This is a genomic window from Halorubrum ejinorense (assembly GCF_039522565.1).
GTDB lineage: Archaea > Halobacteriota > Halobacteria > Halobacteriales > Haloferacaceae > Halorubrum > Halorubrum ejinorense.
Map to the genome: position 1 here is coordinate 271,674 of NZ_BAAADQ010000015.1, position 53,892 is coordinate 325,565.

The 53,892-nt window shown below is 69.8% G+C and carries 57 protein-coding genes and 3 tRNA genes (2 of these 60 running past the window's edge); 21 read left to right on the forward strand and 39 right to left on the reverse strand.

Annotated elements, in window-relative coordinates:
- Positions 1–276, forward strand: partial view of a PH domain-containing protein gene (locus ABDZ89_RS14675; RefSeq protein WP_086215401.1) — the 3' portion only. 255 nt of this gene lie to the left of the window's left edge; the window shows 276 of its 531 coding nt (coding positions 256–531); the start codon falls outside the window, past its left edge; the stop codon is at positions 274–276.
- 36 nt (positions 277–312) lie between these two features.
- Here ABDZ89_RS14675 and ABDZ89_RS14680 read toward each other — a convergent pair whose 3' ends face one another.
- The 5 genes from ABDZ89_RS14680 to ABDZ89_RS14700 form a co-directional block, all read right to left on the reverse strand.
- Complete coding sequence (locus ABDZ89_RS14680) at positions 313–1,086, reverse strand: TSUP family transporter (protein WP_343780347.1); 774 nt, start codon at positions 1,084–1,086, stop codon at positions 313–315.
- Positions 1,087–1,309: 223 nt separating this feature from the next.
- On the reverse strand, positions 1,310–1,654 hold the full coding sequence (locus tag ABDZ89_RS14685) for a DUF5802 family protein (RefSeq protein ID WP_343780526.1): 345 nt from the start codon (positions 1,652–1,654) through the stop codon (positions 1,310–1,312).
- Positions 1,655–1,736: 82 nt separating this feature from the next.
- Positions 1,737–2,525, reverse strand: coding sequence for a helix-turn-helix transcriptional regulator (locus ABDZ89_RS14690; RefSeq protein ID WP_343780348.1), 789 nt, complete (start codon positions 2,523–2,525; stop codon positions 1,737–1,739).
- A 134-nt stretch (positions 2,526–2,659) separates the two neighbouring features.
- Entirely contained in the window at positions 2,660–3,583 is a 924-nt protein-coding gene (locus ABDZ89_RS14695; RefSeq protein ID WP_343780349.1) for a decarboxylating 6-phosphogluconate dehydrogenase, read from the reverse strand.
- A gap of 59 nt (positions 3,584–3,642) precedes the next feature.
- Positions 3,643–4,875: a threonine synthase gene (locus tag ABDZ89_RS14700; RefSeq protein WP_343780350.1), complete on the reverse strand. Its 1,233-nt coding sequence runs from the start codon at positions 4,873–4,875 to the stop codon at positions 3,643–3,645.
- Positions 4,876–5,100: 225 nt separating this feature from the next.
- On the opposite strand from ABDZ89_RS14700, the gene ABDZ89_RS14705 reads away from it, so the two are divergent.
- Positions 5,101–5,880 (forward strand): helix-turn-helix domain-containing protein, encoded by a 780-nt coding sequence (locus tag ABDZ89_RS14705; protein WP_343780352.1) that lies wholly within the window; start codon positions 5,101–5,103, stop codon positions 5,878–5,880.
- Between the two features lie 93 nt (positions 5,881–5,973).
- Here the strand turns inward: ABDZ89_RS14705 and gcvPB are convergent, their stop codons facing one another.
- From gcvPB to fen, 4 genes are all read right to left on the reverse strand, one after another.
- Positions 5,974–7,404, reverse strand: a complete 1,431-nt coding sequence (gcvPB, locus tag ABDZ89_RS14710; RefSeq protein WP_343780353.1) for an aminomethyl-transferring glycine dehydrogenase subunit GcvPB — start codon at positions 7,402–7,404, stop codon at positions 5,974–5,976.
- The gene (gene gcvPA / locus ABDZ89_RS14715; RefSeq protein ID WP_343780354.1) at positions 7,405–8,733 is read right to left on the reverse strand and encodes an aminomethyl-transferring glycine dehydrogenase subunit GcvPA; all 1,329 of its coding nucleotides are present in this window, start codon (positions 8,731–8,733) and stop codon (positions 7,405–7,407) included.
- A gap of 145 nt (positions 8,734–8,878) precedes the next feature.
- Entirely contained in the window at positions 8,879–9,259 is a 381-nt protein-coding gene (gene gcvH / locus ABDZ89_RS14720; protein WP_343780356.1) for a glycine cleavage system protein GcvH, read from the reverse strand.
- A gap of 279 nt (positions 9,260–9,538) precedes the next feature.
- Positions 9,539–10,516 (reverse strand): flap endonuclease-1, encoded by a 978-nt coding sequence (fen, locus tag ABDZ89_RS14725; RefSeq protein WP_343780357.1) that lies wholly within the window; start codon positions 10,514–10,516, stop codon positions 9,539–9,541.
- A gap of 139 nt (positions 10,517–10,655) precedes the next feature.
- On the opposite strand from fen, the gene fer reads away from it, so the two are divergent.
- Entirely contained in the window at positions 10,656–11,315 is a 660-nt protein-coding gene (gene fer, locus ABDZ89_RS14730; protein WP_343780358.1) for a ferredoxin Fer, read from the forward strand.
- A gap of 81 nt (positions 11,316–11,396) precedes the next feature.
- Here fer and ABDZ89_RS14735 read toward each other — a convergent pair whose 3' ends face one another.
- From ABDZ89_RS14735 to ABDZ89_RS14745, 3 genes are all read right to left on the reverse strand, one after another.
- Positions 11,397–11,978, reverse strand: a complete 582-nt coding sequence (locus ABDZ89_RS14735) for a DoxX family protein (RefSeq protein ID WP_343780359.1) — start codon at positions 11,976–11,978, stop codon at positions 11,397–11,399.
- Between the two features lie 152 nt (positions 11,979–12,130).
- Positions 12,131–14,341 carry a DHH family phosphoesterase gene (locus tag ABDZ89_RS14740; RefSeq protein ID WP_343780360.1) on the reverse strand — a complete coding sequence of 737 codons (2,211 nt, stop codon included), beginning with the start codon at positions 14,339–14,341 and terminating at the stop codon, positions 12,131–12,133.
- 74 nt (positions 14,342–14,415) lie between these two features.
- Positions 14,416–15,027 (reverse strand): YIP1 family protein, encoded by a 612-nt coding sequence (locus ABDZ89_RS14745; protein WP_343780361.1) that lies wholly within the window; start codon positions 15,025–15,027, stop codon positions 14,416–14,418.
- Positions 15,028–15,175: 148 nt separating this feature from the next.
- Between ABDZ89_RS14745 and ABDZ89_RS14750 the strand changes: the two genes are divergently transcribed.
- Entirely contained in the window at positions 15,176–15,643 is a 468-nt protein-coding gene (locus tag ABDZ89_RS14750; RefSeq protein ID WP_343780362.1) for a type IV pilin domain-containing protein, read from the forward strand.
- Positions 15,644–15,700: 57 nt separating this feature from the next.
- On the opposite strand, the gene ABDZ89_RS14755 is transcribed toward ABDZ89_RS14750, so the two are convergent.
- Positions 15,701–16,834, reverse strand: coding sequence for a Gfo/Idh/MocA family protein (locus ABDZ89_RS14755; protein ID WP_343780363.1), 1,134 nt, complete (start codon positions 16,832–16,834; stop codon positions 15,701–15,703).
- Positions 16,835–17,052: 218 nt separating this feature from the next.
- Positions 17,053–18,024 (reverse strand): sugar phosphate isomerase/epimerase family protein, encoded by a 972-nt coding sequence (locus tag ABDZ89_RS14760; RefSeq protein ID WP_343780364.1) that lies wholly within the window; start codon positions 18,022–18,024, stop codon positions 17,053–17,055.
- Positions 18,025–18,135: 111 nt separating this feature from the next.
- Between ABDZ89_RS14760 and ABDZ89_RS14765 the strand changes: the two genes are divergently transcribed.
- Positions 18,136–19,023 carry a PspA/IM30 family protein gene (locus tag ABDZ89_RS14765; RefSeq protein ID WP_343780366.1) on the forward strand — a complete coding sequence of 296 codons (888 nt, stop codon included), beginning with the start codon at positions 18,136–18,138 and terminating at the stop codon, positions 19,021–19,023.
- Between the two features lie 40 nt (positions 19,024–19,063).
- Here the strand turns inward: ABDZ89_RS14765 and ABDZ89_RS14770 are convergent, their stop codons facing one another.
- Both ABDZ89_RS14770 and ABDZ89_RS14775 read right to left on the reverse strand, forming a co-directional pair.
- Complete coding sequence (locus ABDZ89_RS14770; protein WP_343780367.1) at positions 19,064–20,125, reverse strand: dipeptide epimerase; 1,062 nt, start codon at positions 20,123–20,125, stop codon at positions 19,064–19,066.
- Positions 20,122–21,192 carry an N-acetyltransferase DgcN family protein gene (locus ABDZ89_RS14775; protein ID WP_343780368.1) on the reverse strand — a complete coding sequence of 357 codons (1,071 nt, stop codon included), beginning with the start codon at positions 21,190–21,192 and terminating at the stop codon, positions 20,122–20,124. The genes ABDZ89_RS14770 and ABDZ89_RS14775 overlap by 4 nt, the downstream gene beginning before the upstream one ends.
- 677 nt (positions 21,193–21,869) lie before the next feature.
- Between ABDZ89_RS14775 and ABDZ89_RS14780 the strand changes: the two genes are divergently transcribed.
- A complete protein-coding gene (locus ABDZ89_RS14780; RefSeq protein ID WP_343780369.1) occupies positions 21,870–22,634 on the forward strand; it encodes a hypothetical protein in 765 nt (254 codons plus the stop codon).
- Between the two features lie 196 nt (positions 22,635–22,830).
- Here ABDZ89_RS14780 and ABDZ89_RS14785 read toward each other — a convergent pair whose 3' ends face one another.
- Positions 22,831–23,148 carry a DUF5785 family protein gene (locus tag ABDZ89_RS14785; RefSeq protein ID WP_343780370.1) on the reverse strand — a complete coding sequence of 106 codons (318 nt, stop codon included), beginning with the start codon at positions 23,146–23,148 and terminating at the stop codon, positions 22,831–22,833.
- Positions 23,149–23,290: 142 nt separating this feature from the next.
- On the opposite strand from ABDZ89_RS14785, the gene ABDZ89_RS14790 reads away from it, so the two are divergent.
- Both ABDZ89_RS14790 and ABDZ89_RS14795 read left to right on the forward strand, forming a co-directional pair.
- Positions 23,291–25,780 carry a methyl-accepting chemotaxis protein gene (locus tag ABDZ89_RS14790; RefSeq protein ID WP_343780372.1) on the forward strand — a complete coding sequence of 830 codons (2,490 nt, stop codon included), beginning with the start codon at positions 23,291–23,293 and terminating at the stop codon, positions 25,778–25,780.
- A 61-nt stretch (positions 25,781–25,841) separates the two neighbouring features.
- Positions 25,842–26,303, forward strand: coding sequence for a hypothetical protein (locus ABDZ89_RS14795; RefSeq protein WP_343780373.1), 462 nt, complete (start codon positions 25,842–25,844; stop codon positions 26,301–26,303).
- Between the two features lie 14 nt (positions 26,304–26,317).
- Here ABDZ89_RS14795 and fdhF read toward each other — a convergent pair whose 3' ends face one another.
- Entirely contained in the window at positions 26,318–28,459 is a 2,142-nt protein-coding gene (gene fdhF / locus ABDZ89_RS14800; RefSeq protein ID WP_343780375.1) for a formate dehydrogenase subunit alpha, read from the reverse strand.
- 207 nt (positions 28,460–28,666) lie between these two features.
- Between fdhF and ABDZ89_RS14805 the strand changes: the two genes are divergently transcribed.
- Complete coding sequence (locus tag ABDZ89_RS14805) at positions 28,667–29,836, forward strand: glutathione-independent formaldehyde dehydrogenase (RefSeq protein WP_343780376.1); 1,170 nt, start codon at positions 28,667–28,669, stop codon at positions 29,834–29,836.
- Positions 29,837–29,889: 53 nt separating this feature from the next.
- Here ABDZ89_RS14805 and ABDZ89_RS14810 read toward each other — a convergent pair whose 3' ends face one another.
- The gene (locus ABDZ89_RS14810; protein WP_343780378.1) at positions 29,890–30,057 is read right to left on the reverse strand and encodes a hypothetical protein; all 168 of its coding nucleotides are present in this window, start codon (positions 30,055–30,057) and stop codon (positions 29,890–29,892) included.
- Positions 30,058–30,196: 139 nt separating this feature from the next.
- On the opposite strand from ABDZ89_RS14810, the gene ABDZ89_RS14815 reads away from it, so the two are divergent.
- Positions 30,197–30,349, forward strand: a complete 153-nt coding sequence (locus ABDZ89_RS14815) for a hypothetical protein (protein ID WP_343780379.1) — start codon at positions 30,197–30,199, stop codon at positions 30,347–30,349.
- A 12-nt stretch (positions 30,350–30,361) separates the two neighbouring features.
- Here ABDZ89_RS14815 and ABDZ89_RS14820 read toward each other — a convergent pair whose 3' ends face one another.
- Positions 30,362–31,534, reverse strand: a complete 1,173-nt coding sequence (locus tag ABDZ89_RS14820) for a CobW family GTP-binding protein (RefSeq protein ID WP_343780380.1) — start codon at positions 31,532–31,534, stop codon at positions 30,362–30,364.
- 90 nt (positions 31,535–31,624) lie between these two features.
- Between ABDZ89_RS14820 and ABDZ89_RS14825 the strand changes: the two genes are divergently transcribed.
- The gene (locus ABDZ89_RS14825; RefSeq protein ID WP_343780381.1) at positions 31,625–32,218 is read left to right on the forward strand and encodes a hypothetical protein; all 594 of its coding nucleotides are present in this window, start codon (positions 31,625–31,627) and stop codon (positions 32,216–32,218) included.
- Between the two features lie 5 nt (positions 32,219–32,223).
- Here ABDZ89_RS14825 and yqeC read toward each other — a convergent pair whose 3' ends face one another.
- The gene (gene yqeC, locus ABDZ89_RS14830; RefSeq protein ID WP_343780383.1) at positions 32,224–32,955 is read right to left on the reverse strand and encodes a selenium cofactor biosynthesis protein YqeC; all 732 of its coding nucleotides are present in this window, start codon (positions 32,953–32,955) and stop codon (positions 32,224–32,226) included.
- 106 nt (positions 32,956–33,061) lie between these two features.
- On the opposite strand from yqeC, the gene ABDZ89_RS14835 reads away from it, so the two are divergent.
- Entirely contained in the window at positions 33,062–34,954 is a 1,893-nt protein-coding gene (locus ABDZ89_RS14835) for an aldehyde ferredoxin oxidoreductase family protein (protein WP_343780385.1), read from the forward strand.
- Between the two features lie 38 nt (positions 34,955–34,992).
- Here ABDZ89_RS14835 and ABDZ89_RS14840 read toward each other — a convergent pair whose 3' ends face one another.
- From ABDZ89_RS14840 to mvk, 4 genes are all read right to left on the reverse strand, one after another.
- Complete coding sequence (locus ABDZ89_RS14840; RefSeq protein ID WP_343780386.1) at positions 34,993–35,346, reverse strand: DUF7976 family protein; 354 nt, start codon at positions 35,344–35,346, stop codon at positions 34,993–34,995.
- Positions 35,343–36,386, reverse strand: a complete 1,044-nt coding sequence (locus ABDZ89_RS14845; protein ID WP_343780388.1) for an Mrp/NBP35 family ATP-binding protein — start codon at positions 36,384–36,386, stop codon at positions 35,343–35,345. The genes ABDZ89_RS14840 and ABDZ89_RS14845 overlap by 4 nt, the downstream gene beginning before the upstream one ends.
- Before the next feature lie 136 nt (positions 36,387–36,522).
- Positions 36,523–37,317: an isopentenyl phosphate kinase gene (locus ABDZ89_RS14850; protein ID WP_343780389.1), complete on the reverse strand. Its 795-nt coding sequence runs from the start codon at positions 37,315–37,317 to the stop codon at positions 36,523–36,525.
- The gene (gene mvk, locus ABDZ89_RS14855) at positions 37,314–38,330 is read right to left on the reverse strand and encodes a mevalonate kinase (RefSeq protein ID WP_343780390.1); all 1,017 of its coding nucleotides are present in this window, start codon (positions 38,328–38,330) and stop codon (positions 37,314–37,316) included. Before mvk ends, ABDZ89_RS14850 begins: the two co-directional genes overlap by 4 nt.
- A gap of 107 nt (positions 38,331–38,437) precedes the next feature.
- Here mvk and ABDZ89_RS14860 point away from each other — a divergent pair, with 107 nt between their 5' ends.
- Positions 38,438–38,788 (forward strand): DUF4870 domain-containing protein, encoded by a 351-nt coding sequence (locus ABDZ89_RS14860; protein WP_343780391.1) that lies wholly within the window; start codon positions 38,438–38,440, stop codon positions 38,786–38,788.
- Between the two features lie 114 nt (positions 38,789–38,902).
- Here the strand turns inward: ABDZ89_RS14860 and rpsB are convergent, their stop codons facing one another.
- The 13 genes from rpsB to ABDZ89_RS14925 all read right to left on the reverse strand — a co-directional run bounded on the left by rpsB (position 38,903) and on the right by ABDZ89_RS14925 (position 45,134).
- The gene (gene rpsB, locus ABDZ89_RS14865) at positions 38,903–39,718 is read right to left on the reverse strand and encodes a 30S ribosomal protein S2 (protein WP_343780392.1); all 816 of its coding nucleotides are present in this window, start codon (positions 39,716–39,718) and stop codon (positions 38,903–38,905) included.
- Positions 39,719–39,734: 16 nt separating this feature from the next.
- Positions 39,735–40,937 carry a phosphopyruvate hydratase gene (gene eno, locus ABDZ89_RS14870; RefSeq protein ID WP_343780394.1) on the reverse strand — a complete coding sequence of 401 codons (1,203 nt, stop codon included), beginning with the start codon at positions 40,935–40,937 and terminating at the stop codon, positions 39,735–39,737.
- Positions 40,937–41,116, reverse strand: a complete 180-nt coding sequence (locus tag ABDZ89_RS14875) for a DNA-directed RNA polymerase subunit K (RefSeq protein WP_343780395.1) — start codon at positions 41,114–41,116, stop codon at positions 40,937–40,939. The genes eno and ABDZ89_RS14875 overlap by 1 nt, the downstream gene beginning before the upstream one ends.
- Positions 41,117–41,118: 2 nt before the next feature.
- Complete coding sequence (locus ABDZ89_RS14880) at positions 41,119–41,313, reverse strand: DNA-directed RNA polymerase subunit N (protein ID WP_006628058.1); 195 nt, start codon at positions 41,311–41,313, stop codon at positions 41,119–41,121.
- Positions 41,314–41,325: 12 nt separating this feature from the next.
- On the reverse strand, positions 41,326–41,724 hold the full coding sequence (locus ABDZ89_RS14885; RefSeq protein ID WP_343780396.1) for a 30S ribosomal protein S9: 399 nt from the start codon (positions 41,722–41,724) through the stop codon (positions 41,326–41,328).
- Positions 41,718–42,167 (reverse strand): 50S ribosomal protein L13, encoded by a 450-nt coding sequence (locus ABDZ89_RS14890; RefSeq protein WP_343780397.1) that lies wholly within the window; start codon positions 42,165–42,167, stop codon positions 41,718–41,720. The genes ABDZ89_RS14885 and ABDZ89_RS14890 overlap by 7 nt, the downstream gene beginning before the upstream one ends.
- A complete protein-coding gene (locus ABDZ89_RS14895) occupies positions 42,164–42,517 on the reverse strand; it encodes a 50S ribosomal protein L18e (protein WP_343780398.1) in 354 nt (117 codons plus the stop codon). The genes ABDZ89_RS14890 and ABDZ89_RS14895 overlap by 4 nt, the downstream gene beginning before the upstream one ends.
- 39 nt (positions 42,518–42,556) lie before the next feature.
- Positions 42,557–42,641 (reverse strand) — tRNA-Leu (locus ABDZ89_RS14900).
- A 149-nt stretch (positions 42,642–42,790) separates the two neighbouring features.
- Positions 42,791–43,543: a DNA-directed RNA polymerase subunit D gene (locus ABDZ89_RS14905; RefSeq protein WP_343780400.1), complete on the reverse strand. Its 753-nt coding sequence runs from the start codon at positions 43,541–43,543 to the stop codon at positions 42,791–42,793.
- A 1-nt stretch (position 43,544) separates the two neighbouring features.
- Positions 43,545–43,937, reverse strand: a complete 393-nt coding sequence (locus tag ABDZ89_RS14910; RefSeq protein WP_004595254.1) for a 30S ribosomal protein S11 — start codon at positions 43,935–43,937, stop codon at positions 43,545–43,547.
- A 6-nt stretch (positions 43,938–43,943) separates the two neighbouring features.
- Positions 43,944–44,471 carry a 30S ribosomal protein S4 gene (locus tag ABDZ89_RS14915; protein WP_343780402.1) on the reverse strand — a complete coding sequence of 176 codons (528 nt, stop codon included), beginning with the start codon at positions 44,469–44,471 and terminating at the stop codon, positions 43,944–43,946.
- Positions 44,468–44,992: a 30S ribosomal protein S13 gene (locus tag ABDZ89_RS14920; protein ID WP_343780403.1), complete on the reverse strand. Its 525-nt coding sequence runs from the start codon at positions 44,990–44,992 to the stop codon at positions 44,468–44,470. Before ABDZ89_RS14920 ends, ABDZ89_RS14915 begins: the two co-directional genes overlap by 4 nt.
- 56 nt (positions 44,993–45,048) lie before the next feature.
- Positions 45,049–45,134, reverse strand: a tRNA-Ser gene (locus ABDZ89_RS14925).
- Between the two features lie 265 nt (positions 45,135–45,399).
- On the opposite strand from ABDZ89_RS14925, the gene ABDZ89_RS14930 reads away from it, so the two are divergent.
- The 7 genes from ABDZ89_RS14930 to ABDZ89_RS14960 all read left to right on the forward strand — a co-directional run bounded on the left by ABDZ89_RS14930 (position 45,400) and on the right by ABDZ89_RS14960 (position 51,437).
- Complete coding sequence (locus ABDZ89_RS14930) at positions 45,400–46,440, forward strand: zinc-binding dehydrogenase (protein ID WP_343780404.1); 1,041 nt, start codon at positions 45,400–45,402, stop codon at positions 46,438–46,440.
- On the forward strand, positions 46,430–46,780 hold the full coding sequence (locus tag ABDZ89_RS14935) for a DUF7977 family protein (protein WP_343780405.1): 351 nt from the start codon (positions 46,430–46,432) through the stop codon (positions 46,778–46,780). The genes ABDZ89_RS14930 and ABDZ89_RS14935 overlap by 11 nt, the downstream gene beginning before the upstream one ends.
- An 81-nt stretch (positions 46,781–46,861) precedes the next feature.
- Positions 46,862–47,440: a (d)CMP kinase gene (gene cmk, locus ABDZ89_RS14940; protein WP_343780406.1), complete on the forward strand. Its 579-nt coding sequence runs from the start codon at positions 46,862–46,864 to the stop codon at positions 47,438–47,440.
- 22 nt (positions 47,441–47,462) lie between these two features.
- Positions 47,463–48,446 carry an RNA-guided pseudouridylation complex pseudouridine synthase subunit Cbf5 gene (locus ABDZ89_RS14945; RefSeq protein WP_343780407.1) on the forward strand — a complete coding sequence of 328 codons (984 nt, stop codon included), beginning with the start codon at positions 47,463–47,465 and terminating at the stop codon, positions 48,444–48,446.
- A gap of 22 nt (positions 48,447–48,468) precedes the next feature.
- Positions 48,469–49,689 (forward strand): succinylglutamate desuccinylase/aspartoacylase family protein, encoded by a 1,221-nt coding sequence (locus ABDZ89_RS14950; protein WP_343780409.1) that lies wholly within the window; start codon positions 48,469–48,471, stop codon positions 49,687–49,689.
- Between the two features lie 46 nt (positions 49,690–49,735).
- Positions 49,736–49,806: transfer RNA gene (locus ABDZ89_RS14955), tRNA-Pro, on the forward strand.
- Between the two features lie 146 nt (positions 49,807–49,952).
- A complete protein-coding gene (locus tag ABDZ89_RS14960) occupies positions 49,953–51,437 on the forward strand; it encodes a replication factor C large subunit (RefSeq protein ID WP_343780410.1) in 1,485 nt (494 codons plus the stop codon).
- 143 nt (positions 51,438–51,580) lie between these two features.
- On the opposite strand, the gene ABDZ89_RS14965 is transcribed toward ABDZ89_RS14960, so the two are convergent.
- Positions 51,581–52,711, reverse strand: coding sequence for a sensor histidine kinase (locus ABDZ89_RS14965; protein WP_371152599.1), 1,131 nt, complete (start codon positions 52,709–52,711; stop codon positions 51,581–51,583).
- A 211-nt stretch (positions 52,712–52,922) separates the two neighbouring features.
- Here ABDZ89_RS14965 and ABDZ89_RS14970 point away from each other — a divergent pair, with 211 nt between their 5' ends.
- A protein-coding gene (locus ABDZ89_RS14970) for an alcohol dehydrogenase catalytic domain-containing protein (RefSeq protein WP_343780413.1) crosses the window boundary here: on the forward strand, positions 52,923–53,892 show its 5' portion. It continues 98 nt past the right edge of the window; only the first 970 of its 1,068 coding nucleotides appear in the window; its start codon is at positions 52,923–52,925; the stop codon falls past the right edge of the window.

Here is a 53,892-nt window from a genome sequence, read left to right on the forward strand (position 1 = left end):
GTGCTCGGCCGAAAGGTCCGCCGCGTCGGGCTGGCACAGGTACAGAACACGGCGTACAGTCAATCGGTGACCGGTTCCGCGTTCGGGTACGGCACGGTCACGATCGAAGTCGCCGGCGGGCCGGACCTCGAGCTCCGCCGGATCGACGACCCGCAGGCGGTCCGACGGTCGATCACCGACCGGACCGGGACCGTCGACCGCGAGCCGCCCGGGACGGTCGAGCAGTGGCGGGCGGTGCTGTCCGTCGTCCGCGACATCGAGGCCGCAGTCGACTGACCGGCGGCGACTCCGGCGGAGCGACGGCGACACCGGTCAGGCGACGCCCGCGCCGCCGAGTATCAGCCGGAGCCCGATGACCGTGAGGAGGCCGAGGACGAGGCCGCGCCGGAGCCGCTCGCTCACGCGGTCTCGGAGGCGAGTCCCGACGGCGACGCCGGCGACCGCGGGGACCGCGGCGGCGGCCGACGCGAGCGCGAACGCGGCGTCCGGGTAGAGTCCGAGCGCGCCCGCGGCCCCGACGCGAAGGCCGTTGATCCCGACGAACACCAGCGCCACGACGCCGACGAACACCCCGTGCGAGAGGTCGAAGCTCCGGACGAACGCGACCAGCTGGACGCCGACGTTCGTCGCGCCGAACAGGACGCCGGAGACGACGCCCACGACCCCCATGACGAGCGGGCCTTCGGCGCGCTCGCGGTCGGCCGAAGTCGGCAGCGACGGGAGCGAGACCGCGCGCTGCGCGGTCGCCACGAACCCGAGCGAGACGACGCCGAGCAGGACGCGCAGGGGAGCCGCCGGGAGGCGATCGAGCAGCGCCATCCCCGCGAGGGTGCCGACGAGCGCGGCCACGAGCAGCGGTGCGAACCGGGCCCCGCAGGTCCGCAGTTCCTCGCGCGTGAGCTCTCCGACGAGGGCGACGTTCACCGCGAACATCGGGACGATCATGAACGCGACGGCGGCCGCCGGGTCGAGCGTCGACGCGAGCACCGTCGTCCCCACGACCGCGAAGCCGAACCCCGCGACCCCGTTGACGGCGCCCGCGACCGCGACGGTCGCCACTAGCTCGGCCGAGAGCGCGAGCGCCATACGTTCGACACGAGCCGGACCGGCATAATAACACGAGTGCCCGATCGGGCGGCTCCGGCGGCGTCCGCGGCCCGACATCGAACCATTTCCCGCATACGCGGTCGCTATGCCAGTCGGTCTCACGCGCAGTTCGACTCGACGCGCGGGCCCGCCCCTATCGGTCTCCGGGCGCTACCGCCGCGGCCTTCGCCGTTCGCGACTCCCTCAGACACGCGGCGGCGTCCTACGCGTTCACGAACGGCTCCCACCCCTCCCAACGCAGCAGCGTCTCGGCGCGGTCCGCGTCCGCCAGGAGGACGTTCTTTCGGTCCGGGAGCGTCTCGTCGGCGAGTTCCTGCGGAATCGCGAGCGTCCCGCTCGGGACGTCGTCGTCGCCGGCGACCGGGATGTGGCCGCCGCCGACTTTCATGACGAGCGGGGCGTCGAGTCGCTCGACGCCCTCGCCGTCCGCGTACAGCTGTTCGTTGACGTGTTCGTGGTCCGCCCGCCGGATGACGGCGCGCTCGCCGCCGTGGGGTTCCACGTACAGTTCCCCCAGGTAGTAGCCGCTCGAGAATCGCTCGAACATTCTATGCGTGGTAATCTCTGCCATAGTAGTACATAAGCGTTTCCCGCGGCTCACGCGCGCTGAGATTCGGCCCGGGCGCCCGTTACAGTCCGAGCGCGTCGCCGTCGTTCGACCGGTAGTACGCCGCCAGCGATGTCCCGCGGTCGCGCTGGGCCTCGAACAGGTCGGCGAGCCACTCCACGGCGTCCGGGTCGTCGTTGGCGGCGTACCCGAGGAAGTTGCCCCTGTCGCCGTGGATCGCGAGGTACGCCGTCGTCCGACCGTCGACGGTGCTCAGGTACCACGCGAACGGGAGGTCGGGAACGATTCGCACGTCGACCCCGGCCTCGACGACGGAGCGCGCTCGCTCGGGGCTCTCTACGGCCAGGTAATCCGCGACCGGCTCCGTCAGGACGAACGACAGCTCCAGCGACTCCTCGACGACGGTGCGGTGGTACAGCGTCGAGACGAACTGCTCGTCGTTGGCGGCGATCGAGGCCCCGCGGAACCGGTCGGCCGCCTCGGCGACGCGGCGGAGCCGGGACAGCACCGCCGCCGGCGACGTCTCGGCTATCGTCACCACCTCGGCGTCCGCGAAGAACCGGTGGTTCCGCGGCGACGACGGGAGTTCGTTGAGGACGCCGTCCGACGCCTCGACCGTCTCCGCGACCGCGAACGCCTCGTCGACGGTGTCCAAGAGGACGCGGCCGGCGTACGTGGTCTCGTAGCCGTCCGTCCTGCGCTCGACGAGTCCGCCCTCCTCGAGGGCCCGGATCGCGCGGTTGACCGTCGACCTCGAGTGCTCGAACTCGTCGACGAGGTCCCGGAGCTGTGCGGGACCGTCTGAGAGCCGGACGAGGTACTGTCGGCGCGCGAAGGCGAGGTCGAGCACGAGTGAATACGTGTGTCTGTCGTCAGTAATACGTGTCGCTAAGCGAAGAGGTCTCGCCGCACACGGGTGCGACCGCACCGATGCCGTCGGCGCCCCGGCGGGCTGGCTCTGCGTCGGCACGGCCGCCGGCCGGGCTACGCGTCGTCGCGCCGCGCGACCTCGTGGCGACCGAACCCGTACCGCAGCCGATTGGCGAGCCGCCGCGAGAAGCGCCCCTCGTTCCGGGAGTCGAACCGCTCGGCGAGCGCCTGGTAGATGATCGGAACGGGCACCTCCTGTTCGAGCGCCTCCTCGACGGTCCACGTCCCCGTGGACCCGCCGGCCACGTGGTCGGCCACGTCGCCGAGGTCCGAGCCCTCCTCGCGGAACGCCTCCTCGCAGAGCTCGAGGAGCCACGACCGGATCACGGCGCCGTTGTTCCAGGTGCGCGCGACCGACTCCATGTCGAGGTCGTACCGCCCGTCGGCGAGCAGTTCGAACCCCTCGCCGTACGCCTGCATCAGCGCGTACTCGACGCCGTTGTGGACCATCTTCACGTAGTGGCCCGCGCCCGACTCGCCCATTCGGTCGTGGCCGTCCGGCCCGGTCGCCACCGCGTCGAACACCGGGACCATCGCCTCGTAGGCCCACGCCGGACCGCCGACCATCAGCGAGAAGCCGGCCTCGGCGCTCGCCGGGCCGCCGGACGTGCCGCAGTCGAGGTAGGCCGCGTCGGTCTCCTCGGCGCGGCGGGTCGACGCCTCGAAGTGGGAGTTCCCGCCGTCGACGACCACGTCCTCGGCGTCGAGGTTTGGTTCGAGGTCCGCGAGGGTGGCGTCGACGGCGTCGCCCGCCGGTACCATCAGCCAGATCCGCTTGCCGTCGCCGTCCTCCTCACCCGACCCGTCCAGCCGGTCGCAGAGATCCGTCACGGAGTCCGCCGGCTCCGCGCCCCGCTCCGCCGCCTCCGCGGTCGCCTCCGCGGAGAGGTCGAACGCGACCACGTCGTGGCCCGCCTCCAGCGACCGGTTCGCGACGATCTGTCCCATCCGCCCGAGTCCGATGACCCCGAGTTCCATGCGCGAGGGGTGGCGACCGCCCGCCGTAGTGGTTCCGGTTCGACCGCCGGTCCCGGCCGCTACTCCGCAGCCTCCGACTCGGCCTCGCGCTCCCCGAGGTGCGCCCGCAGCGCGTCCACGTCCTTGTTGCCCGCGCCGGTGTTCAACAGGACGACGGTGTCGTCGGGGCCGAACTCGCCCCGCTCCGCCAACTCGAACGCGCCGGAGGCGGCGGCGGCGCAGGTCGCGCCCGTCTCCAGGCCCTCGGCGCGCGCCACCTCGATGGCGGCGTCGAAGATCTCGCGGTCCGTCGTCGCCACCGCCCCGCCGTCGGACTCGCGGATCGCGTCGAGGATGAGCGTGCTCGCGCCGGGGTCCGGGATCGCGATCCCGTTACAGGCCGTGTCGACCGCGTCGTCGTCCAGCGGCACGTGCTCGTCCGCGCCCGACTCGTAGGCGTCGACGACGGGCGCACAGCCCGCGGCCTGCGCGGCGTACATCGGGACCAATTCGTCGGTCCACCCCAGCTTCCGGGCCTCTCGGGCGGCCTTGTGCATCCCCACGAGCCCGACGCCGCCGCCGGTCGGGTAGACGACCGCGTCCGGCGGGTTCCAGTCGAGTTGCGCCAACAGCTCCAGCGCCATCGTCTTCTTGCCCTCGTGGCGGTAGGGGGTGACGAACGTCTTCGTCGAGTACCAGTCGGGGTGTTCCTCCATCGCCTCCGCGTACGCCGCCCCCGCGTCGCCGATCTGTGAGTTCCCGTCTATCGGGTCGGTCACGGTCAGGTCCGCGCCGTGAACCTCCGTCATCGCCTTCTGCGTGAACCCCGCCCGCGACGGGAGGAACACGTGTGCGTCCAAGTCCGCGCGCGCCGCGTACGCCGCGGCCGCCTGCCCCGCGTTGCCGGCGCTGTTCAGCGCCACCTCCGAGGCGCCGTGCTCGCGCGCGGCCGTCATCGCGGCCGCCTGCCCGCGGTCCTTGAACGTCCCCGTGGGGTTCGCGCCCTCGTCTTTCAGGAGGACGCGGCCGACGCCCATCGCGTCCGCCAGCGCCGGACACTCGACGAGCGGCGTCGCGCCCTCGCCCAGCGACACCGCGGTCTCGGCGGGGAAGGGGAGCAGCTCGGCGTACCGCCACATCGACCCGTCGGGCCGGGCGTCGAGCGCCTCCGGCGTCAGGTCGACCCGGTCGTAGTCGTACGCCGGATCGAGGATGCCGCCGCAGTCGGGACACCGGTGTGTCGCCGTCTCCGCGTCGAACGTCTCCTCGCAGTCGACGCAGGTCAGCCCGATGAACGCGTCTGTCGTCTGCATGGGGTTCCGCTCTCGCGCCGGAAACTTCCGTCCTGTGGTCGCGGCGGAGCGACCGGTCCCCGGTGGTCGCCCGACAGCGGACCGCGCGATCCGAGGCGCCGGTACTTACGATCGAAACGTATGAAGCGATACGACGAGGGGGGTGGGGAGCGTACGCTGACCGGAGATGCGCACACTACCGAACGCCGGGGCGACCGATTCGTCGGGAGCGTCGGGGTGGCGGCGATGAGCCGGACCGAACTGCGGCTGGACCTCCCCGCCGGGTCGTGGCTCGGCGACGTCTCGCGGGCGGTCCCGCCGGCGGCGCTCCGAGTCACAGAGACGATAGCGCTCGACGACGGCGATCGGGAGGCCGTCGCGACCGTCCGCGTCGCCGGGACCGAACGGGATCGCGTCGAGGCCGCGCTCCGCGACCACGACCGCGTCGAGCGCGTCACGACGGTCGAGCGCCGCGGCGACGTCCGCACGCTCCGGGTGATCGGGCGGGCCCCCGCGTACCTCTCGGCGGCGCGGGCGGTCGGCCTCCCCGTCGAGTCGACGGTCGAGGTCGCCGACGGGCGCGCAGCCGTCTCCGTCGTCGGCGACAAAGAGCGGATCGAGGCGTTCGGACGACGGCTCGCGGGCGACGGAATGACGGTCGGCGTCACCGCGACCGGGGACGCCGACTCGGACCGGACACTCACCGAGGCGCAGCGCGAACTCGTCTTCGATGCGGTCCGCGCCGGCTACTACGACACCCCCCGCCGGTGTACGCTCACGGAGCTGGCCGAGGCGAACGACATCGCGAAGTCGACCTGTAGCGAGACGCTCCACCGCGCCGAGGGACGCGTGATGCGCCGGTTCGTCGACGGCGCGGGACCGTTCGCCGCCGCGCGGGAGGACGCGGCCGCTCCGGCCGGCGAGGGCGCCGCCGCGTCCGGGGCGACCCCCCTCGACGGCCGCGAGTTCGAGGCCGCCGACCGCGACCGCGAGGAGCCGGTCCGGTCGGCGGCGACCGAGCCCTGACGCGCCGGTTCGAGAAGATCTAGTCGGCCGCTCGGCGTCCGCTACCGTTCGGCCCGCTCGGGCCCTCGTGCGCTCGCCCGCGCCGAACCGCGGTTACTCCTCCTCGAGCGCCTGCCACGAGAGGCGCGGGTTCCGCGCGGCGCCGACCTGATCGATCCGCGCGGCGGCGGTCCGGTTCGGCGCCGAGTCGAGCGCCTCGTCGGTGTCGGCGTACGCGAGGTTGAACGCCTCCGCGAGGTCGTCGAGCGACGACTTCCCTTCGATCTCGGTCGGCTCCGTCAGCATCGCCTCCGGCACCATCTCCGGCCACTTCGTCGTCGGCGGGTGGACGCCGAAGTCCAGCATCCGCTTGGCCACGTCGGCGGCGTCGCGGTCGCCGGCGGTCGCCGCGAACTCGTGGTGGAACGGGCCGAATGGCACGTCGAGGTCGATCCGCTCGGCGAGGTAGTTCGCGTTGAGGACGGCCTTCGCGGCCGCGTCCGCCAGCCCCTCGTCCCCGAGCCGGGCGACGTACGCGTACGCCTTGATCAACACGAGCCAGTTCCCGGCGAAGCCGTGGACCTTCCCGATCGTGTCGTCGGGCTCGAAGCGCTCGTACCCCGACCCCTCCTCGGCCTCGCGCACCCTCGGCGTCGGGAGGAACGGGGCCAGTTCGTCGACGACGCCGACCGGGCCGGCGCCCGGGCCGCCGCCGCCGTGGGGCGTCGCGAACGTCTTGTGGACGTTGTAGTGCATCACGTCGAACCCCATGTCGCCGGGGCGCCCCCGGCCGAGCAGCGCGTTGAGGTTCGCGCCGTCGTAGTAGAGCAGCCCGCCGGCGTCGTGGACGATGTCGGCGATCTCGGTGATGTCGCGCTCGAAGAGCCCGACCGTGTTCGGGTTCGTGAGCATTAGGGCGGCGGTGTCGTCGCCGACGGCCGCCTCGAGCGCCTCCAGGTCGACGCGCCCGTCCTCGCCGGAGGGGAGTTCGACCACGTCGTAGCCGGCGGTCGCGGCGGTCGCGAAGTTCGTCCCGTGGGCCGACGCCGGGATCACGACCTCCGAGCGGTCGTTGCCGTGGTGTTCGTGGTACGCCTTCGCGACGAGGATGCCCGTCAGCTCACCGGCGGCGCCCGCCGGGGGCTGAAGCGTGACGGCGTCCATCCCGCCGATGTCCGCGAGGGCCTCCTGAAGCCGGTACTGGAGCTCCAAGACTCCCTGTGCCGAGCGCTCGGAGCGGTCCGGGTGGATCGCCGCGTTCGGGTCGGCCGCGACGTCCTCGGTGAACTTGGGGTTGTACTTCATCGTACAGCTCCCGAGCGGGTACGGCCCGGCGTCTATCGCCCAGTTCATCTGCGAGAGCCGGGTGTAGTGACGCGCCGTCTCCGGCTCGGAGGGGTTCGGCAGCGTCAGCTCCTCGCGGGTCAGGTCGTCCGGCAGCGGGGACTCCTCGCGCACGTCGACCGTCTCCTGGCCCTTCTCCGAGAGCAGCGGCTCCCGGACCTGCTCGCCCTCTCGCTCGTAGTTCGCTTGGTCGTGGATCATTCAGAGCACCTCCGCGAAGGCCGAGACGAGTCCGTCCGTCCGCCCGGCGGTGAGGTCGGTGACGCACACCTGAATCATGTGGTCGTCGAGCGCGTGGACCGCGAAGCCTTCCGCCTCCAGGTCTTCGGCGACCGCGCCGGCCGGCTGGTCGACCCGCACGACGAACTCCCGGAAGTGGTGGCGGTCGTGGACGGGGGCGGCCGCGCCGGACAGCTCGCCGATCCGCGCCGCCAGCGCCTCGGCCTCGCGGACGCAGTCGTTCGCGAGGTCGACGAGCCCGTCGGGCCCGAGCGTCGCCGCGTGGATGGCCGCCCGGAGCGCGACCCACGCCTGGTTCGTACAGATGTTCGAGGTGGCCCGTTCCTTGCGGATGTGCTGTTCGCGGGTCTGGAGCGTCAGCGTGTACGCACGGCTGCCGTTCGCGTCCTCGCTCGCCCCGACGAGCCGCCCGGGGACCTGTCGCAGGAAGTCGCCGCGGCAGGCGAACAGCCCCAGTCCCATGCCGTACGCGGTCGGAAGCCCGAGCGAGCCGGCCTCGCCGACGACCACGTCGGCGCCGACGCGCTCGGGGGACTCCAGCACCGACAGCGCGACCACGTCGGAGCCGAGCGTGAACAGCGCGTCCGCCTCGTCGGCCACGTCACCGATCGCGGCGAGCCGCTCCTCGATACAGCCGCGGACGGTCGGACTCTCCGCGTACACCATCACCACGTCGTCGCCGGCGCGCTCGGCGAGCGCGTCGACGTCGGCGGTGCCGTCCGTCATGGGGTAGGTCTCGACGGTCATGTCCGCGCCCGCGCAGTAGTTCGAAAGCACCGCGCGTTTCCCCTCGCGGAGCTGTTCGGGGACCAAGACCACGTCGCCCGACGTGGACCGAACGCGGTCCGCGAGGGTCGCGGCCTCGCCGAGGGCGGTCGCGGCGTCGTACATCGAGCAGTTCGCCACGTCGAGGCCGGTCAGCTCGACCAGCATCGACTGGTACTCGAAGAGCGCCTGGAGGAACCCCTGTGACACCTCCGGCTGGTACTGCGTGTAGCTCGTGAGGAACTCCGCGCGGTCGGCGAGGTGGTCGACGACGCTCGGGACGTAGTGGCCGTAGTGTCCGCGGCCGAGGAACTCCACGAGGTCGTCGCTGCGGTTCAAGATTCGGGCGCACTCGTCGCGGATCTCGCGTTCCGTCCGCGGTTCGATGCCGAAATCGCCGTCGAAGGCGACCGACTCCGGGATGTCGAACAGGGCCGCCTCGTCGTCGACGCCGATTTCCGCCAGCATCTCGGCGGTCTCCTCCGCCGTGTGTGGCGCGTACGGAGTGCCGTTCGCTCGGCTCATCGGTGCGTCTCTCCCTGTCCGCGATGGTTCGTGGCTCGTCGGTCCAACGGTGAGGTGGAGTCGGAAGGTGGCGTGGTCATGGTCGTGTGTCGGGTGGGTGTTTCGTCCGGGGTTTCAGTCCCGTTCCCGGCGGCGCCCGGGGGGATCAAGCGATCTGGTCGTCGTACTCGTCGGCGTCGAGCAGCCCGTCTGCGTCGCCGTCCTCGTCGGGAGCGACTTCGAGCATCCACCCGTCGCCGTACGGGTCCTCGTTGACGAGTTCCGGTCGGTCGAACAGCTCCTCGTTGACGGCGACGACCTCGCCGGAAACGGGCGCGTACAGGTCCGAAACGGCCTTGATAGACTCGACGACGCCGAACGCCTCGCCGGCGGCGACCTCGTCGCCGACCTCGGGGAGTTCGACGAACACGACGTCGCCGAGTTCGTCCTGCGCGAAGTCGGAGACGCCGATCCGAACCGTGTCGCCGGTCGTCGCCCATTCGTGCGATTCCAGGTACCGTCTGTCGTCGGGAACTTCGAAGCTCATTGGTGAGGAGAGTCGCGGTCGGTCCGGGGCCCGGCCCGCGGGAGCGCCGCGCCGCCGGAATCGGCGTCGAACCCGGTCTGCCGACCGGTTCCGGGCGACGCCTGCGGTCGAGAGACAGTCCGCGACACGTGTACGTCACCCTTCTGACGACGAGGAAATAAAAGGTGTGTTCGCGGCGGTCGCGTCCGCTGAGCGCCCGCTCGCCGAGTTCGGTCGCAGCCGTACGCCGAGGTCCGCTACGTCCGTCCCCGACTGCCACTCCGGTCGCTCGCTCTGCGTTCAGGTCCAGCGGTCGAGTCCGGCCTGGACCTGCGACTCCCTGATGCGCTCGAACCCGCGCTCGACCTCGTCGGCGGCGACGCCCCACTCGTCGACGACGTACTCCCGTGCGGCCTCGACATCCGGGTTCACGTCCGTGTCCACCGTCACGTCCTCGGCCGGGGGGTTCATGAACAGCTCGCGGATCGCCTCGGCGTTCGGGATCTCGGCGTCGCGCGCGTCGAGGACGCCCCACAGGTCGCCGTGTTCCCTGACCGCCGTCACCGCCGTCTTCGGGCCCACGCCGCGGACGCCCTCGTTGAAGTCGGTGCCACAGAGCATCGCGACGTCGACGAGCCCCTGTCGGTCGAGACCGAGGTCCTCCAGCGTCGCCGCCAGGTCCATCAGCTCCGGGTCGCCCTTGCTCGTCAGCTGCCGGAGCGTGGTCGGCGCGCCGAACAGGAGGGTGTCGTAGTCCTCGCTGCCGGCGTGGTCGACGCTCCCGGTCGCGGCCATGTGCGCGCACTGCGCTTCCCCCTCGGCCGGCGCCTCGACGACCGGCACGTCGAGCAGCCGGAGCAGCTCTCTGGTCGTCTCCTGGATCGTGTCGGTGAGCCGCTGCGTGCGGGCCTCCAGCCGCGCGGCCTCGACCGCGTCGCCGCGCTCCTCGGCCGCCGCCTGTCGCTCCTCGGCCGCCTCGCGCTTCTCCCGCCGGTCCGCGATCTCGTCGGCCTTCAGGTCCGTGACCGCGCCGTCGAACACCATCACGGGGATCAGGTCGTGTTCGAAGAACTTCGGGAGCCCCTGGACGACGCCTATCAGGTTCGCGACCTCGACGCCGTCGGCCGTGGTGTACTTCTCGTCCGCCGTCCACTTGACCGTCGTCGTGAGGTAGCGGTACAGCCAGTTGTGCGCGTCGACGGCGACGACGCTCCCCTCTATCTCCGCGAAGGGGACGTCCCGGAGCGACGCCAAGTCGCGCAGGTCGGCGTTTCCCATTACCGATCGGTGGGGCGCGCCGGTATTAAACACTGACCGGTCGGGTGACGGTCGGCGGTTCGGGGGTTCCCCCGCCGCTCACGCGCCTGCCGACTTCTGGGCAGTTTATGTGCGTCACCCGCCTACGGGCTGACGTTGGATGGTCTCCCCGTTCGAGGTGTTAGACGTCGACGAGGACGCCGACGACGAGGCGATCGAACGGGCCTACCGCGAGCGCGTCAAGCGCGCACACCCGGACCAGGGCGGTTCGATCGAGGAGTTCCAGCTCGTGCGTCGCGCCTACCGCGAGCTGTCGGACCGCGACCGGAACGGCGACGGGGACGACGACGCGGTCGACCCCGCGGACGTCGACCTCACGGAGGGGGGCGACGGCGCGCGCGAGCCGAAGTCGACCCGCGTCGAGTTCCTCGACTACGAGGCGGTCGTCGACTACGGCTGGTCGCTCGACGACGACGACCTGTTCCGGAAGGCCGCACACGCCGACCTCGACCCCGACTCTCACGGCCGCCTGCTGGTCCACCCCGACGAGAGCCTGCTGGAGGCGGCCGAGCGGAGCGGCTTCGGCTGGCCCTTCTCGTGTCGCGGCGGCGCCTGCGCGAACTGCGCGGTGTACCTCGCAGACGGGAAGCTCTCGCAGCCGACCGACCACATCATGCCCGAGGACTTGGCCGAACGGGGGTTCCGGCTCTCCTGCAACGGCTACCCGCTGAGCGACGAGCTGTCGGTGGTGTTCAACGTGAAACAGCGACCGGAGCTCGACGACCTCATCCTCCCGCCCGGCCCGTTCACGCGTCGCTGACCGGCAGTCGCTCGGCAAAAAAACGCGCCTATCGGGCGCCCGCCCGTCGTCGGAGGCCCGCCGCGTGCGGCGTCGGTCCCGTCACCCCAGCAGGTACCGGAGCGCCGGGGCGTTCTTGACCAGCTCCGTCTCCTCTAACGCCCGGTCGATCCCGACGATCCGGCCGGCGCCCCACGCGCCGAGGCCGAACAGGATCAGCATGTACACGAGCGAGCTGTCGACGAAGTAGCCGTGCGCGACCGGGAAGCCGTCCATGAGTCCGCCCTGCCACGCGGCGGTCCAGAACATCGACATCATGATCGCCCCCATCAGCGCGGCGAACCTGAAGAGGACGCCGAACAGCAGCGCCAGCCCGATCAGGATCTGTCCGAACACCACCATCGGGTCGATTATCGCCGCGTAGTCCGCGAAAAAGAGGAACAGCCCCTGAAGCGGATTGGCGTCGGCGATGGCGTTCTGGAGGAACCCGACCGAGCTCCACGCGAGCGGGTCGGCGAGGCCGCCCTCGAACAGCTTCGCCAGTCCCGCTTGGAGGAACACCCACGCCATCACGACCCGGAGTCCGAGCATCGAGTACGCCAGCCATGTCTCCGAGTAGTTGAAGTCCACGTTGCGGCCGAGCAGGTCCGCGCGAAGCGTCCGTTCCGACGGTTGTGTTGCCATGGTGTAACACCTCACGTGAGGAAGTTTCACACACCAGCAATAATCTACCGGCCGGTCCGATGCCTGAGAGTTCTGAATACGGAGTGACAAAAAACCGCGGCGCATATTCGGCGCAGCGTCCCCGCCGAGAGCGGACGGCTCGGCCGCCCCGGTCAGAACGACTCGGCGACGGCCGCGACGACGGCGTCCTCGACCGCGTCGCGCTCGCCGGAGAGGAACTCGATTTTCCCCTCGCGGACGCCGGCGGTGGCGACGTCCGCCTTCGGCGCGAGCTCGGCCGCGCGCTCGGCCACGTCGCGGACGGAGACGTCCGCCGTCGTGCGGACGTACAGCTCGTCGGTGCCGACGCCGACCGTCGCGAACGGCTCGCCGTCGGCGCGCCGTCGGTGGAGGTCATCGAGGAGCAGCGGCGTCGGCGGGAAGTCGTACCGGTGGGTGTAGCCGTCGGTGTCGAGCAGCGCGAACTCGACGCCGTCGACCGCCTCGGTCACGACGTTCGCGTCCGCGGTCTCGATCTCCGTCTCGAGCTTCTCGCGGAACTGCTCGGAGACGTGGGCGGCGAGGTTGCCGCCGTCGGAGAACAGCAGGTCGGCGATCAGTTCGCGTTTGTCCTGATACGACTGGTAGTAGGCCTCCAGCGCGACCGCCTCGCGGAGCTCAGCGACGCGCTCGGCGTCGTAGCCCGCGTCGCGTGCGAGGTTGACGTACCGCTCGGGCGCGTCCGCCCAGTAGCTCACCGCGGGCAGATGCCGGAGGTCGGCGCGGATCTCGTCGTTGATCGCCGAGGCGAGCGACGCGACGAGCGCGCCGGTCGAGAGCGTCTCGTCGCCGCCGACGTCTTCGAGCTCCGGCGAGACGAGCGTGTCGACCGCGTCGCGCGTCTCGGGGTCGGCGACCGCGGCGTCGACGACGACCGCGTCGACCCCGTACACCGACAGGAGGTCGATGCCGTCGGCGGACTCGGTCGTCGAACCGGCGCCGACGAGGAGGAACAGCGGGAGCTTCTCGTCGTGACGGTCGCGGTCCTGAAGCATGCGGGTCGCGTCGTTCGTGGCCGCGTCCATCCCGTACACCGGCTCGTCGAGCGGGCGGCGGGTGAAGTAGTGGTACTCGGCGTCGCTCTTCGCGTGCTCGTCGCGGATCAGCGGGAGGACGGCGCGCTCGACCGCGGCGCCAGCGACGTAGCCGTCGGCGGTCGCCGGGTGGCGGACGACGATCGGTCGCGACTCGAGGACCGCGCGGCGGACGGCCTCGGCCGCGTCGAGGAGCCCGTCGGCGAGTTCGGCGACCGTCTCGTCGCCGGCCAGCGGCTGGAGGCCCTCGGGGCGCGCCTCGTCGGTGAGCGCCTCGGCGAGACGGCGGCGGACCGCCTCGGCCTCCTCGCCGTCGAGGAGCACGAGCGCCTCGGACTCGACCTGAACGTCGCCGCGGTGGCTCTCGACCTCGCCGTCGACGCGCACCGCGTCGCCGACCTCGACGTCGGGGTACGCCCGGACGCCGGGCTCGACGAACGCGGCCACGTCGACCACGCCCGTCTCGTCGCTGACCTCGAACACCGTCGGGCCGCCGGTCTGACGGACGCCGACGACCTCGCCGTCGATGCGGGTCGACTCGCCGATGACGTCCCCGAGCGTCGCTATCGGGACGCGCTCGGGTTCCTCGTCGGAGTCGGCCTCCGTGTCCGGCTCGTCGTCGGTCGACTCGCTCTCGTCGTCGGACGCCCCTACCGGTTCGACCGCTTCGGCCCCGGCGTCTTCGGACTCGTCGTCCTCGACTCCGGACTCGTCGTCAGCGAAGCCGCCGTCGTCTTCCGCCTCGTCGCCGGCCTCGCGACTCGCGTCGTCGACGTCTTCGGACTCCGCGCCGGCGTCATCGTCGGCGCTTGACCCCGACTCCGCGTCGGGTTCGCCGCGGTCGTCCGACGCTCCCGTCTCGGCGTCGCCGCTCGACTGTTCGGTCTCGTCTCCGTCGTCCGGCCCCTCGTCGGGGAGGCGTTCGCCGTCGCCCTCCTGGACGAGGACGCCGCGGAACTCGCGGTCGTTCTGTCGGATCGACCACGCGAGGTCGATGTTCCCGTTGTCGCGGACGCCCTTAACCTGGACGAACACCTCGTCGCCCGGCTCCCAGTCGAGGCTGTCGAGTCGCCGGTCGAGCTCGGAACGGTGGAGGAGTCCGGTCACGCCCGGCGCGAGATCGATGAACACGCCGAACTCGGCGTATCCGTCGACGACGCCCCGATAGAACCGGCTCGGAACCAGACCGTCCGGGGAGTTTCCGCGGAAATCGAACACGACGTCTTCCTGGTGCGAGTCGCAGACGCGACCGCCCCCGACGTCGGTGCCACAAATGATACAGGATCCCATTTGAATACACCGAGAGTCTCGGGCCTAAAACGGTTGTCGAAAGCCGGCTGGGGCCGACGCGACCGGGCGACGCGTCAGGCGCCGAGGAGCGTCCGCACCGACGCCACGACTCGATAGCCCACGCCGTAGCCGAGCACGGCCGGCGGGAGGGCGGCGACGACCGTTCGGACCGGCCCGAGCCCGTGAACCGCGCGGAACCCGACGATCAACAGCACCGCGGCGTACGCGCCGCAGGCGACTCTGAGTTCGGGGATCGGCACCCCCGCCAGCGCCATCGGCGAACTGGCGTACGCCACCACCTGTACGGTCTCGCTCACGCCGCCCCGCTCGCGCAGGGAGACGCCCCCGTCGACGATCGTCAGGCTCGCGACCACGACCGAGACGGTCGCGACCGCGGCGGTCAGGTGGAGTCCGACCGGCGCTCCCAACGCGACCACGACGAGGAAGACCACGAATCCGGAAAGCGCCCGCGAGGAGGGGACGACGGCGGGGACCGCTCCGGGGTCCGACGCGATCAGTCCGAGGGTGAACGCGGCCGCGACCGCGACCGCGAACGTCAGCGCCGGCGCCTGATCGCCGGGCGTGATCCCGTTCGCGAACGCCCGTCGCGGCCGGACGAGCGTCTCGACCCACGTGCGAGCGATGCCCCGCAGTCCGCGGGGCCGTCCGCCCGCCGACTCGCTCATCGGAGACGTCACGGTTGGCGTTCGGTCGCGCGGAATAACCCGTTTCCGGTTCGGTCCGCGGGTTCCGGTCAGATCCGGTTGCCAAGCTTATCAGCGCTGATACGCGGCGCGTAAACGCTTATACCGCCCTCGTCTGAGTGACGGTCGAATGGCTGGGTTTCGGAACGACGACCGCGGGTTCACCCCCCTCGCGGGGACGGGGCTGCTCGTCGGGATCGTCGTGCTGCTGCTCGCGCTCGTCGGCGCGGCGGTGTTCGGGCTCATCGACGGCGTCGCCCCGCCCGACGCCGAGTTCGAGGGGCAACAGGAGAACGGCGAACTCGTCGTCGTCGCGATGGGTCCGGAGCCGGTCCCGGCGGAGGAGCTGTACGTCCGCGGCGAGGACCCGGACGGGAACGTCCAGTTCGGCGCGTGGCCCGGCGACGGCGTCGTCCAACCGGGCGACCGGGTGACCGTCCCCAACGCCACCGGGAACGAGAACTTCGAGGTCGTCTGGGAGCCCGTCGCCTTCGACACGCGCGAGACCCTCGGCAGTTACGACGGCGAGGACTCCGCGATCCAGGAGTGGAGCGAGGAGAACGGCGGCGGGACGCCGGGCGGCGGCGTCGGCGTCTGACGCCGGATCCCGGCGGGCGCGACACCGAGTGCGGGGGCGGAGTTCCGTCTCCGCTTACTACTCGACGGCGACCCACTCGCCGCGCTCGTCCGACCGCTCGATCGCCGCGAGCACCGTCTGGACGTCGTAGCCGTCCGCGAACGACGGCTCGAACGAGTTCCCCTCGGCGACCGCCGAAAGGAACTCGTAGCTCTCGTGGACGAACGTGTGTTCCCATCCGATCACGTGGCCGGGGGGCCACCAGCGGTCGCCGTACGGATCTGTCTCGTCCGTGACCAGCACCGTCTCGTAGCCGCGGTTCCCGCCGCGGATCACCTCAAGTTCGTTGAGCCGTTCCAAGGAGAACCGCACGCTGCCCTCGGTGCCGTGGACCGCGATCGTGTGGTCGTTCTTGTGCCCCTCGGCGACGCGGCTGGCCTCGAAGCTGCCCGTCGCGCCCGACTCGTAGGCGACCTGCGCGCTGTAGGCGTCGTCGACCGTCACGTCGCGGTACTCGTCGACGCTCCCGTCGTCGTCGTACACCGGTCGCTCGTCGACGAACGTCGTCAGCTGGCCCGAGACGCGCTCGATCCCGCCGGCTTCGTCGCCGACGAGGAAGTTCACGAGATCGATCGTGTGCGCGCCGAGGTCGCCGAGCGCGCCCGAGCCCGCCATGTCGGCGTCCATGCGCCACGCCCACGGCGCCTCCGGGTCGACGAGCCAGTCCTGGAGGTACCGCCCGCGGACCTGCCGGACCTCGCCGAGTTCGCCCTCGTCGATCAGCCGCTTCGCGTGGCGGATCGCGGGGACGAACCGGTAGTTGAACGCGGTGCCGGCGGTCACGCCCGTCGCGGCCGCCGCGTCGCGCATCGCCGCCGCCTCCTCTACCGTCGGCGCGAGCGGCTTCTCGCAGAGCACGGGCACCCCGGACTCGAGGGCCGCGATCGACGGCTCCGCGTGGACGTGGTTCGGTCCGAGGTTGTAGAAGACGTCAACCTCGTCTATCGCCGCCTCCCAGTCGGTCGCGGTGTGCGCGAAGCCGAACCGGTCGGCCGCGTCCGCGAGGGCCGCCTCGTCGCGACCGACGAGCGTGTGGCGTTCGACCGCGGGAGCCTCCGGGAAGAACATCGGAAGCCGCGCCAGCGCGTTCGCGTGCGCCTTGCCCATGAATCGATACCCCAGTACGCCGACCTTCAGTGGTTCAGTAGTCATCGTGGATCAACTCCGCGGTGGTCGCCCGCCTCGCTCCGCTCGATGCGCGTCGTCCGCGTTCCTCTGCCGAGCGCGTCGTCCGCGTTCCTCTGCCGAGCGCGTCGTCCGCGTTCCTCTGCCGAGCGCGTCGTCCGCGTTCCTCTGCCGAGCGCGTCGTCCGCGTTCCTCTGCCGAGCGCGTCGTCCGCGTCTCTCCGCCGGGCGCGTCTCGGCGGTCGCTCATTCCGCCCAGTACGCGTCGCCCGGCCGCGTCTCGAAGACGGCGCGGTCGAGCACGTCGACCGCCTTCTCCAACCCCTCGCGCGAGGAAGTGAGCGCGTCCTCGTGTTCGATGGAGAGCGCGCCCTCGTAGTCCACCATCCGGAGCGTCGAGACCACGTCCTTCCAGTGTTCCTCGCCGTGGCCGTAGCCGATCGAGCGGAACAGCCACGACCGGTCGGCGGTGTCGGCGTAGCTCGTCGTGTCGAGCACGCCCTTCACCCGGCTCTCGGCCTCGTAGACCTTCGTGTCCTTCGCGTGGACGTGGTGGATCGCGTCGCGCTCGCCGAGGAACCGGACCGCCTCCGTCACGTCGATCCCCTGCCAGTAGAGGTGCGAGGGGTCGAAGTTCGCACCGATCCGGTCGTTCGTCGCCTCTCGGAGCGCGAGCAGGCCCGTCGGCTCGTACACCAGCATGTTCGGGTGCATCTCGATGGCGACGTCGACGCCGTGGCGGTCGGCGTGGTCGGCCAGGTCGCGCCAGTACGGGACCGCCACCTCGTCCCACTGGTAGTCGAGCGCGTCCGCGTGCTCGGTGGGCCACGGCGCGGTCACCCAGTTCGGCGTCGAGTCGCCGGGCGCGCCCGCCGGGAGCCCGGAGAAGCAGGTGACCGTCCCCACGTCCAGCAGGTCGGCCAGCTCGATCGCCTCGCGCAGTTCGCGATCGGCCGTCGCCGCCCGCTCCTCGTCCGGGTGAAGCGGGTTGTTGTGCGTCGCGAGCGCGGAGGCGCGGAGCCCGTGCTCGTCGAGCAGGCCGCGCAGTTCGCCGCGAGCCGCCTCGTCGTCGAGGAGCGTCTCGCGGTCGACGTGGTCCTCGCCGGGCCAGCCGCCGACGCCGAGTTCGACGGCGTCGACGCTGATGTCGTCGAGGTACGTCACCGCCTCCTCGATCGGTTCGTCGCCGAGCGGAACGGTCAAGACGCCGATGTCCATGTCAGCCGGTACAGCGACCCCGCGAATAAAGATTCAGGATGCGTCACCGCGGTCTCGGTCGCCACGGCGAACCGCATGAGGTTTTAACGGGTGGAACGCGTACGCCTCCCTATGGGAATCCTCTCGCGCGCCTCCTACGTCATCCGCTCGAAGGTGAACGCCCTCCTCAATCGGGCGGAAGACCCGACCGAATCGCTCGACTACTCGTACGAACAGATGCGCGACGAGCTTCAGGACGTAAAGCAGGGCATCGCCGACCTGACGACCCAGAAGAAGCGCCTGGAGATTCAAAAGCGCAAGCTCGAAGAGAACGTCGAGAAGCACAACCGTCAGGCCCGCGAGGCGGTCCAGCAGGACCGCGACGACCTCGCACGGAAGGCCCTCGAGAAGAAGAAGTCTAAGATGACCCAGATCGAGGAGCTGGAGGGCCAGATCGCGAAGCTAAACGACACCCAAGAGCAGCTCGTCGAGAAGAAGAACAAGCTCCAGAACCGCATCGAGGAGTTCCGCACGAAAAAGGAGACGATGAAGGCGCGCTACGAGGCGGCCGAGGCGTCCTCCCGCGTCTCCGAGGCGATGACCGGCGTCGGCGACGAGATGGAGGACGTGAGCCGCTCCATCGAGCGCGCCGAGGAGCGCACCGAGGAGATGGAAGCGCGCGCCGAGGCGATGGACGAGCTGGAGGACTCAGGCGCGTTCGAGGACGCGCTCTCGGACAAAGACAGCATCGACCGCGAGCTGGAGGGCCTCTCGACGAACAGCGAGGTCGACGCCGAACTCGAGACGCTCAAGGGCGAACTCGGGAAAGGCGAGGCGCCGAGCGAGGACGCCGAGGTCAGCGACGAGTCGGTCGACGCCGAGCTGGCGGACATCGAGTCGGAGATCGACGCGGACGACCTCGAAGCGGACGTGAACGACAACGCGGACGGCGACCTCGACGAGGAGCTCGACGTGGAACTGGAGGAGTCCGAGGCCGACGCCGACGAGAAGCGGAACTGAATCGCGCTTCGGCCCCGCCTTATCGCGATTCGCTACGCGTTCACTCTTCGGCGGTCCGTTCCGGCACCAACCGCGCGCCGGTCCCCGCGCGCTCCTGCTCGCCGAGGCGAACGTCACCGCCCGACAGCTCGACGCCCTCGTACGGGTCCTCGTCGAGCAGCAGCGAGCCGTCGACGTCGACGTAGTCCAACAGGGGCGCGAGCTGCGCGGCGGCCGCGATGGAGGCGTTCGACTCGATCATACAGCCGCACATCACCGCCAGGCCGTGTGACCGCGCGGCCGCGATCACTCGTCGGGCCTCCAGCAGGCCGCCGGTCTTCATCAGCTTCAGGTTCGCGATGTCACAGCGGTCGGCGATAGCGGGCACGTCGGCCGCGGTCACGCAGGACTCGTCGGCGGCGATCGGCAGCTCGGACCGCTCGTAGACGTATCGGAGCCCCTCGGGGTCGTCGGCCGAGACCGGCTGTTCGACGAACGCCACGTCGCGGTCGGCGAGCCACGCGCTCTTCGCGACCGCCTCCTTCGGCGTCCACGCCTCGTTCGCGTCGACGCGCAGTCGCGCGTCCGGCGCGGCGTCGCGGACCGCGTCGATCAGCGCTCGGTCGCGGTCGGTGCCGAGCTTGATCTTGAGAATCGGATACCCCATCTCGACCGCCGCCGCGGCTTTCTCGCGCACGCGGTCGGTCTCGTCGAGCCCGATCGTGAAGGAGGTCGCCGGCGCGTCGTCCGCGTCGAGCCCCCACAGCCGGTACAGCGGGACGCCCAGCCGCTTGGCCGCGAGGTCGTGAACGGCGATCGAGACCGCACAACGCGCGGCCGGATTCCCCTCGACGACCGCTCGCAACTCGGACTCGATCGCGTGGAGCGCGTGGGGGTCGCCGACGCGCTCGACCGCGGCGAGGAGGTCCGGCATGACCGCCGCGACCGTGTCCGCCGTCTCGCCGTAGTGCGCCGACGGCGCCGCGCCCCCGACCCCGGTCATTCCGCCCTCGTCCGTCACGCGGACGATCACGTTCTCGGCGTGGGTCTGGGTCCCTCGGGCGATGGTGAACGGGTTCTCGAGGGCCAGCGAGACGCGCTCGAACTCCGTTTCGAGGCTCATTCGACGGAGCCCCCTCGCCCGACCCCGGCGTCGAGAGCGGCGTCGACGACGTCGCCCGCGCCGTGACGCACGGGGTCGGCCGCGGGGACGCCCGCCGCGTCGCCGAAGTCGGCGACCGCCTCGGCCGCCGCCTCGTCGTCGTCGACGTCCTTCGTGTTGACCGCGCCGGCGACCACCTCGGCCTCGTGAACCGGCCCCGCGAGCCCCTCGTAGAGGTCGACGTACTCCGCGATCGGCGGCAGGTCGAACGACTCGTAGCCGTGGACCGCCTCGCGGCCCGCGGCGTGACAGAGCACGAGCCCGTCGGCCATCGCGCCGTGGAGGATGCCGCAGGTGACCGCCGAGTAGGCGGGGTGGACGATGCTCCCCTGCCCCTCGACGACGAGCAGGTCGTGGTCGTCGCCGACCTCGACGAGCATGTCCTCGACCGCGCCCGCGGCGAAGTCAGAGACGACGCGGTCGACGGGGTTGCCCCACCCGGCGATCATGATCCCGGTCTGGCCGGTGGGGACGAACGCGGCGTCGATCCCTCGCTCGCGGGCGGCCGCGACGATCTCCAGCGAGGCCGTCATCTTCCCGACCGAGCAGTCGGTGCCGACGGTGAGCAGCACGTCGGCGTCGACGTCGCCCGAGGCGCCCGTCGCGACCGTCAGGTCGTCGTCTGGCTTCCGAACGTCGACGAGGTCGACCCCGTGCTCGTCGGCGAGCGCGGCAAGCCCCTCGTCGTCGTTCAGGAAGTAGTGGAGCCCGCTCACCACGTCGCAGCCGGCCTCGATCGCGGCCTCGACGTCGCCGCGCCACGACTCGTCGAAGCCGCCGCCGATCGGGGCGATCCCGATGTAGAGGGCGTCGAGGTCGCCGTCGGCGGCCGCGTGCGCGTCCGCGAACGACGCGACGATCGGCGCGTCGTCGAGGTCCGGTGCGTGGTCGCTGACGCGGTCGCCCGCGCGGTCGCGGTCCAGGACGGCGCGGACCGTCTGGTCGCCGTACCGCATCACGCCGAGCGCGGTCTTCGCGCGGTCGGGGAACTTCTCGTGGGCGAGCACGGCGATCCGTTCGTGATCCATGCCGAGTCGGTCGCTCCGGGCGTTCTTAAACCGGTCGGGCTGCGTCGGTCACCGAAGTCGATCCGCAAATGCGGTGGCGCGTGCCCGCGAGCGCCGCGAGACGGCACGCGCGAGGGAGTCGCTGGCGCCGGAGCGAAGCGGAGGGGCCAGCGACGAGGCTGGGGAGGCGTGAGGCTGTGCGGAGCGGTCGGGGCGGGACTCGAAGGGGCAGTCGCGAGGACGAAGACGCGCGAAGCAAGGACCGCAAGGAGCGAACGGAGTGAGCGACTGAGAACCGCAGCGAGCGCATCGAATCCTCGCGGCTGGGGCCTCGGAGTGATTCGTGTCGGTCGGTGAGTTACAAACAGCCACGTATGGCCGAGCGGCTGGGGCTTCGGAAGTGTTCCTCCCGGTGGCAACGACGTATCGCAGAACATCTGAGGCTTCGGAAAAGAACGACGCGGCTCTGTTGAAATCCTTCAGAACTGATAGGATCGGCGTGCGAGATACAGGGCACGAATGCGACACAGACCGAGGCCGACCCACGAGAGAGTGGTCGCTCAGTATAGGTGAACACGGACACCTCGTACGGGTCTTACGGCCCCCAGTGTTGAGAACACTTGAGCAGGTTCACACAAGAGACTTACCAGCCGGTGAGATTTTTTCTGTTAATGACATCTCATACTCGCCGTGCCGTATTGGCGGGTCTCGCCAGTGTCGGCCTTGCCGGCTGTACTGCGTCTGGCGACTCGCAACCACCAAGCGAAGACGAACTCCCGGATCAGTGCCCCACGTCGCAGAATCTGGATGTACAGTGGCCACAAAATCTGAACGCTGAAGCCGTCGCCGATTTTGCTAAAACGTACGAAGTGGCGTATCGATCCAACAATAACGATCTACAGCCCCCATGGTCTTCTTCCAGTTATTCTGCCAGAGTGGAGCAAGAACCGAAGCGAGCTGCTGACGGATATCAACTAACTCTGGTTGTGAGTGCTTCCATTATTCAGGCAGCGGGGAGCCTGGACGCATACGAAGTCGACTCGGATGGTATTCCGAAGATTACCAACCGGTTGGAGAGCAGTGACCTACCCGATGATCCAACCTACATCCCAATTGAGGAGGTTGAAGATCGACTTCTCTACAGATTGCTTGAGTCAGCCGCAGTCAATAGAGTTGAGACGGATTCCGTCGATGACTCGAAAATAGAACAATACTCTGAATTGATTGCGACTCTCTCGCCGGATGCCTCAATCATCGAATCCCCCTCAGGTGGGCCGGAATACGCATATTTTGATGTCGGGGGGACGCCCGTACTCCTCGAATTCAGGATTGCGACCTCCGATGGCGGTCTTTGGGGGGAAGAAATTCTGTATTATGTCACAGAATACGTAGTTCGGAGAACGGAATCTCCAGATTCATCCCCGAAAAACGGCAAGCTCATCGAATGCCGGTTCCCAGAGTGAGCGTAGATGAGATTTGACTTCTTGTCGAAGCGTTCAACGAGCAGACACGTTCTATCCGTTGGTTCAGGGTTCAGAGAGGGAAAATGACATAGTTCCCGTGCTGACTACATCCTCTTGATTCAGTAGAACGCTGAGAACATATCACCAGTTGAGGATTTCAACAGAGCCAACGACGCCGGAACGAGTATTCGAGTAGTCAGGCGCTGCCGTCGACGAACTGGTCGGCGCCCTCGTAGAACCAGTAGCCGTTCTCGCGCATCACGCGGCCGAGCTCCTGATGGAACTCGACGAAGTCGGCGAACTCCTCCTGTTCGACGTTCTCGAAGATCTCCTCGACCGAGACGACGGTCTCGAAGTCGATCCGGATCGGATGGTCCCCGTACTGCTCGACGTACTCGGCGGCGGTGAGCGGGAAGTCCTCCTCCTCGTCGATCTTCTTCGCGAGCACGGCGTGACCGTACTGCCGCATGCCCTCGCTCCCCAGTTCGCCGTCGGGGTCGTGTGGCCAGTCCATACCGAACGGTCCGCCGGATCGGGCATAGTGGTTTCGGATGTGGGCCCCGGCCGGTCGGCTTCCGGCGAGGCCCCGGCAACTGAGTTATCAAATAAAATAACTGGCAACTGACGTTTATCAGGGACGGTGGGAACTGCGATTCATGCCTGCTGACGACCGAGACGGTGCCTTCCAACGCCTCTTCGATCGCCTTCGCGGCCGCTACGCGTTCAAAATCGCAGCCGCTGTCATCGTCGTGTCGGCCGCGCTGCTCGGCGCGGGCGCGCTCGCCGTGGACCAGGTTCAAGCGAGCGTCGAGTCCGACGCGCGCGAGACGCTGACCACCTCCGCCGAACGCGAGGCGGAGGGCATCGAAGCCTTCCTCGACGAGGTGAACGGGCACGCGGACCGGATCGCGTCGACCCCGGGGGCGAAGTCGGAACGCGACGACCGAATTCGGGAGGTGCTCTGGGCGAACGAAGAGATGCTCCCGGAGTACGTCGTCAACCTCCACTACCTCGATCTCACGTCGAAGGAGGTCCTCGTGAGCACTTCGCCGGCCGCGGAGGGGACGACGTTCACGGAGGCGGAGCGACCGTGGGCCGTCGGGCCGGACGCGTTCGAGACCACGCGCGAGGTCCGGTCCTTCGAGCCGTACGGCGTCGACGGCGAGAACCGGCTCGGCTTCGCGACGCCGGTCGAGACGAAACCGGAGCGGGCCATCGTCATCACCACGGACCTCTCCGAACGCGGGTCCCTGCTGACGGCGCCCGTCGACGGCGGCAACGTTCAGGTGGTCTCCACTCGCACCGGCCGGGTCACGCTCGCGGCGAACGGCGACGCGATCTTGAACGACTACTTCCTCATCGAGGAGCTCTCTCACCTGGGATCCGACGTCACCGAGCCGAGTACGGCCGACGTCACCGACGACGAACAGACCGTCGTGAACGGCTCGGCGATCGCCACGGCCACCGCGCCGATCGAGCAGAAGGCTTGGGCGGTCGTCGTCGCGGCCCCCCAGAGCGAGGTGTACGGGACCGTCGGCGACGTCACGCGGACCGTGCTGTTGTTGATCGCCATCTCAGTGGTCGGCCTGATCGCGGTGGGCGCGTTCGTCGTCCGGGACGTGAACGGCTCCGTCGACGACCTCACCGGCTACGCCGAGGCGATCGAGGCGGGCGACCTCGACGTCGAAGTCGACACCGGCAGGACAGACGAGTTCGGTCAGCTATCGGTGCTTTTCGACCGAATCCGCGAGACGATGCGCGAGCAGATCGAGGCGGTCGAGGAGTCCGCGTCGGAGGCCGCCGCCGCCCGCGAGGAGGCGGAGTCGCTCTCCGCGCACTTAGAGACGAAGGCCGACGAGTACGAGGCGACGATCGACGCGGTCGCCGACGGGGACCTGACGCGCCGGCTCGACCCGGAGAGCGACAGCGAGGCGATGACCGCCATCGCCGAGTCGCTCAACGACACGCTCGACCGGCTGGAGGCGCTCGTCGTGACGATACAGGCCGCCGCCGAGACGGTCGGCGAGCGGAGCGCCGAGGTGACCGACTCGGCCGAGGAGGTCGAGTCGACGAGCGTCGACGTCGCCGAGAGCGTCGAGGAGATATCGGTCGGGACGGAGCGACAGGAGGAGACGCTCGCGACCGCCGCCGCCGAGCTCGACGACCTCTCGGCCACCGTCGAGGAGATCGCTTCTTCGACGGACGAGCTGGCGGAACGGTCGGCCGCGACCGCCGCGGCCGGCGAGACGGGACGCGAGGAGGCCGGCGAGGCGATCGACCGCATGGACCGGATCGACGAGGAAGTCGACCACACCGTCGACGAGATGCGCGACCTGCGCGACGAGGTCGAACGCATCGGCGAGGTGGTGGAGCTCATCGACGACATCGCCGAACAGACGAACATCCTCGCCCTGAACGCCTCCATCGAGGCCGCCCGCGCGGGCGAGGCCGGCGAGGGGTTCGCCGTCGTCGCCCGCGAGGTGAAGGACCTCGCCGAGGAGACCGCGGACGCGACCACCGAGGTCGAGGAGCTGATCGCGGGCGTCGAGGCGTCCACCGAGTCGGTCGCGGACGGGCTGTTCGCGATGGAGGACGACGTCGAGGCGGGGCGCGCGGTCGTGGAGGACGCCGTCGACACGCTCGAGTCGATCGTCGCCGACGTCGAGGACGCCAACGCCGGGGTCCAGTCGATCAACGACGCGACCGACCAGCAGGCGGAGTCCACGCAGGAGGCCGTCTCGATGGTCGACGAGGTGGCCGAGGTGAGCGTCGAGACCGCGAGCGAGGCGCAGAACGTCTCCGCCGCGGCCGAGGAACAGACCGCCGCGATCGGCCAGATCTCGGCGAACGCCGAGTCGCTCTCCGCTCGCGCCGACGAACTGCGGACGCTCGCCGACGAGTTCGAAGCTCGCGAGGAGGCGGCCGCGGAGGCCGACCTCGCGCACCGCAGCGAAGTCGGCCGCGGGGCGGGATCCGACGAGACCGACGACCCGAACCCCGCCGACGCGGACGGAACGAGCGGCGACGACGCGGGCGCGGCGTCGGCGGACGATGCCGACTTCGAGTTCGGCGCGACCGACCCGGTCGACCCCGCGACGGGCGGCGACCTCGACGGCGACGGCGAGACGGCACCCGGCGACGACTGATCTCAGAGCGGGTGCGCTCGGCGGCACAAGACACATTACGGCGTTTCGCGTCGCTCCGGGCATGCGCCGCAGAGCCCTCCTCGCGTCCGCGGCCGCCGTCTCGACCGCCGGGCTCGCGGGGTGTCCGTCCCCGCCGTGGGGGGAAGTCCCGACGACCGTCGACGGCGCTGAGGTGTCGTTCCGGCGCGAGCACACCGGCGAGTTCGACCCGGCCGACACCCGGTCCCTCAACACGGCAGCACTCCGTCGTACCCTCGACCGGGATCCGCCTCGGCTCTTGATCAGGGGGAGTGCGGCGGGTGGTGTACAGGAGTGTTATCTGGTCTCGCTGATCGACGTGAGGCTCTCCGCCGAGCGGCTGTCGATCGGGATCGCAGTCGAGAAACGGCCGTTCGTACGTGCCTGTAACGACGCCGGCGAGTTACACCCCTACGAGGTCGCCTTCGCGTTCACCGAGGCGACCGTCCCGGAGCGCGTCGTCGTCCGCCACGAATGCGAGACGGTGCTCGAAGAGAGCGTATAAAAAGCCGACGGCGCTCAGTCGTCCGCGGACGCCGCGTCGTCGCCCGCGGCCTCGATGCCGACCTCGATCTCCGCGGCCGCGGCCTTGTACTCCGGGATCTTGGCGCGCTCGTCGAGCACGTCGTTGGTGAGGCGGTTCGCGGAGGCGGCCGCGAAGTGCGGCGTGGTCCAGACGACGCCCTCCTTGATGTCCTCGGTCACGTCGGCGCGGACGGTGATCTCGCCGCGTCGCGATCTGAGTTTCACGTCGTCGCCGTCCTCGATCCCGTACCGCTCGGCGTCGTTCGGGTGGACGTCGACGAAGTTCTCCGGGTGCTGCTTCGAGAGCGTGGGGGACCGGCGGCTCATCGTCCCGGTGTTGTAGTGCTCTTCGAGCCGCGCCGTGGTCAACACGAGCGGGTACTCCTCGTCCGGGACCTCCTTCGGCTCCTGGTGGACGACGCCCTCGATGCGCCCGAGACCGTCCTCGGTCTCGAAGGAGTCCTCGTAGAGGAACGGGTCGCCCTCGTCGCCCTCCTCGTAGCAGGGCCAGTGGATCCCCGTCTCGCCGAGCGCGTCGTAGGTCATCCCGTGCATGATCGGACACACCTCGCGCAGCTCCTCGAACACGTCCTCGGGACCGTCGAATGTGAACTCGTCCCCGTCGAACAGCCGCGTCCCGACCTCACAGAGGATGTCGAGGTCGTGTCGCGTGTTCTCGTGAACCTTGTGGGCGCCGCGCATGCGCTGGACGCGCCGGTCCGTGTTGGTGACGGTGCCGTCGCGCTCGGCCCACGTCGTCGCGGGCAGGACCACGTCCGCGAGCTCGGCGGTCTCGGTCATGAAGATGTCTTGGACCATCATGAAGTCCAGCTCCTCGCGGAACCGGCGCTCGGTCTCGTTCCCGTCCGGCTCGCTCATGATCGGGTTCTCCCCCATGACGTAGAGCCCGTGGACGGTGTCGCCGATCGCGTGGGAGATCTCGACGTTCGTCAGCCCGGGCTCCGACGGGATTTCGAACCCCCACACCTCCTCGACGGACTCGCGCGCCTCGTCGTCGTCGACGAGCTGGTACCCCGGGAGGACGTTCGGCATCGCGCCCACGTCGCAGGTGCCCTGGACGTTGTTCTGCCCGCGCAGGGGGTTCACGCCCGTGCCGGGGCGGCCGAGGTTCCCCGTGATCAGCGCGAGGTTGATCTCGTTTTGGACGTTGTCGACGCCGCAGGTGTGCTGGCTCATCCCCATCCCGGTGAAGATGGCGGCGTCGTTGGCCATCGCGTACTTCTCGGCGGCGAGTTCGATGGCTTCGAGGGGGACGCCGCACTCCTCGGCGGCCGCCGCCTTGTCGAAGTCCGCGAGCGTCTCCTTCAGGTGATCGAACCCCTCGGTGCGAGCCTCGACGAACTCCTCGTCGATCCAGCCCGCGTCCGGCTCCGCCTCGTGACGCTCCAGAATCGTCTTGAGGACGACGTTCAGGAGGGGGATGTCGGTGCCGGGATTCAACTGGAGGTGCACGTGCCGGTCGGTGTCGTCGATGTCGAACGACCGGGTGGTCTTGTTCGCGTGCGGGTCGACCTGTATCACGGTCGCGCCCTCCAAGACGGCCTGCCGGAAGTACTGGCTGTTGGCGATGGGGTGCTGCTCGCCGGGGTTCGCCCCCTGGATCCACAGCACGTCGGCGGACGCCTCCAAGTCGGCCATGCTGTTCGTCATCGCGCCCATCCCGAGGCTGGTCCGGAGCGCCCAGACCGTGGAGGCGTGACACATCCGCGTACAGTTGTCGACCTGATTGGTGCCGTACCGCCGCGCGAGCTTCTGGATGAGGTAGTTCTCCTCGTTGAACGTCTTCGAGGAGCCGAAGAATCCCATCCCGTCCGGGCCGTGTTGCTCGCGGATCCCTTCCATCTCGTCGACGACGCGGTCGAGCGCCTCGTCCCACGTCGCTTCCCGGAACTCACCGTCTTCTTTGATCAGGGGCTCGGTCAGCCGGTCCTCGTGGTCGACGACCTGCGTCGCCGCGCCCCCCTTGATACAGACGCTCCCCTCGTTCACCGGCGCGTCGGCCCACGGCATGAATCGCATGTCGCCCGGCTCCTCGCCTTCGAGCACGCGGATCCCGCATCCCACGCCGCAGTACGGACAGATCGTCTTCGTCGCGTCGTCCGGCTCACTGGACATCGGTCTCACCGTCCTCGATTGCGAACATATCGCACGATTCATCGTCATAATCTATCAGTGTATCGGTGAGTTACGCGGCGAGAGGCCCCTGCGCGGTCGTTCAGTGGTGTGTTTCTGGTAAGCAAACGTAACTACGCTAATACCACCCAACAAATATAATGGAAAAACATTTAGTACAGATTATTAACACGACACAATCGCACCAACATGAAAGCAGTCGTCTATCAAGGCCCGTACGACGTGGCCGTCGAAGACGTAGACGAACCGGCGATCGAACACCCGAACGACGTGGTCGTGGACATCACCACGTCCTGTATCTGCGGCTCCGACCTCCACATGTACGAGGGTCGGACCGCGGCCGAGGAGGGGATCGTCTTCGGTCACGAGAACATGGGGATCGTGAGCGAGGTCGGCGAGGCGGTATCGACGCTCGAAGAGGGGGACCGCGTCGTCATGCCGTTTAACGTCTCCTGCGGCTTCTGTCAGAACTGCGAGGAGGGGTACACCGGGTTCTGTACCAACGTCAATCCGGGCTTCGCCGGCGGCGCGTACGGCTACGTTGCGATGGGGCCGTATCCGGGCGGACAGGCCGAGAAGCTCCGCGTGCCGTACGCCGACCACAACGCGCTGAAGCTACCCGAGGGAGACGAACACGAGGACGCGTTCTCGCTGCTCGCGGACATCTTCCCGACCGGCTGGCACGGCACCGAGCTGGCCGACCTCCAGCCCGGCGAGTCCGTCGCCATCTTCGGCGCCGGCCCCGTCGGGTTGATGGCCGCCTACAGCGCCAAGATCAAGGGCGCGGCAGAGATTTACGTCGTCGATCAGGTGCCGAGCCGACTGGAGCTCGCGGAGGAGCACTGCGACGCCCACGCGATCGACTTCTCCGAGGGCGACCCGGTCGACCAGATCATCGAGACGCACGGCGGGATGGTCGACAAGGGGGTCGACGCGGTCGGCTACCAGGCGACCGACCCCGAAGACGTCGACACCGAGACGGAGGACTACTCCTACCAGCCCGCCAAAGAGAACCCCGCGGTCGTGATCAACAACCTGATCCGCGTCGTCAGGCCGACCGGGCAGCTCGGTATCCCCGGGCTGTACGTGCCCGAGGACCCCGGCGCGCCCGACGAGATGGCCGCGCAGGGCCGTCTCGGCATCGACTTCGGGAAGTTCTTCGAGAAGGGACTCAAGTGCGGGACCGGCCAGTGTAACGTGAAGGCGTACAACCGGTACCTGCGCGACATGATAATCGAGGGACGCGCCGACCCGAGCTGGGTCGTCTCCCACCGGGTCGGCATCGACGAGGCCCCGGAGATGTACGAGGCGTTCGACGCCCGCGAGGAGGGCGTCACGAAGGTCCTGTTAGAGCCCTGATCGTTCGGTCCGTGACCGCCGCCTCCCCCAATGCGTTTTTTCCCCGCCCGCGCTCACGCCCGGAGCCACGCCCTCGGGTGATCGCTCCGGAGATGCGCCTGGTACTCGCCCACGAGCGCCGGATACGTGTCGGCCACGCAGTGCCAGTCACACAGGTTACACTCCCGCTCCACGCCGTCGTCGTCCCCGCGGACGTAGCCGCCTCGTCTGTATGTCGTCATGAGTCGTTCCGTGGCGCGGGGCGGTCCCCATGCCTGTGACATGTACACGTCCGCCACGGTTCAGGCTGTCGGCGACGGGCCGGACGCCGGTTCGCGGCTCGCCGAAACGGGTATGCCACCGCGGCACGTGGGTGAGATTATGTGTCAGTACTGTAACTGGGCTTTCCACGACGGGTGGGGGGAGCTGCTGAAATACGACGAGACGTACCAGTCGGCGGTGGGGACCGATACGGAGTCGACCCACGGGTTCCACGACGAGTGGGACGACCTTCGGAGCGATCTCGGGATCTAACCCGAAAACGACTCAGATCGGGAACACCGCGCCGGGGTCCGCCGTCGACGCCCCGTCGGGCGCGGTCAGCCCGTTCAGCTCCTCGCGGATCCGCGACTCGTCGAGCTCCTCCCCGATGAACACGAGCCGCGTCCGTCGGTCCTCGTCCGGTCCCCACTCGCCGATCGGTCCCGCCTGCGTCGACGGGCCGGCCTGACTGACCCCGATTACCTCGTCGGTCCCCGCGACGCGGACCACTCCCTTCGCCCGAACGATCGACCCGTCCCAGTCGTCGAGCCAGTCCGCGAACGCCCCGGGATCCATCGGGTCGTCCGATCGATACACGAACGAGCCGACCCCGTGGGCGGCGGCCGCGCCCTCCGAGTGGTCGTGACCGTGTTCCGCGTCGTGGTTGTGTTCGCCGCCCGCGTCGTGGTCGCGCTCGCCGTCCGCGTCGTGGTCGCGGCCGTCTCCGTCCGCCTCCTCGCCGGCGATGGCGCGCTTCCAACCCGCCGACCGCTTCGCGGTCTCGAACTCGAATCGACCGGTGTCGAGCACCTCGTCGGGGTCGACCGCCGAGTACGTCGTCCGGACCCGCTTCGCTCGCGGCCCGAGCCGTTCGGCGACCGACTCGATCCGGTCGAGGACGTCGTCGGGGACCATGTCCGTCTTGTTCACGAGGAGCACGTCGCAGAACTCGATCCCCTCGACGAGCACGTCCGCGAGCGGGCGGTCGGTCTCCGGCTGCGCGCCGCCCGGAAGCGTCTCGCCGGCGTCGAACTCCTTCCAGAAGCCGTACGCGTCGAGGACGGTCACCATCGTGTCCAGCCGGAACCGCTCGGTGGGATCGACGTCGCTGTCGTCCGTCCCCTCCGTGAACGCCCGCGTGATCGGGACCGGCTCCGAGATGCCCGACGACTCCACGAGGAGGTAGTCGAACTCCCGCGACTCGGCGAGCGCCGCCGCCTCGCTCAGGAGGTCGTCTCGGAGCCGACAGCAGATACAGCCGTTCGAGAGGTCGATGACGCCCTCCTCGTCGTTCTCGCGGGCGATCAGGTCGGCGTCGACGTTCACCTCTCCCATGTCGTTCAAGATGACGGCGATCCGGCGGTCGCCGGGATTTTCGAGCAGGTGGTTGACCAGCGTCGTCTTCCCGGCGCCGAGGTAGCCGCTGAGGACGGTGACCGGGATCCGGCCATCTGTCATGCGTGGTACCAGTACACACGATAGTATGAAACGATCGATCCGGATCATCGTGACGAACGTTCATGTGACGCCCCGACCTACCTCCGGCGGATGGATCTGAGCGAGTCGGCCGTCCGCGACCGCGCACGCGAGTACGCCGCCGGCGAACCGCTGTACGACGTGGAACGCCAGCACGTCGAGACGGCGCCGAAGACGTTCGCCGGCGACGAGTACGGGCGGCGGGACGCCCAGTGGGTCGTCCGGTGGTACTTCCGGCGATACCTCGGCGAGTTCCCGGACCGGGAGCGGCGCGAGCGCGAGGACGCCTTCCGGGACAACGAGTTCGACGACGTGGTCGACGCCGTCGGGACGGCCGCCGACGCGGTCGACGGTGACGAGCCGTTGGATATCGACACTGCTATCGACGCGCTCACCGCGCTCGACGGCGTCGACGTCGCGGTCGCCTCCGGCTTCCTCCAGTTCCTCGCCCCGTCGCGGTTCGTCGCGGTCGACCGCCGGACTTGGGAGGTGTTAGCCGCGGCCGAGGAACTCGACGGCGACTACCCGGACCCGCCCTCGACCGACGAGTACCGTCGGTTCGACGACGCCTGTCGGGCCGTGATGGAGCGGACCGGCGTCGACGCGTGGACGCTGTACCGGGCGCTCTGGCGGTCCTTCGAGGAGCTACCCGACCGATCTGCGTGATCGGCTCACTCGACGACTTCGACCACCGGGTCGTCCGCTATCAGGCGCGTGAGGACGACGCGCGGCACGTTCGCGCGGTAGAGGATCTCCCCGGCGACCGCCCGGGCAGCGGTCGCGTCCCCCTCGTCGTCGACCTTGTTCACGACCGGGATCGCCGTCGCGTCGCCGGGGACTCCCTTCAGCCCGCCGGCCGGGCTCGCGAGGACGGTCGCGACGTCGGCTGGGCGGATCTCCGAACCGATCTCACGGCCCGTGATCGCGGCGACCTCTTCCGGCCGGTGAACGAGTTCCTCGGTGAGCGGTTCGCCGACGACGTGCGCGCTCGCGATCGGGACGACCACGTCCGCGTTCGGCGGGATCTGCGGCTCGTGGTCGCCGGGCGCCTTGAACTCTCGGAGGCGCGCTCCGTCGGCCTTCACGAGCGTCGCGCCGGGCGCGGCGTCGGCGATCTCCGCGACGGTGTCGGTGTCGTAGCCGAGGTAGCGGTCCGACCGCTCCCGCTTCGGCACCAGCCCGAGCGGCCAGTCGTCGTCACCCGCCTCGTCGAGCGCGGCCACCGGGTCCTCCGTCACGCGCACCGTGGCGACCCGGTCGTCGAAGATCGGTATCCGGACGCTCGCGGTCACCACTGCCCGGTCGAGTCGATCGGCGAGCGCGAACAGCGTCGACTTCTTGCCGCCGGCGCCCACGACGCAGACGGTCGCGTCTCGGGCGTCGAGCGCGGTAGTCAGGTCCATACCTACCCTTCGACCGCCGCGGGCCTCACTCTGGCGGTCGGCGCGGTGGGGGCGGCGACCCCTCCGGCGAACAGATTGATACGTCTCCGCCGCGCAGCGACCACCGATGAGTCGCACCCGCAGCCGCGTCCTTCGCGTCGACCTCTCGACGGGCGAGAGCGCCCGCGAGCGCGTCCCCCTCGGGTGGCGACGCGACTTCCTCGGCGGGAAGGGCCTCGGTGCGCGGTTCCTCTACGAGGAGGTCCCTCCGGGTACGGACCCGACGGGACCGGCGAACTGCCTCGGATTTTTCGTCGGCCCGCTCGCGGGGTTCCTGCCGGGTGAGACCCGATACGCCGCGGTGACGAAGTCACCGCTCACCGGGGGGTTCCTCGACTCGTACGCCGGCGGTGCGTTCGCCGACCGGCTCGCGGGGTCGCTCGACGACTGTCTCGGACTGCTCGTGACCGGCGCCGCCGACCAGCCGGTCCGAATCGAGGTCGAGGGAGGCCACGCACGGGTCGAACCGAGCGACGCGTGGGGCGACGACGCCGCGGAGACGGCCGAGCGGTTCCCGGACGCCGCGGTCGCCTGCGTCGGCCCGGCCGGCGAGTCCGAGGCGGCGTACGCGACGATCGCGAGCGACGGCGGCGCACACCACGCGGGCCGCGGCGGGGCCGGTGCCGTGATGGGCGCGAAGGGACTGAAGGCCGTCGTCGCCCGCGACCCGCCGACGGCGGTTCCCGACGACCTCGCGGCGCTCCGCGAGCGCGACGCCGCGGCGTACGGTCGGGACGCCACCGGCGAGTGGCAGGCGGCCGGCGCGACCGTCGAGACGGTCGACTACGCGAACGAGGTCGGGATCCTCGCGGCGGAGGGGTGGACCGAGACGGGGTTCGACGATGCCGACGACATCGGCGTCGAGGCCGCGCTCGCGCGTGCGACCGGGCGCGAGGGGGTCGCTGCCGGCCGTGACGGCGACGGCCCCGGGGACGCCGAGGACGCCGACCCCGCCGTCCCCGGCGGATTCCGGATCGACACGCCCGACGGCGAGGTGGTGCCGCGCGGTGCGGCCCCGATCACGCTCGGCGCCGGACTCGGAATCGGCGACTTCGACCGCGTCGTCGCCCTCTGCGGATGCTGCGACCGCCTCGGGCTCGACGTGATCGGCGCGGGCAACGCGGTCGCGTGGGCGATCCGCGCCGGCCAGGCGGGGGTCGTCGACTGCCCGGTCTCGTTCGGCGACGCGGAGGGCGCCGAGCGTCTGCTGGAAGCGATCGCGAGCCGAGCGGCACCGCCGGACCTCGACGCGGACCCTGAACTGCCGGACGCGCTCGCCGACGGGATCGACGCCGCGGTGGCTCGGTTCGGCGGCGAGGCGCTCGTCCCGACGGTGAAGTCGATGGCGCTGCCCGGCTTCGACCCCCGCGCGGCGATCGGCGTCGCGCTCGCGTACGCGACGAGCGACCGCGGGGCGTGCCACCGTCGCGCGCGACCGCAGGACAGCGAACCGCTCGCCGGCCCGGACCGATCCCCGGTCGAGCAGGTGCGAGACGTGGTCGGCGAGCAGAACGCCCGGTCCGTGCTGTGGAGCCTCGTCGTCGACGACTTCGTCGGTGAGGCGGTCTGGACCGACCTCGGCGCGGAGTGGCTCGCGGCGGTCGACCACCCGGCGGTCGCCGACCTCGAATCCGACGACCCGGTCTCCGCGCTCGCGACGACCGGCGAGCGGATCTGGACGCTCACCCGCCTGTTCAACGCTCGTGAGGGGTTCGACCGCGGCGACGACGCGCTCCCCGAGCCGCTCCGCTCGGCCGCGAGCGACGGGACGCCCGGGGTCGACGCCGACGCATTCGACCGCTTGCTGGACCGGTACTACGCGGCCCGCGGTTGGGGCGACCGCGGCCTCCCGACGCCGGAAACGCTCGATCGGCTCGGCCTCGCGGACGTGGTCGACGGCGCGACCCCCGTGGACGAGCGCGCGATCGACCCCGCGACAGCGGCCGATTCGGACGACTGATCGCGACGACACCAGGCCGTTCCCGCCTCCGGGGCACCTCAGCGACGCAGTCCGCCCTCTGACTTGATCCGCATGATGTGCCGCACGTTGAGGTAGATCTCCTCCGGCGACGTCTCCTCGTCGGCGTCGTACAGGTCCGAGACGCGGTAGAGGAGCGCCGAGAGCTGCTTGCTCTCCGAGCTGTCTCCCCGCACGTCCTCGGCGACCTCCCTGAGGAACTCCCGAACCTCGTCGTCCGCGGCGATCGCCTCCTCGGCCGCGTCGGCCGCGGACTCCGGCACCACCGGGTCGACGCCGGCGGCCGCGAGGGGGTCCTCACGGGCGTCGCTCTCGGCGTTCCCGGCTTCGTCGGCTTCGGCGTTCCCGGCTTCGTCGGCTTCGGCGTCGGTCATCGCCCGTCGCTCACCCCGCGGCGGCGGACGACGCCGGCGTTGTTCGCGACGTTCTCGACGAGCACCCTGAACGCGTCCGCGGTCTCGCCGTCCTCCAAGACCACGGGTTCCCCGTCGTCGCCGCCGGTGCGCACCGACGGGTCGAGCGGGATGCCGCCGAGGAAGGGGAGGTCGTGTTCCTGTGCGAGCGCCTTCCCGCCGCCGGAGCCGAATATCTCGTGGAAGCCGCCGCAGTCGGGACACCGGAAGCCGGCCATGTTCTCCGCGATGCCGAGCACGTTCGTGTCGTGTTTCCCGAACATGCGGAGCCCCTTGGTCGCGTCGTCGAGCGCGACGTCCTGCGGCGTCGTAACGATCACCGCGCCCGTCAGCGGGAGCGTCTGGAGGATCGTGAGCTGCGTGTCGCCCGTCCCCGGCGGGAGGTCCATCACGAGGTAGTCCAACTGGCCCCACTCGACGTCCTCGACGAGCTGGGTGATGATCTTGTGGACCATCGGTCCGCGCCAGATGACGGGGTCGTCCTCGCCGGTGAGGAAGTCCATGCTCATCAGCTTCACGCCGAAGCGCTCCGGCGGCACGATGGTCTCGCCGTCGGTCTCGGGCCGCTCCTCGGCCGAGACCATCCGCGGCACGTTCGGGCCGTACACGTCCGCGTCGAACAGGCCCACCCGCGCGCCGAGTTCGGAGAGCCCGGCGGCGAGGTTCACCGCGACGGTCGACTTCCCGACCCCGCCCTTCCCGGAGGCGACCGCGATCACGTTCTGTACGCCCGGGAGGACCTGCTCGTCCGTCGAGAGGTCGTCCGGGATCGACGCCGACAGCTCCACGTCGAGGTCGGTGTCAGCGAGCGCTTCCCGCACGTCGTCGGCGATACCCGATTCCGTCGGCGAGAAGGGCGCGCCGAGCGCGAGCGACACGTGAACCGTCCCGGCGTCGGCGTCCACGTCGACGTCGTTCACCAGCCCCAGCGAGACGATGTCGTCGCCGAGGTCGGGGTCCCGCACCGTCGACAGCCGCTCTCGAACGTCCGCTTCGTTCATGCTCGGACGGAGGGAACTCGGTCGAATAAGGGTTCTGTAGCGCGGCGGTGCCGAGGCGCCCGGAGACGGACGCGAGCGGTTCCGGCGACGCTCGCGGTCACCCGATGCGGAGAGCCACCGCGCCCCCGCGACGGGCTCAGTCGATCCGCGTTCCGGCCTCCTCGCCGCGCAGGAAGGGCGTCAGCCCGTCGGCACCGAACACGCTCGCCGGCGCGTCGAGCGCGAGCAACTCCCGTACCTTCGCGGCCATCCCGCCGGAGACGTCCGTGGCGTCGCTCGCGCCGAGCACGTCCGCGACCGCCTCAAAGTCGCGTATCTCGCGGACCACGCTCCCGTCGTCGTCGAGGACGCCTGGGACGGTCGAGCAGACGCCCACGCGTCGCGCGCCGAGCCCCGTCGCAAGCTCGACGACCAGTTCGTCGCCCGAGACGACGGTGACACCGTCGCCGGCCGTCGCGACGCCGTCGCCGTGGAGGACCGGCACGAACCCCTCGTCGAGCAGCGTCGCGGTCGACCCGAGCGGGAGGTCGAGCCCGCCGTCGGCCCCGTCGGTTCGCGCCGCGAGCGACAGGGGGTGGACGGGTACCGCGGGCACGCCGCGCTCGCGGAGGCGTTCCAGCACGCGCGCGTTCAACCGCTTCATCGCGCCGTGGATCGCGGCCACGGCGTCGGCGTCGCGGGTACCGGTCGTCGTCGACACGCCGCGTTCGCTCGCGTGGTGGTGTCCGAAGCTCCCGCCGCCGTGGACGACGACGAGCCGGTCGACGGCCCCGGACGCGAGCGCGTCGGCGACGGCGTCGCAGGCGTCGTCGAGGGCCGCGTCGTCGACCGTCTCCGGTCGGTCCTTCTCGGTTATCAGGCTCCCGCCGAGCTTGAGAACGACGGGCGGTCCGTCGTCTGCGTTCTCGGCCGACGGTGTCGCTTCCGTCACGAATCCACCACCCGGACGCCCTCCGTCGCCAACTCGGCGCGGAACGCCTCCTCACAGCCCTGCGTGAAGGACAGTGCGGTCTCCGTCGCGTCGCTCTCGTCGAGGGCGACCACGCAGCCGCCGCCGCCGGCGCCGGTGAGCTTCGCGCCGTGTGCGCCCGCGTCCCGAGCGGCCCACACCATCGCGTCGAGCGAGCGGGCGGAGACCCCGAGCGCCGCGAGCAGGCCGTGGTTGAAATCCATCAGCTCGCCGAGTTCGGCGAGCAGCGCCGGCTCCGGGTCCGCGTCGGCGTCGGCCTCCGCGAGGAGGTCCTCCCCGGTTCGGACGAGATCGCCGATGGACTCGACGGTGTCCGCCGCGAACTCGTGTTCCGCCCGCAGTTCGCGGACGCCGGCGACGAGCTCGCCGGTGTCGCCCGCGCCGCCGTCGAAGCCGACGACGAAGGGGAGGTTCGGCGCGTCTATCGGGTCGCAGTCGTCGCCCTCGACCCGCACCGCGCCGCCCATCGTCGAGCAGAACGTGTCGGCGCGGGAGGCCTGCCCGTCTTGGACCTCGTACTCGGCGCGGTAGGCGCGCTCTGCCAGCTCCCGGCGGCCGAGCGGCTCGCCGAGCGCCCGCGTCGCGGCGTCGATGCCGGCGACGACCACGGCCGCGGACGACCCCAGCCCCGCGCCCAACGGGATGTCGCTTTCCACGGTGATGTCGAAGCCGGCGTCGGGGGCGTCGGCCGCGTCCCGCGCTTGTTCGACGGCGGCGTCGACGTACCCCATCGCGGCCTCGACGAGCGGCCTCGGCACGTCGACGTCGGGCCGGTCGCCCGTGCCGCCGGCGTACTCCACGGTGAATCCGTCGAGAGAGAGGTCCTGGGCCTCGACGCGCACGTGGTCGTCGTCGCGCGGCTCGGCGGCCACCGTGGCGCGTCGCTCGATCGCCGCCGGCACCGCGGGCTCGCCGTAGACGACGGCGTGTTCGCCGAAGAGGTACACCTTCCCCGGCGCTTCACAGACGGTCATACGAGTCACCTCTCCCCCCGCGCTTACAGGCGTTGCGCTTGGACCCAGTCCGCATCGACACCGCCTGCCACCGAACACTTATCCGACGAGACTGCGAGCGCCCCACCATGTCAGAACACGCTACGACCGCCGACGACGGATCGGTCTCGGGAGACACGACGCTCGCGGCGTTAGCACACGCGTCCGCGCTCGTCGCGTCGTTCCTCGGACCCCTCCTCTTTTTGATACTCGCGGACGACGGCGACGAACTCGTCGAACGGAACGCGAAAAACGCGATCAACTTCCAGATCGTCGTGTTCGCTGCGCTGTTCGTCGCCGGGATCCTGTCGTTCGCCTTCATCGGCCTCCTGCTGTTCCCGATCATCGGCATCGTCGACGTCATCCTCGTCCTCATCGCGACGGTGAAGGCCAACGACGGGGAGGTCTACTCGTACCCGTACACGCCGGAGATCATCTGAGAGGTCAGTCCGGTCCGCAGCGACGCGACCGCGACGGTCCAGCTTTCTCGAACGCGCCGCTATCGGACCCACGCGCTCTCCGTGTAGAAAAGTCGAACTCGACGCCGAAACGGCCTACAGTTCGTCCTCGAAGTCTTCGAGGGCGAACACGGTGTCGGCGCCGCGGCGGTCGAGCGTCTCGTTGGCGAGGAGCCAGTAGACGACCGACAGCGCGCGCCGCCCCTTGTTGTTCGTCGGGATGACGAGGTCGACGTTCGACAGCTGGTTGTTGGAGTCGCACATCGCGATGACCGGGATGCCGACGGTGATGGCCTCCTTGACGGCCTGCGCGTCGCCGATCGGGTCGGTCACCACGACGACGTCCGGCTCGATGTAGCCGGCGTAGTCGGGGTTCGTCAGCGTGCCCGGGATGAAACGCCCAGTGCGGGCGCGGGCGCCGATGGCGTCCGCGAACTTCTCGGCCGGGAAGCGACCGTACTGCCGCGAGGACGTGACGAGGATCTGCTCGGGGTTGTAGTTCTCGAGGAAGTCCGCGGCGGTGCGGATCCGCTGGTCCGTCGTGCTCACGTCGAGCACGTACAGGCCGTCGTCGCGGACGCGGTGGATGAACCGCTCCATGTCCTTCGTCTTCTGCTGGGTCCCGATGTGGACACCTGCGGAGAGGTAGTCCTCGACGGGGATCAGCAGGTCGACGTCGTCGTCGGGCATGACGTCGTCGTCGAAGGGGGAGGCGTCCTCCTCCTCGGTCGTCTCTTCCGCGGCCGCGCTCTCGGCGTCGGCGGTCCCAGTTTCGGCGTCGGCGGACGCCCCCTCGGCGGCCGCGTCGGCGGTCGGTTCCTCGGTCGTGTCGGCCTCCTCCTCGACCGCCGCGTCGACCGCCTCGGTCTCCGCGTCGTCGTCGAGTTCGACCGCGTCGTTGTCTTCGCTCATGCGTCGTGTGGGTCCGTCATACCGCGTCGTCCGCGATGCGGACCAGTTCGTTCAGCTTGGCGGTGCGCTCGCCCCCGACCGTGCCGGTCTTGATGTAGCCGGCGTCGGTCGCCACGGCGAGGTGTGCGATGGTGGTGTCCTCGGTCTCCCCCGAACGGTGCGAGATGACCGTCTCGTACCCGTTGCGGGCGGCGAGTTCGACGGCGTCGAACGCGTCCGACAGCGTCCCGATCTGGTTCGGCTTGATCAGGATGCTGTTGGCCGCGCCCGCGTCGATCCCGTCTTCGAGCCGCTCGACGTTGGTGACGAACAGGTCGTCGCCGCAGATCAGCGTCCGGTCGCCGACCCGGTCGGTCAGCTCCGCGAACGCCTCGTAGTCGTTCTCGTCGAGCGGGTCCTCGACGTACGCGAGGTCGTACTCGTCGACGAGGCCGGCGACGTACTCGATCTGCTCGTCGGCCGACTTCGTCTCGTCGCCGTAGACGTACGCCTCTCGGTCGTCGTCGTACAGCTCGGCGGCCGCCATGTCGAGCCCGAAGCGGATCTCGAATCCGACCTCGTCCTCGACGCGGTCGACCGCCTCGTCGACGACCTCGAACGCGTCCGCGTCCGAGATCGGGGGCGCCCACGCGCCCTCGTCGCCCTTCGCCGCGGGGACGCCGCGCTCGTCGAGCACGTCCGCGACCGCCGCGTGGACCGCGGCGTTCGCGAAGACGGCCTCCGAGACGCTCGGAGCGCCCACCGGCGCCGCGAGGAACTCCTGAATGTGGGTCGCCTCCTTGGCGTGTTCTCCCCCGCCGACGACGTTGCCGAGCGGGATCGGGAAGTTCTCGCCGCGGAACGCGCCGCCGAGGTGCTGGTACAGCGGCGCGCCGAGCACGTCGGCGGCCGCCTTCGCCGCCGCCATCGAGATGGCGACCGCGCTGTTGGCGCCGATGGCGGAGAAGTCGTCCGTCCCGTCGGCGGCGCGCAAGGCGTTGTCGACCGCGCGCTGGTCGCCGGCGTAGACGCCTTCGAGCCGCGGCACCGCGTGTTCGCGGGCCTTCGCGATCGACTCGCTCGCGGGCAGTTCGATCGCTTCGTACTCGCCCGTCGAGGCCCCGCTGGGCGCCGCGCCGCGTCCGAAGCCGCCGGACTCCGTCAGCACGTCGGCTTCGACCGTCGCGTTCCCGCGCGAGTCGAGGATCCGACGCAACGAGATACTGGTGATTCGCGTCATCAGTTGGACTCCCTCCGGACGGTGAACGGAAGCACGCCCGCGTCGTACTCCTCGGCCGCGACGAGGATCGGCTCCGTTTCGTCCGTCTCGATCAGCACGGGTGCTCCGTAGGACACCTGCAGCGCGCGTGCCCCGAGGATGCGTGCCTTCTCGTATCGATTGTAGCGCTGTCCTGACATGGTTACTGGTACGGCGAAACGACGTCGACGAGGTCGCGGTGGCTCACCAGCATGCGCCGGCAGCAGTGCCGGTCGACCCCGAGGTCGTCGAGGACCTCGCCCGGGTCTTCGTCGCCCTCGCGAGCCCGCTCTTTGAACTCTTCCCAGTGCTCACCCACGACGTTACCGCACGTGAAACACCGGACGGGGATCATCATGACTGGATCACCTCAGCGGTAGGACTTCTGGTAGCGAGCGCGCGCGCCGGGTCCGCCCCACTTCTTGGGTTCGGACTGGCGCACGTCGTTGACCAGGAGCGTGCGGTCGAAGTTCATGTAGGCGTCGCGCAGCTCGGCGTCGCCGAGGTGCTGGACGAGTCCACGGGCGATGGCCGTCCGCGTCGCGTCGGCTTGACCGCTGAACCCGCCGCCCTGAACGTCGATGTCGATGTCGACGCCGTCGCGGAGGTCCTCGCCGGCGATGCGGAACGGCTCGAGCATCTTGAGCCGCGCCTGTTCCGGTTCGACCAGCTCGACTGGCTGGGAGTTGATGCGAACGCGACCCTCGCCCTCGCGCACCGTGGCGCGGGCGACGGCCGTCTTCTTCTTGCCTGAGGTGTTCGTTACCATGTGACGTTGGCTCCCAGAGACTCGGAGATCGACCCGAGCGTGGTGAATTTGATGTTCGAGAGGCGGTCGAGCGAGGTGCCGTCGAGGACGACGCTGTCGACGTCCTCGTCGCGCTCGTAGGGGTTCCCGACGTACACGCGGACGCTCGAGAGCGCCTCGCGACCGTCCTCCGACTTGTACGGCAGCATGCCGCGGATGGCGCGCTTGAAGATCCGGTCGGGACGCTTGGGGTAGTAGGGCCCGCTGTCCGAGCCGAGCTCCGCGCGCTTGTGGTACGTCTCCATCGTCGCCTCCTCGTTGCCGGTGATGACGGCTCGTTCGGCGTTGACGACGGCGACGGTCTCCCCGGCGAGGGCGCGCTGTGCGACCTCCGAGGAGACGCGACCGAGGATACAGTCGCGGGCGTCGACGACGACGTCCGCGTCTATCTTTGCGAGACTCATCGGATCACCCGGACGTTGCTTCCTTCGGGGTTCTGTTCGATGAACTGTTCTAGCGACACCGCTTCGCCGGTCTGGTCGATCTTCGTCCGGGCGGTCCCGGAGAAGTCGACGGCGGCGACGGTGACGTTCGTTTCGAGCACACCGCTGCCCAGCACCTTGCCGGGGACGACGACCGTCTCGTCTTCCTGAGCGTACCGTTCGATGCGGCCCAGGTTGACCTCAGCGTGCGTGCGCCGTGGCTTCTCCAGTCGGTCGGCGATGTCCTGCCACACGTTGGCTCCGGAGTCGCGTGAGACCGACTTCAGATCGGCGATGAGGTTCTGTAGTTTCGGGTTCGTCTTGCTACTCATAGCTGTCCCTCCTGAACGGAGAGTTCGTGGAAAACGGAGTGCAGGGAGCAGGATTTGAACCTGCGGACCTCTACAGGACAGCGCCCTGAACGCTGCGCCGTTGGCCTGACTTGGCTATCCCTGCGTGCACTCCATCGTATTCCGGCTCCCTTCAAACCACTTTCGGTCCCGCCGTCCCGCGTCTCGGCCGCGGACGCCCCGGCTGCGGGGGCGACGCCGCGGCTCGCGGCGGGGGCGACGGTCAGGGATGTGGTTCGAAGGGCCGTCATTTCCTTATACTGCGACTTTCGTCTGTAGTTCGTCCGCGCGCTCCTCGATGGAGTCGATCGCGCGGAGCAGCAGTTCCTCGACCTCGAACGAGCCGTCCGTCTCGATGTGGAAGACGAACGCGCCCGGCACGTCCTCGACCGCGACCTCCTTCCCGGGGAACCGTTCCGAGAGATCGTTGTCGAACTCGTCCGTGAGCTCTATCTCTCCGTCAGGGGTCTCGATGACGCCGCGGAGGATGTTCGGCTCGTCGTCGTCGAACTCGCCCCGGTCGCCTTCGACCGAGACGCGCTGGAGGTGACGGTATCCGACGGAGACGCCGCCCTGGTGTTTGGCGTGCTCCTTCCCGGTGTCGAGTACCGCCGTCGCCTCGAACTCGAGGCGCTGTCCCTCCTTCAGCTCGATGATCGGGATCTGCTCGTCGGCGACGCCGACCAGCGGATCGCTACACTCGATGTCCCCGGAGTACGCCGTGGCCGGGCCCTCGACGTCGAGCGCGAGGGTGACCTCGTCGCCGACCTCGAAGTCGTCGAGCGGGGTCGTCAGCGGAACGAGCCCCAGGCGGAGCCCGATCATCTCGTCGAACATGACCGAGGAGTTCTCGACGAACTGGACCGTGTCTATCGAGAACGTCGGGACGTCGGCGATCATCGCTCGGCGGATGCCGTTGGCGAACGCCGGCGTGAGCCCGCGGATCAGCACCCGCGCGTTGCGTTCGTCCCGTTCGACGTACTGGACGTCGAATTCGTCTTCGGTCATGTCAGACTCGCTTGTTCTTCGGCGCCTTCGTCCCGTCGTGCGGGATCGGCGTGACGTCCTCGATCCGGCCGATCTCGACGCCCGCACGCGAGAGCGCGCGGATCGTCGCTTGCGCACCGGGACCGGTGGACTTGTTGAGGTTGCCGCCGGGGCCGCGCACGCGAACGTGCACACCCTCCAGACCGGCGTCTTTGACGCGCTCGGCGACGACCTCCGCCATCTGCATGGCGGCGTACGGCGACGCCTCGTCGCGGTTCTGTTTCACCACGGTGCCGCCGGACGACTTGGCGATCGTCTCGGCGCCCGTCTCGTCGGTGACCGTGATGAGCGTGTTGTTGAACGACGCGTACACGTGGGCGATGCCCCACTTTCCTCCGTCTTCGGATTCACTCATGGTTGGTTACTCCTGTGACTCCGCGCGCTCGGGGTGAAGATCGTCCGCGAGCGGGCTGTTCTCGTCGAAGTCGATGGCGTCCTCGTCGCTGACGTCCACCTTCACCGACGGGCGCGTGACGCGAGCGCCGTTGACGGTGATGTGGCCGTGGACGATGAACTGGCGGGCCTGTTGGGTCGAGGAGGCGAATCCCTGCCGGTAGACGATCGTCTGGAGCCGGCGCTCCAGCAGGTCCGTCACGTCGAGCGACAGGACCGTCGAGATGTCGTCGTTGTCGCCGAGGATGCCGATCCGGCGGAGCCGTGCGACGAACTCCGCGCCGGCGTCCTGAGCGGCGTCGACGTCACCCTGCGCCTCGCCGAGCAGCCGTCGGGCCTCTCGACGCATGTTGCGCAGTTCGGACTGAGCGCGCCAGAACTCCTCTTTGTTCTTTAGACCGTACCGTGAGAGGAGGTCGGACTCCTCGGCGATGCGCTCGCCCTGGTACGGGTGGTTCGGCGTCTCGTAGCCCTTGGTGTTCTTGCCGGTGCTCATTCGTCGTCACCCGCTTCGTCTTCCGCCATCTCCTCGCGGATCTCCTCGACGTTGACCCCGATGGTCCCCTCCGAGCGACCCGTAGACTTGGTGCGCTGCCCGCGGACCTTCTGGCCGCGCTTGTGGCGAACGCCCTTGTACGATTCGATGATCTTCATCCGGTTGATGTCGTGACGGCGCTTCTCGTTGACGTCGGTGCCGACGAGGTGCGTCGTCTCTCCGGTGAAGAAGTCGTTCTGTCGGTTCGTCATCCACGACGGGACGTGGTCTTCGAGGTTCTCGGCGATGTCGACCACCGCGTCGATGTCCTCTTCATCGAGGAGCCCGAACGTGGCGTTTCGATCCACGTCGGCCTTCTCGGCGACCAGCCGCGCCGTGCGCGTGCCGATGCCGTCGAGTTCGGACAGGCTTCGCTCGACCGTCTTCGTCCCGTCGAGGTCCGCGCCCCCGATCCGAACGAAGTACTGGAGGTCCTCTTCCTCCTCCTCCGGTGAGTCGTCCTGTGATTCTTCCGTGCTCATGTGTTGGTTGTGGTGAGTCCTACCGGCGCGAATCCGGCGGTACTCGTCCGTTCGAGCGTTGCGGCGGGGATTTGAACCCCGGAGGCAGTGACGCCACAGAGTTAGCAACCCTGCGCCTTGGGCCATGCTTGGCTACCGCAACCCGCGTTGTATCATCGCCCTCTCGGACTCGGGACCGGGTGCCCCTACAGTACGTGCGTTCGTTACCTCCCGCTTTCGGTACTTAAACATCACGAAACGGTCGGCCCGCTGTGGGCGACTCACACGGTCGGAAGAGCCGTCTCGGTCACCGATCTCGACCGGTCGTCACACGCCGCGCCCGCCGCGTCCGGAGCTCCCCGATCCCCCATCCAGCAGGCGGTTCCGTGAGGCGTACTGTTTAGTGGGTCCCGCGGCAGCGTTCTGGTATGAAAGCCGTTCAGTTCGGCGAACACGGCGACCGCGACGTGATCGAGTACGGCGACTTCCCCGACCCCGAGCCCGACCGTGGCGAGGTGCTCGTCGACGTCAAGGCCGGCGCGCTCAACCACCTCGACATCTGGACCCGACGCGGGATGCCCGGCATCGACCTGGAGATGCCGCACATTCCGGGTAGCGACGCTGCGGGCGTCGTCGAGGCGGTGGGCGGGGGCGTGACTCGGTTCGAGCCCGGCGACCGCGTCGCCGTGAGCGCGGGCGTCTCCTGTGGGACCTGCGAGTTCTGCCGCAACGGCGAGGAGTCGCTTTGTACCTCCTTCCACATCCTCGGCGAACACGTCCGCGGCGTCCACGCCGAGAAGGCGACGGTCCCCGAGGCGAACCTGGTCCCCGTTCCGGACGGCGTCGCCTGGGAGGTCGCCGGCTCCGCGTCGCTCGTCTTCCAGACCGCGTGGCGCATGCTCCACACGCGCGCAGAGATCGAGGCGAGCGAGAAGGTGCTCGTCCTCGGCGCCTCCGGCGGCGTCGGCCACGCGGCGGTCCAGATCGCCGACCACGCGGGCTGCGAGGTGTTCGCGACCGCCTCGACCGAAGAGAAGCTCTCGCACGCGGAGGACTGCGGCGCCGACCACGTCATCGACTACGAGGCGAACGACTTCGCCGACGAGATCGCGGAACGCACCGGCAAACGCGGCGTCGACGTCGTCGTCGACCACGTCGGCGAGGCCACCTATCCGAACTCGCTGAAGTCGCTGGCGAAGGGGGGCCGGCTCGTCACCTGTGGCGCCACGACCGGCCCGAACCCGGGCGCCGGGCTCAACCGTATCTTCTGGAACCAGCTGTCGGTGATCGGTTCGACGATGGCGACGCCCGGCGAGGTCGACGACGTGCTGGAGCTCGTCTGGGACGGTACCTTCGAACCTCGCGTGCGCGAGGTCCTCCCGATGAGCGAGGCCGCGCGGGCACACGAGATGATCGAAAACCGTGAGGGCTTTGGCAAAGTGGTGGTTAAACCGGACAGTGAGTTCTGAGACCGACGAGACCACCGACGGCGGCTACGTCCACGTCCCCGGGACCGAGCCCGACGCGGGCGCGAGCGACGGGGCGGAGTCGGGACCCGATAGCCCCCGCGACGCCTCGTCGGAACCCGACGCCGACGGTTTCGGCCGAAAAGGGTGGGCGCTGACCGCCGTCCTGTTCACCTGCGTGCTGGTGATCCCGGGAGCCATCTACCTCTACCCGTACGCGGCGGGCGCGTTCGGTCTCACTTTCTTCGCGACGTACCTCGCGCTCCCCCTCGTCCCCGCGCTCCTGTTGGGCGCCGTCGCGGTCTGGTCGATGACCGCCGCGACGGCCGACCGCGAGGAGTGAGGTGCGCCGCGCCGGGCGAACCGCCGGCCCCTCCCGCCGTCGAACGACAACCGTTTTGAACGACACCCGCGCAGTGATGATATGTTGATCACCGTCTCCGGCCCGCCGGGAAGCGGGAAGAGCACCAACGCCGTCCAACTCGCCGACGCGCTCGACCTCGGACACGTCTCCGGCGGCGACCTCTTCCGCGAGATGGCGGCCGAACGCGACATGACGCCCGTCGAGTTCAACGAGTTCGCCGAGGAGAACCCGCAGATCGACCGCGACCTCGACCGGCGGCTCCGCGAGATCGCCATCGAGCGGGACGGCGTCGTCCTCGAATCTCGACTCGCCGGGTGGCTCGCGGCGGAACACGCCGACTTCCGGTTCTGGTTCGACGCGCCGCTGTCGGTCCGCGCGGAGCGGATCGCCGAGCGGGAGTCGAAGCCCGTCGACCGCGCGCAAGCGGAGACGAAGCGCCGCGAGGCCTCCGAACGCAAGCGCTACCGCGAGTGCTACGGCATCGACATCGAGGACCTGTCCATCTATGACGCCGCGTACAACACCGCTCGCTGGGGTCCCGAACGCTTCCTCGACGTCCTCGTCGCGACCGTCGAGGCATACGAGCCCGACGACGACGAGGGGAAAGCCCCCGTCGAGGGCGTCGCGTACGACTTCTGAACCACCTCCGCCTCGCCCGGTCATGACAGGCCACTCCGACGACACCGACCCCGAAACCGACCCCCTCAGGGCGCCCCCCGGAGAGCGGTCGCCGGCGGAACTGCTCCGGTTCGGCGTCGTCAACCTCGACAAGCCGGCCGGCCCCTCCTCACACCAGGTCTCGGCGTGGGTGCGCGACGCCGTCGACGAGACGCTCGCAGCGCTCGATCCGGGGGGCCCTCCGACCGGCGGCGTCGCCCACTCGGGCACCCTCGATCCGAAGGTCACGGGCTGTCTCCCCACGCTGACCGGCGACGCGACGCGGATGGCGCAGGTGTTCTTGGAGGGGACCAAAGAGTACGTCGCGGTGCTGGAGCTTCACGAGCCGCCGTCGGCCGACTTCCGCGATGTGGTCGCCGAGTTCGAGAGCGAAATCTACCAGAAGCCGCCGCGGAAGAGCGCGGTGAGCCGCCGTCTCCGGACGCGGACGATCCACGACCTCGACGTGCTGGAAGTCGCCGACCGGAAGGCGCTGCTCCGGATTCGGTGTGAGTCGGGGACCTACGTCCGAAAGCTGTGTCACGACATCGGCCTCGCGACCGGCGGCGGCGCGCACATGGGCCACCTCCGGCGCACCGCCACGGACCCGTTCGACGACCGCGACCTCCACGCGCTCCAAGACCTCGTGGACGCGCTCGCGTGGGCCGAGGACGGCGACGACGGCTACCTCCGCGAGGTGGTCCGACCCGCGGAGGACGCGTTGACTCACCTCCCCGCAGTGACGGTCGCGCCCTCTGCCGCGCGTAACGTCGCCACCGGCGCGCCGGTGTACGCGCCCGGTGTGATCGACGTCGACGACGCGGGCGTGATCGCGGGTGGGGGAGCCGATGACGACGACTCCGACGTCGAGCCGCCGCTCGTCGCGTGTTTCACGCCGGACGGCGTCGCGGTCTGTCTCGGCCGCGTCGTCGGCGATCCGGACGCCGAGTCGGGCGTGGTCGTCTCGCTGGAGCGCGTCCTTTTATAGTCACTCGCTCGCCGTACCGCGTATGGACGACGACGGCTGCGACGCCGACTCCGACGCCGCGAGTACCAATTCCGACGAGGTGGACCGACGCGCGCTCGGCACCGCGAGCGCCGCCCCCGGCGAGTGCGACCGCGGCTGGTTCGCCGTCGCTGACCTCCCGACCGGGGCGTCGGAGCGGCTCCCGGTCGCGATCGCGAACGGCGCGGCCGACGGCCCGACGCTGTGGCTCACCGGCGGCGTTCACGGGGACGAGGCCACCGGCGTCGCTGTCGTTCAGGACGCGGTGGCGGCGTTCGACGGCGACCCCCTCGCGGACCTCGCGGGCGCGGTGGTCGCCGTTCCCGTGGTCTCTCCAGCCGGACTGCGACGAAATGCGCGCCACACGTACTACGCGGACGAGGACCCGAACCGCCACTTCCCGGACGCGGACGCCGAGTCCGCGCGCCCGCCCCGGCTTCAGGAGCGCGTCGACGCGCGGCTCTACGCCGCGATCACGGGCGAGCCGGCCGACGACGACTCCGCCGAGACGGACCGCGACGATCCCGTCGAGGGCGTCGCGGCCGACGCGCTGATCGACTGTCACACCGCTGGCGTCGGCAGCGAGCCGTTCGCGATCCGCGACCGCGTGCTGTACGGCGACCGGCGGAGCGAGGACGAGGCCGCCGAGCTGTCGGCCGAACTCGGTCGGATCGTCGACGCCTTCGGCTTCCCGACGCTGCGCGAGTACCCGGCCGCGGAGTACGTCGAGGAGAACCTCCAGCGGTCGACCGCCGGCGCCGTGCTCAACGAGGCCGGCGTCCCGGCGTTCACCGCCGAACTCGGCGCGCACAGCGTCGTCGACGACGGTCTCGTCGACGCGGGCGTGGCGGGAATCTTCGCCGTCGCGGTCGAACTCGGACTGGTGACTCCCGACGCGGTCCCCGCCGCGGTCGGCGAGCCGGCCGACCACTTCGATCCCGCGCCGGTCGATTTCCCGGTGCGGCGGTACCGCGGCCCGACCACCGACGTTGCCGGGCTGGTCCGCCACCGCGTCGCCGCGGGCGACCGGTTCGACGAGGGCGAGGTGCTGGCCGACGTGGTCGCCGCGACCGGGGCGGAGCGCGGCGAGGTGACGGTCGACCGCGACGGCTACGTGCTCGGTCGGACGGAGGGGTTGGCGGTCTACGAGGGGGATCCGATCGGAAGTCTCGCCGTGCGAGACGACGGCGATCTCGTGGTCCCCCGCGATGCCGCCGACGACTGAAACGAAGTCCTTAATTACCGGTCGGTCGTTTTTTCGACCGCAGACAGGGACCGTGGGGTAGTGGTATCCTATGCGGATGGGGTCCGTATGACCTGAGTTCGACTCTCAGCGGTCCCATCGAGTTTTGAACTGATCGCTAACAACCAGCGAGAGGACGCTCTCTCCGACGAAATCTTCTTTTGGGTCTCGGCGGTCGGCCTCGCTCCCGGCCGTCCGGACACCGCTCCGCAACCACTAAACGCGGCTCGCCCGTTCAGTCGATAATGGCCGACTGGACGGAGAAGTACCGCCCGAGCACGCTCTCGGAGGTACGCGGCAACGACAAGGCCCGCGACGCGTTCGCGGACTGGGCCCGCTCGTGGGACGACCACCGCGAGGCGGCCGTCCTCCACGGCAGCCCGGGCGTCGGGAAGACGAGCGCGGCCCACGCGCTCGCGAACGACATGGACTGGGAGACCGTGGAGCTGAACGCCTCCGACCAGCGCACCGCCGACGTCATCGAGCGGTTCGCGGGGCGGGCCGCGCGCAACGCCACCCTCGGCGGCAGCGCGGCCGGCGGCGGCGCGACCGGCGGCGACACGGCCTCTCGCCAGCTCGTCATCCTCGACGAGGCCGACAACATCCACGGCAACTACGACCGCGGCGGCGCCTCGGCGATCACGAAGCTCGTCAAGGAGTCGGGCCAGCCGATCGTGCTCATCGCCAACGACTACTACGACATGTCGCGCGGGCTCCGGAACGCGACCCGGGAGATCGAGTTCCGCGACGTCTCGGCGCGCTCAATCGTCCCCGTCCTCCGAGACGTCTGTCGGAAGGAGGGGATCGAGTTCGAGTCGGACGCGCTCCAACGCATCGCGGAGCGGAACCGCGGCGACCTCCGCGGCGCGATCAACGACCTCCAGGCCGCGACCGAGGGCCGCGAGTCGATCGCGATCGAGGACGTGGTCACCGGCGACCGCGACAAGGCGCTCGGGCTCTTCCCGTTCCTCGACGCCGTGTTGAAAGAGGAGTCCGCGGAGGAGGCGCTCCAGTCGGCGTACGCCGTCGACGAGACGCCGGACGACCTGACACGGTGGATCGAGAACAACGTCTTAGACGTGTACGACCCCGCGGAGGCGGTCCGCGCGTACGACTTCCTCGCGAACGCCGACGTGTGGCTCGGCCGCGTCCGCGCCACGCAGAACTACACCTACTGGCGCTACGCGACCGACAACGCGGCCGCCGGCGTCGCCGCGGCCCGCGACGGCGAGAAGGGCGGTTGGACGCGGTACGGCCGCCCGCAGTTCTGGTCGTCGTCGGACGCGACCGCCGACGAGGTGGTCGGCAAGATCGCGGCCGCGAGCGGCTGTAGCATCGCGACCGCTCGGCGCGAGGTGTTACCGTTCCTCGAGACCGTCACTCATCACTGTAAGCCGCGCGAGCTGACGGTCGCGATGGCGGCGGCCTACGACCTCGACGAGGCGGGCGTCGCCTTCGTCACCGGCTCGGGCGAGTCGACGAACAAGGTCGCGTCGATCGTCGAGGACGCACAGGCCCGCCGCGAGGAACTGATCGAGGAGCACGCCGACGGCGCCTTCGCGCTCGCCCCGGCCGACCGCGCCGAGGACGCGGACGAGGACGCCGCTACTGCTGACGACTCGGACCCCGACGACTCCGAACCGACCGCCACGGCGACCGACGAGACAGCGCCAGCGGACGACACGGACGGCGAAGACGACGATCAGGCCGGGCTGAACGACTTCATGTGAGCCGGTCTCGGGCACACGTCCGCGGGCGGACCCGCTTCTCGTAGCTTTCGATGACTCCCCCGTCGGAGGCAGTACCGACGACCGGTATCGTTCGAGACGTCACCGGACGCGAATATTCTCCCGTCGCCAACGTGCGACGCCGCTCAGACGCACGACTGCGGGTCCGTGTCGCGTTCGGCCGCCTCCGCTGTCTCGGACGAGTCGTCACAGACGAACTCGAAGCAGGCGCCGCCCTCCCGGCTCTCCGTCACCGAGACCGTCCAGCCGTGGGCCGTCGCGATCCGGTCGACGATCGCCAGCCCGAACCCGGTGCCGTCCGGCGCGGTCGTGTGTCCGGGCTCGAAGACCGCGTCCCGCTGGTCGGGGTCGATCCCCGGACCGTCGTCCGCGACGCGGAAGCCGTCGTCCGTCCGCGTGACGCGGACCCGGACGGCCGCGTCTCCGCCGTCCGTCGGGGGTGGGTCCGCCGACGCGTCACCCGGCGAGGAGAACGTCCCGGGGGCGACGGCGTCGCTCGGCTCGGCTCCGTCGTCGCCGGAGTCGGCGGTCGACAGCGCGTCGACGCCCTCGGGTGACCCGTGTTCGATCGCGTTCCGGAAGAGGTTCTCGAACGCCTGTCGGAGTCTGTCCCCGTCGCAGGTGAGCGTCCCGAGCGACCCCTCGACGGTGAGAGCGGCGTCGGCCGGGTCGCCGACGGTCCGCCACGCGCTCTCGACGACCGTCCGCAGGTCGGTCGGTTCGGCGGTCTGGACCGTCTTCCCCTCCCGGGCCAGCGTCAGGAGGTCCGAGATGAGGTCGTCCATCCGATCGAGGGCGTCGAGCGCCCGGTCCAACCGCTCCGGCGCGGCCTCGCCGTCGAGTTCCCGCGCCAGTTCGATGTTCCCGACGACGACCGAGAGCGGGTTCCGGAGGTCGTGTGAGACGACCCTCGCGAACTCGTCGAGGCGCTCGCGCTGCCGTTCCAGCCGTCGGCGTCGCTTGACGCGCTCGTCCGCCGAAAACAGGTACCCCACCACGTCGCCCCGCCCGGTTACTCGCCCGCGCTCGTGAATCCACTGCGCCTCTCCGTCGGACGCGACGCGATACACCACGTCGACAGTGTCGTCGCCGCACGCCTCCCGAAGCCGGTCGCGGTCGTCGCCGGCCACGCAGTCGAGCCACCCGCCGTCCGGTCGCTCCGGAACGTCCAGCCCCGACTCCTCGTCCGCCTCGATCACCAACCGAGTCGGGTCGCCGTCGGGGCGCCGGTACGCGATCCCCGGGCGTCCTTCCATCGGTCGGGACACGTGTCAACGAGTCTACCGTGACCGTATAAACCTTACTCGCGTATCACTTGTCAGACGGTGATATCAAATTCTGATAATCCGTAATAAAGCCGCGAATGCTTCCGAAGGCCGATGAATCCAGCAATCACGGCTCGCGCGGTCCGCGAGACGGTCGGTCGACGCCGGGAGAGCTTTGGGGGTCCCGCCGGTGTGTCGGTACATGCGCGCAGCGATCCTCCGAGACCACGGGGAGCCGCTCGCGATCCGCGAGCTTCCCGACCCCGAACCGGCACCCGACGGCGCGGTCGTCCGCGTCGACGCCTGCGGCGTCTGTCGCAGCGACTGGCACGCGTGGGCCGGCCACGGCGAATGGGCGAACGACCGCGTCCCGCGCGGCCAAGTGCTGGGCCACGAGCCGGCCGGCGAGGTCGTCGCCGTCGGCCGCGAGGTCGACCGATTCGCCCCGGGCGACCGCGTGGTCGTCCCGTTCTCGCTCGGCGACGGCACCTGCCCGCACTGCCGCCGCGGGGCCGGTAACGTCTGCGAGGACGGGCGGGCGCTCGGGTTCGAACCCGCCGCCCAAGGGGCGTTCGCCGAGCGGGTAGGAGTGCCGGCGGCCGACTACAACCTCGTCGAGCGCCCGCCGTGGCTCGACGCCACCGCGGCCGCGGCGCTCGGGTGTCGCTACATGACCGCGTACCACGCGCTCGCCGAGCGAGCGACCGTCACCGGCGGCGACGCCGTGGCCGTCCACGGCTGCGGGGGCGTGGGTCTCTCCGCGGTCCAGATCGCCGACGCGCTCGGAACTCGGGTGGTAGCCGTCGACGTCGACGACGACGCGCTCGCGCTCGCGGCAGAGTTCGGCGCGGCCGCGACGGTGAATCCCACCGATCTCGGCGGGGCGACCGTTCCAGAGCGCGTCCGCGCCCTCACCGACGGCGGCGCCGACGCCTCGCTCGACGCGCTGGGGATCGCAGAGACCTGTCGCAACTCCGTCCGCTCGCTCCGACCGAAGGGGACGCACGTCCAGGTCGGACTCACGACCGACGCCGAGCGAGGCGAGGTGTCGCTCCCGACCGACTGGATGACCCGATGGGAGATCTCCTTCCTCGGTTCGCGCGGGATGCCGCCGACGAGCTACGGCGACCTGTTCGCGCTGATCGAGGCGACCGACGTGGATCCCGGTGCGC

Bases quoted from the DNA above. Each gene is read 5' to 3' on its own strand.
- ABDZ89_RS14680 (WP_343780347.1), bottom strand. From the start codon at position 1,086: ATGGCGCTCGCGCTCTCGGCCGAGCTAGTGGCGACCGTCGCGGTCGCG.
- ABDZ89_RS14685 (WP_343780526.1), bottom strand. From the start codon at position 1,654: ATGTTCGAGCGATTCTCGAGCGGCTACTACCTGGGGGAACTGTACGTG.
- ABDZ89_RS14695 (WP_343780349.1), bottom strand. From the start codon at position 3,583: ATGGAACTCGGGGTCATCGGACTCGGGCGGATGGGACAGATCGTCGCG.
- ABDZ89_RS14700 (WP_343780350.1), bottom strand. From the start codon at position 4,875: ATGCAGACGACAGACGCGTTCATCGGGCTGACCTGCGTCGACTGCGAG.
- ABDZ89_RS14705 (WP_343780352.1), top strand. From the start codon at position 5,101: ATGAGCCGGACCGAACTGCGGCTGGACCTCCCCGCCGGGTCGTGGCTC.
- gcvPB (WP_343780353.1), bottom strand. From the start codon at position 7,404: ATGATCCACGACCAAGCGAACTACGAGCGAGAGGGCGAGCAGGTCCGG.
- gcvPA (WP_343780354.1), bottom strand. From the start codon at position 8,733: ATGAGCCGAGCGAACGGCACTCCGTACGCGCCACACACGGCGGAGGAG.
- gcvH (WP_343780356.1), bottom strand. From the start codon at position 9,259: ATGAGCTTCGAAGTTCCCGACGACAGACGGTACCTGGAATCGCACGAA.
- fen (WP_343780357.1), bottom strand. From the start codon at position 10,516: ATGGGAAACGCCGACCTGCGCGACTTGGCGTCGCTCCGGGACGTCCCC.
- fer (WP_343780358.1), top strand. From the start codon at position 10,656: ATGGTCTCCCCGTTCGAGGTGTTAGACGTCGACGAGGACGCCGACGAC.
- ABDZ89_RS14735 (WP_343780359.1), bottom strand. From the start codon at position 11,978: ATGGCAACACAACCGTCGGAACGGACGCTTCGCGCGGACCTGCTCGGC.
- ABDZ89_RS14740 (WP_343780360.1), bottom strand. From the start codon at position 14,341: ATGGGATCCTGTATCATTTGTGGCACCGACGTCGGGGGCGGTCGCGTC.
- ABDZ89_RS14745 (WP_343780361.1), bottom strand. From the start codon at position 15,027: ATGAGCGAGTCGGCGGGCGGACGGCCCCGCGGACTGCGGGGCATCGCT.
- ABDZ89_RS14750 (WP_343780362.1), top strand. From the start codon at position 15,176: ATGGCTGGGTTTCGGAACGACGACCGCGGGTTCACCCCCCTCGCGGGG.
- ABDZ89_RS14755 (WP_343780363.1), bottom strand. From the start codon at position 16,834: ATGACTACTGAACCACTGAAGGTCGGCGTACTGGGGTATCGATTCATG.
- ABDZ89_RS14760 (WP_343780364.1), bottom strand. From the start codon at position 18,024: ATGGACATCGGCGTCTTGACCGTTCCGCTCGGCGACGAACCGATCGAG.
- ABDZ89_RS14765 (WP_343780366.1), top strand. From the start codon at position 18,136: ATGGGAATCCTCTCGCGCGCCTCCTACGTCATCCGCTCGAAGGTGAAC.
- ABDZ89_RS14770 (WP_343780367.1), bottom strand. From the start codon at position 20,125: ATGAGCCTCGAAACGGAGTTCGAGCGCGTCTCGCTGGCCCTCGAGAAC.
- ABDZ89_RS14775 (WP_343780368.1), bottom strand. From the start codon at position 21,192: ATGGATCACGAACGGATCGCCGTGCTCGCCCACGAGAAGTTCCCCGAC.
- ABDZ89_RS14785 (WP_343780370.1), bottom strand. From the start codon at position 23,148: ATGGACTGGCCACACGACCCCGACGGCGAACTGGGGAGCGAGGGCATG.
- ABDZ89_RS14790 (WP_343780372.1), top strand. From the start codon at position 23,291: ATGCCTGCTGACGACCGAGACGGTGCCTTCCAACGCCTCTTCGATCGC.
- ABDZ89_RS14795 (WP_343780373.1), top strand. From the start codon at position 25,842: ATGCGCCGCAGAGCCCTCCTCGCGTCCGCGGCCGCCGTCTCGACCGCC.
- fdhF (WP_343780375.1), bottom strand. From the start codon at position 28,459: ATGTCCAGTGAGCCGGACGACGCGACGAAGACGATCTGTCCGTACTGC.
- ABDZ89_RS14805 (WP_343780376.1), top strand. From the start codon at position 28,667: ATGAAAGCAGTCGTCTATCAAGGCCCGTACGACGTGGCCGTCGAAGAC.
- ABDZ89_RS14810 (WP_343780378.1), bottom strand. From the start codon at position 30,057: ATGACGACATACAGACGAGGCGGCTACGTCCGCGGGGACGACGACGGC.
- ABDZ89_RS14815 (WP_343780379.1), top strand. From the start codon at position 30,197: ATGTGTCAGTACTGTAACTGGGCTTTCCACGACGGGTGGGGGGAGCTG.
- ABDZ89_RS14820 (WP_343780380.1), bottom strand. From the start codon at position 31,534: ATGACAGATGGCCGGATCCCGGTCACCGTCCTCAGCGGCTACCTCGGC.
- ABDZ89_RS14825 (WP_343780381.1), top strand. From the start codon at position 31,625: ATGGATCTGAGCGAGTCGGCCGTCCGCGACCGCGCACGCGAGTACGCC.
- yqeC (WP_343780383.1), bottom strand. From the start codon at position 32,955: ATGGACCTGACTACCGCGCTCGACGCCCGAGACGCGACCGTCTGCGTC.
- ABDZ89_RS14835 (WP_343780385.1), top strand. From the start codon at position 33,062: ATGAGTCGCACCCGCAGCCGCGTCCTTCGCGTCGACCTCTCGACGGGC.
- ABDZ89_RS14840 (WP_343780386.1), bottom strand. From the start codon at position 35,346: ATGACCGACGCCGAAGCCGACGAAGCCGGGAACGCCGAAGCCGACGAA.
- ABDZ89_RS14845 (WP_343780388.1), bottom strand. From the start codon at position 36,386: ATGAACGAAGCGGACGTTCGAGAGCGGCTGTCGACGGTGCGGGACCCC.
- mvk (WP_343780390.1), bottom strand. From the start codon at position 38,330: ATGACCGTCTGTGAAGCGCCGGGGAAGGTGTACCTCTTCGGCGAACAC.
- ABDZ89_RS14860 (WP_343780391.1), top strand. From the start codon at position 38,438: ATGTCAGAACACGCTACGACCGCCGACGACGGATCGGTCTCGGGAGAC.
- rpsB (WP_343780392.1), bottom strand. From the start codon at position 39,718: ATGAGCGAAGACAACGACGCGGTCGAACTCGACGACGACGCGGAGACC.
- eno (WP_343780394.1), bottom strand. From the start codon at position 40,937: ATGACGCGAATCACCAGTATCTCGTTGCGTCGGATCCTCGACTCGCGC.
- ABDZ89_RS14875 (WP_343780395.1), bottom strand. From the start codon at position 41,116: ATGTCAGGACAGCGCTACAATCGATACGAGAAGGCACGCATCCTCGGG.
- ABDZ89_RS14880 (WP_006628058.1), bottom strand. From the start codon at position 41,313: ATGATGATCCCCGTCCGGTGTTTCACGTGCGGTAACGTCGTGGGTGAG.
- ABDZ89_RS14885 (WP_343780396.1), bottom strand. From the start codon at position 41,724: ATGGTAACGAACACCTCAGGCAAGAAGAAGACGGCCGTCGCCCGCGCC.
- ABDZ89_RS14890 (WP_343780397.1), bottom strand. From the start codon at position 42,167: ATGAGTCTCGCAAAGATAGACGCGGACGTCGTCGTCGACGCCCGCGAC.
- ABDZ89_RS14895 (WP_343780398.1), bottom strand. From the start codon at position 42,517: ATGAGTAGCAAGACGAACCCGAAACTACAGAACCTCATCGCCGATCTG.
- ABDZ89_RS14905 (WP_343780400.1), bottom strand. From the start codon at position 43,543: ATGACCGAAGACGAATTCGACGTCCAGTACGTCGAACGGGACGAACGC.
- ABDZ89_RS14910 (WP_004595254.1), bottom strand. From the start codon at position 43,937: ATGAGTGAATCCGAAGACGGAGGAAAGTGGGGCATCGCCCACGTGTAC.
- ABDZ89_RS14915 (WP_343780402.1), bottom strand. From the start codon at position 44,471: ATGAGCACCGGCAAGAACACCAAGGGCTACGAGACGCCGAACCACCCG.
- ABDZ89_RS14920 (WP_343780403.1), bottom strand. From the start codon at position 44,992: ATGAGCACGGAAGAATCACAGGACGACTCACCGGAGGAGGAGGAAGAG.
- ABDZ89_RS14930 (WP_343780404.1), top strand. From the start codon at position 45,400: ATGAAAGCCGTTCAGTTCGGCGAACACGGCGACCGCGACGTGATCGAG.
- cmk (WP_343780406.1), top strand. From the start codon at position 46,862: ATGTTGATCACCGTCTCCGGCCCGCCGGGAAGCGGGAAGAGCACCAAC.
- ABDZ89_RS14945 (WP_343780407.1), top strand. From the start codon at position 47,463: ATGACAGGCCACTCCGACGACACCGACCCCGAAACCGACCCCCTCAGG.
- ABDZ89_RS14950 (WP_343780409.1), top strand. From the start codon at position 48,469: ATGGACGACGACGGCTGCGACGCCGACTCCGACGCCGCGAGTACCAAT.
- ABDZ89_RS14960 (WP_343780410.1), top strand. From the start codon at position 49,953: ATGGCCGACTGGACGGAGAAGTACCGCCCGAGCACGCTCTCGGAGGTA.
- ABDZ89_RS14965 (WP_371152599.1), bottom strand. From the start codon at position 52,711: ATGGAAGGACGCCCGGGGATCGCGTACCGGCGCCCCGACGGCGACCCG.